Raw genomic sequence first — 53,743 nt, forward strand, 5'->3', positions numbered from 1 at the left:
CCTTCTGGCCGCGCAGGGGCGGCACGCCGGGGCGCGGGTCCTGCTTGGCCTCGTGGCGCAGCCGCTGCAGCAGCTCGGGGATGGGAATGCGCACCGGGCACACCTCGCCGCAGGCGCCGCACAGGCTGGAGGCGGTGGGCAGATCCTGGGTGGCTTCCAGCCCCATCAGGTGGGGCGAGATGATCTTGCCGATGGGGCCCGGATAGACGGTGCCGTAGGCGTGGCCGCCGATGCGGGTGTACACCGGACAGTGGTTCATGCAGGCGCCGCAGCGGATGCACTGCAGGGTCTTGCGCATTTCCTCGTCCACGAAGGCCTGGCTGCGGCCGTTGTCGAGCAGCACCAGGTGCACTTCCCTGGGGCCGTCCAGCTCATCGTCCTTGCGCGGGCCGCTTATCATGTTGAAGTAGGTGGTGATGGCCTGGCCGGTGGCGGAGCGGGTGAGGGCGCTGAACAGGGGCGGCACGTCGGCCAGGAACTCCACCACCTTCTCGATGCCGGTGATGGCGATATGCACCTCCGGCACCGTGGTGCACATGCGGCCGTTGCCTTCGTTTTCCACCAGGCAGAGGGTACCGGTTTCGGCCACCGCGAAGTTGACGCCGGACACCCCGATGTGGGCCTCGCGGAATTTCTCGCGCAGCACATTGCGGCCGGTCTGGATCAGGGTATCCACGTCCAGGGTGTGCTGGAAACCGGGCACGTGCTCGGCGAACAGGTCCGCCACCTGCCGCTTGTTCTTGTGGATGGCGGGCATGATGATGTGCGACGGGGTCTCGTTGCCGAGCTGGACGATGTATTCGCCCATGTCGCTTTCCAGGCAGCGGATGCCTTCTTTTTCCATCTGGTGGTTGAGCTCGATTTCCTCGCTCACCATGGACTTGCCCTTCACCGCCAGGGTGCCGCCGTGGGCGCGGATGATGTCGGCGAAGAGGGCGTTGGCCTGCTCGGCGTTTTCGGCCCAGTGCACCCGGATGCCGTTGGCGGTGCAGTTGGCTTCCAGTTGCTCCAGCAGCTCGGGCAGCTTGCTCAGGCAGCGCTGGCGGATGGCCTCGGCCCGGTCGCGGATGGCCTGTTCCTCGTCGGCGTCGGCGAAGGCGGCCTTGCGCTTGTCGCGCAGGTAGTCCATGGCGCCGCGGAAGTTGGCGCGCAGCTCGGGGTTGGCCAGGGCCGCCTCGGCCTGGGGATGGAACAGCTGGGGCTTATTGTGCATGAGGTCCCTCCAGTCGTTCCAGCAGGAAGCTGGCCAGGTGAATGCCTTTCATCTCTTTCTTCTGGTATTCGAAGGCGCCGTTGATATTGAGCAGGCAGCCCCAGTCGGCGCTGATGAGCTGGGCGGCGCCGGTGTCGTTCAGGTGTTGGGTCTTGTCCTGCACCATGGCTTCGCTGATGGCCGGGTGGCGCACCGAGAAGGTGCCGCCGAAGCCGCAGCATTCGCTCTCGTAGGCCTGCTCGCGCAGCTCCACCCGCTCCAGCTGGCCCAGCAGTTGGCGGGCGGTGATGTGCACCTTCATTTCGCGGCGGGCGGCGCAGGAGGTGTGCAGCACCACCGAGGTGGCCGGGCCCTGGTCGCTGAGCTGGATGCGACAGACCTGCACCAGGAATTCGGTCAGTTCGAATACCCGATCACAGAATTGGTCGGCCTGCTGCTGGTGTTCGCTGCCGGCGAACAGCCGGCGGTAATGGTGATGCATCATGCCGCCGCAGGAGCCGGACAGCACCACCACCGGCCAGGGCTCGGGGAACAGCGCCATCTGGCTGAGGGCCGTGGTCCTGGCGTCGTCTTCGTAGCCGGAGGAGTAGGCGGGCTGGCCGCAGCAGCTCTGCTTGGGCACGTAGATGACTTCGACCCCGGCCAGCTCCAGCAGGCGGATGGCATCCAGCCCGCTCTGGGGCGAGAACATGTCCACCAGGCAGGTGGCGTAGATATACACCTTTTCTGGCTTGGCCGGGTAGATACGGATAGCGGACGACATAGACATTTACCTTCAGTTTTTAACAGAATTTGACAGCCCGGGAGTGGTCGACCAAAGGGCCGACTCCGCCGACACGCTGTAAATACATCCCTGTACGCTCGGACACGCCTTCCCTGGCGTGTCACGGTCGGCTGAGCCGGTCCCTTTGTTCTCCTTCCGGCCTTTGAGTGGCCTGCATGGGCCCGGAAGTCTGTCAGCCACCTGTATTGCTTCATCTTTTTATGCAGGGAGCCGGGTTTGTCCCGGCTCGGTCTGTCAGGATAACTTCAACAAGGGATCCGAGATGCCCAGGCCATAGATGGCGATCATGCCGATGATGCCGATGGCCACCAGGTAGTAGAGGGTGGGCAGGGCGGTCTTGCGCAATGTGGTGCCTTCCCGGCCCAGCAGGCCGACGGTGGCCGAGGCCGCCACCACGTTGTGGATGGCGATCATGTTGCCGGCGGCGGCGCCGATGGCCTGCAGCGCCACTATCAGGGCGGTGGACACGCCCAGGGTCTGGGCCACCTCGAACTGGAACTGGGAGAACATCATGTTGGACACGGTGTTGGAGCCGGCGATAAAGGCGCCCAGGGCGCCGATGACGCCGCTGATGGCGGGGAAGAAGTCGCCCACCAGGCTGGCGGCCACGTTGGCGGTCATCACCGGCATGCTGGCGATGTCGGCGCCGTTGACCCCGGAGTTGATGAAGATGCGCACCATGGGCACGGTGAACATCAGCACGAAGCCGGCGCCGATCAGGGTCCTGGACGATTCACCGATGGCAGGGGCGAAGGCCTTGAGGGAACGGGTCTGGGTCAGCACCGCCACCAGGGAGACGAACACCAGTATGCCGCCGGGCAGGTACAGGGGCTGGATGCCGGCGCTGATGCCCGCCTCGCCCAGGATGTTGCCGAAGGCGATGTTCCAGCCGGTGAGCAGGCCCTTGAAGCCCTCGTGGGTGCGGCTCAGCACCAGCAGCACCGGCAGCAGCAGGTAGGGGAACCAGGCCAGGCCCAGGCTGATCGGCTTTTTCTTCAGGTCGTCGGTGTTGATGGTGAGCGAGCCCAGCCATTCCGCCGGCCAGTGCTGTTCTTCCGGAAAGTCGAAGCGGCTCTTGGGCACCAGGAAGCCCTTGCGCGCGGCGGTCACCACCAGGGCCAGGCCGACCAGGCCGCCGACCAGGGAGGGGAACTCGGGGCCGAGCAGCACGCCGGTGAGGGCGTAGGGCACGGTAAAGGCCAGGCCGGCGAAGATGGCGAAGGGCAGTATGTCCAGGCCTTCCTTCCAGCTTTTGTTCTTGCCGAAGAAGCGGGTCAGCATCATGCACATGAACAGCGGCATCAGAATGCCGACCAGGGCGTGGATCACCGCCACGTTGCTGGTGACGGTTTGCAGGTAGGCGTCCCAGCCGGAGCCGTGCTCGGCCAGGGTGCTGCCGATGGCGCCGTTGTCGAGGCCGGTGGTCACGCCCACGATGATGGGGGTACCGACGGCGCCGAAGGAAACCGGGGTGCTCTGGATCATCATGCCCATCAGTACCGCGGCCAGGGCGGGGAAGCCCAGCGCCACCATCAGCGGCGCGGCCACGGCGGCGGGGGTACCAAAGCCGGAGGCGCCCTCGATAAAGCAGCCGAAGCACCAGGCGACGATAATGGCCTGGATGCGGCGGTCGGGAGAAATGGCGGTAAAACCGTTGCGGATGGTGGTAATGGCGCCGGTATGCTTTAAGGTATTGAGCAGCAGTATGGCGCCGAAGATGATCCACAGCAGCGAAACGGAGATCACCACGCCCTGCAGGGTGGAGGCGATCACCCGGGTGGCGCTCATGTCCCAGGCCCAGAGGGCGATAAGAGCGGTGAGGATAAAGGCCAGGGGCATGGCGCGCTTGGCCGGCCATTGCAGGCCCACCAGCAGGATGGCGGCGAGCACTATGGGCGAAAACGCCAGCAGTGCCAGTAGGGTATCATTCAGCATAGTTGGTCACTTCCATGGTTTTATCGGGGGTCATCACAGACCTGTTTCTACTGTAGGGTACTAGTGCAAGCTTGGTGTTAAGCGGATGTAACTTTAATTCCATGCTTTTTGTGGATATATAGATTTAATGAAACTCATTGTTTCCAAAACTGGATAAATGATGCCGAGAACCGACGATCTCATCCTCTTCGCCCAGGTGATCGAATTGGGCTCCTTCAGCAAGGCGGCGGAGGCCAACAGTCTGGCCAATTCGGTGGTGAGCAAGCGCATCGCCCGGCTGGAGGAAGAGCTGGGCAGTACCCTGATCCACCGCACCACGCGGCGCCTGACGCTGACCGAGGCGGGGCAGGTGCTGTACCAGCGGGCGCGCTTGGTGGCCCAGTCGGCCCAGGAGGCGTTCGACGCCGTTACCGGCTACAGCCAGGCGCTACAGGGGCACATCCGGATGTCGGTGCCGACCATTTCCGGGGAGCTGTTGCTGGCGGAGGCGGTGGCCGAATTTTGTGAACTGCATCCGGCTATTTCGGTGGACATGTCGCTGGAGAACCGCTTCGTGGATCTGATCGGCGAGGGCTACGACCTGGTGATCCGCACCGGCCACCTGGACGACTCCAGCCTGATCGCCCGCCATATCCTGGACTCGCGCTGGACCATCTGTGCCGCTCCCGCTTATATTAGCCGTCACGGCAAGCCTCAGGCGCCGGAAGACTTACTCCAACACAACTGCCTTATCTATAGCTACCAGGAAAGCGGTGCCCGCGACTGGCTGTTCAGCCGCCAGGGCGAGATCTACCCCCTGCGGGTGAGCGGACATTTTTCCACCGACAACGCGGCCGCCCTGCGCAAGGCGGCCATCGCCGGCTTCGGCCTGGCCTATGTGCCGCGCTGCCTGGTCTACCCGGACCTGCAGGCGGGTCGGCTGGTCGAACTGCTGCCCCGGCAGGTGGGCAAGGTGCTGGGCATTTATGCCGTCTACCCCTACAGCCGCCAGCCGCCACGCAAAATCAAGCTGTTGATCGAGCACATCCGTGCCCGCTACATGGATATCAAGCATTATTTTTGACGAGGTTGTCCCATGATTAAAACCGCCGTGATTGGCTATGGCCAGTCCGCTACCGTGTTCCACCTGCCCTTTCTCAACAGCCTGCCCGAGTTCGAGCTGGTGGCCATCAGCACCTCCAAGCCGGAGCGGGTGGCCAGTGACTGGCCGGATGTGCAGGTGTATACCGACGTGGATCAGATGCTGGAGGAATCCGGGGCACGGCTGGTGGTGATCACCGCGCCCAACGAGGTGCACTACGAACTGGGGCGCAAGGCGCTGAACGCCGGCCTGCATGTGGTGATGGAAAAGCCCATGGTGACCCAGATCCACCAGGGCGCCGAGTTGATGAAGCTGGCGGCCTCCAGGAACCTGTGCCTGATCCCCTTTCACAACCGCCGCTGGGACAGCGATTTTCTCACCATCCGCAAGCTGATCGCCGACGGCAAGCTGGGCCCCATCCACGCCTTCGAGTCCCACTTCGACCGCTTTCGGCCCACGCCGCGCCAGCGCTGGCGCGAGCTGCCCGGGGAGGGGGTGGGCACCTGGTTCGATCTGGGCGCCCACCTGGTGGACCAGGTGCTGGTGCTGTTCGGCAAGCCGCTGGCGGTAACCGGCCGCTGCCTGGCGATGCGGCCCGGCTCCCAGGTGACCGACTATTTCCATGTGCAGCTGCACTACCACGACAAGGAAGTGCTGCTGCATTCCAGCTCCTACCATCCGGGGCCGACCCTGCGCTTCAAGCTGCAGGGAGAGAAGGGCTGCTACATCAAGCGCGGCTTCGACCCCCAGGAGGAACGGTTGCACGACGGCATAGTGGCCGACTCGCCCTACCTGGCCAAGGAAGCCGAGTCGGACTACGGCACCTTCTACTCCGACGCCGAACCCGAGGTGATCGAATCGGTGGTGGGCGGCTACCGCTACTTCTACCAGGCTACCGCCAAGGCCATCCGTGGCGAAGGCCCGCTGCCGGTGACGGTGCAGGACGCCCTGGACGGGCTCAATATCATCAACCTGGCGATGAAGAGTTCGGCGGAAGGGCGCACCCTGCCGGTGGGGGAAACCACCTTCTGAGAAGCTGTGCACGATCTACGGTATTCGGAAAAGCGAATACTCTGCCCGCTCCCGTAGCCGGCGCTTTAGCCGCCGGGGAATACCGCGCCAGGCCTTGCGCCACGTAAACGGGCGCCTGCGGGTGAGATATCACACAGCAGTCTGGGCGACCCCGGTGGTCGCCGTTTTTACAGGCTCAGCCCAGCAGGATATAGGCCAGGATCAGGGCGGCGATAAAGAGCGTTTCCAGCACCACCAGCAGCACCGGCTTCCAGCCCACCGAGAGGATGTCCTTGAGCTGGGTGCGCACGCCGAGGGCGGCGATGGCGGTAAGCAGCAGCCAGGAGGAGCTGCCGGCCAGGGGCTGGCTGACGGCGCTGGGGATCCAGTCCAGGCTGTTGAGCACGAACAGCGCCACGAAGCCGAGCAGGAAGCCGGGAATGGCCACGCCCTTGCCGCCTTCGGCGTCGCCGCGGTGGCGGGCCGCGCGGCGGATCACGATGCCGATGGCCATGACGATGGGCACCAGCATGGCCACCCGCAGCAGCTTGACGAAGGTGCTGAGATCGCCCACCTCGCTCGACATGCTGTAGCCGGCGCCCACCACCTGCGCCACGTCGTGGATGGTGGCGCCGATAAAGAGCCCGGACTCCTGGGGGCTGAGCCCCAGGCCGGTGCTGATCATGGGGTAGAAGATCATCGCCAGGGTGCTGAGGGTGGTGACGCTGATCACCGTGAACAGGGTGTCGCGCTTGGCCTGTTCGTCCTGCTTCAGCACGCTGCTGATGGCCATGGCCGCCGAGGCGCCGCAGATGGCCACCGAGCCGCCGGTGAGGGTGCCGAAGGCGGAAGAAAAGCCCAGCAGCCGCGCCATCAGGATGCCGAAGCCGATGGTCAGCAGCACCGCCGAGCACACCATCAACAGCGGCGACCAGCCCAGGGTGAGCACGTCGCCGAAGGTGATGCGCAGTCCCAGCATGGCCACCCCCAGGCGCAGCAGGGTCTTGGCGGAGAATTCCAGCCCCGGCACGCAGTGCTGCTCCTGGCTTAAAAAGTTGAACGCCAGCCCCAGCAGCAGCGCCATCAGCATGGCGGGGGCGCCGTACTGCTGGGACAGGAAGCTGGCGGCGATGCCGATGGTGACCGCCACGCAGACGCCGGGAAAGTAGCGTTTTCTGACCTCTTCGATTCGATGCATCATGTCCATCACCTGGTTGCGGGTTTCCACGGCCATCATTGTCGTCCTTCTGCAAGCGGCGCACGCCCTGTGGCGCCGATGCCATCATGGTAGGAAGCCGGCCCGGCGGGATCTAATGCCTTATTTCTAGCAGGGCGGTTACTTTTCTGCATAGAATGCCCGGTCGATGGCGGCAACGGAGGGAGCATGGAGAGCAAATGGCTGCACGATTTCGTCGCCCTGGCCGAGCAGGGCAACTTTTCCAAGGCGGCGGAGGCGCGTTTCGTGACCCAGCCGGCCTTCAGCCGGCGCATCCGCTCCCTGGAAAACTGGCTGGGGGTGCCGCTGGTGCACCGGGATCGCCATCCGCTGGTGCTGACCGAGGCCGGCGAGATTTTTCTCGAGCAGGCCCGGCAACTGCTTGCCCAGATTTACGGGCTGCGCGGGCAGCTGCGCCAGACCCTGCATGAACACCAGAGCCTGAGCTTTATGGCCCAGCCCTCGCTGGCGGTGACCTTCTTTCCCGGCTGGATCCACCGGCTGCGGCCCCTGCTGGGCGACAGCCTGATCCGCCTCAATACCGGCCATTACCACGATGCCATCGAGCAGTTCATGGCCGGCTCGGTCGACTTTCTGCTGTGCTTTGCCGGCGGCCAGCCCAGCCCGGCGCTGCATCGGCCCGAGGTGGAGCGGCTGGTGGTGGGCCGGGATCGGCTGGTGCTGGTGTCGGCGGTGGATGCGGACGGCGCGCCGCTGCATCCCTTGTCGCCGGACGTGCCGTTGCGGCTGCTGCTCTATCCCCGGGATTCCTTCCTGGGGGCGCTGATCCAGCGGGAGTGCCTGCCGGCGCTGAGCGAGCAGCCCTGCCGCCCGGTGTGCGAAAACGCCCTGGGCGAGGGGCTGAAGGCGCTGGCCCTGCAGGGGGATGGCGCCAGCTTCCTGCCGGCGGGGCTGGTCGGGGAAGAGCTGACCCGGGGGCAACTGGTCGAGCTGCCGTTGCCGGTACGGGTGCGGCTGGATATCGAGCTGTGCCGGCTGACGCCGCCCCGCTCCGAACAGGCGGAGCTGTGCTGGCAGCAGATCCGGGCGCTGGCCGAGGGCTAGGCCTGCAGTGCCGCCAGCAGCCGGTTGGCGGTTTCCTGCAGGCAGTCCGGGGCGGGGTGCACATGGGCATAGGTGCGCAGGCCGTAGATGCCCACCAGCAGCAGCCGGGCCAGTTGCTCCGGGGTGGCGTCGGCGCGGGCCTCGCCGGCCTGTTGCGCCGCCGCCAGGGCCTCGGCCAGGCGCCGCTCCAGATCCTTCAGCAGGGTGCCCAGGCGGGCGGACACTTCCTCGTCCTGTTCGCTCAGCTCCTGCAATGTCTTGGTCAGCAGGCAGGCCATGGAATCGCAGCTCTGTATCTCGGCCACCACCTGATCCAGGTAGCGGCGCAGCCCGGCCAGGGGGGAGACCCCCTCGAAGCAGGCGGCCAGCGCCGCCTGGCGGTCGGCCACATAGTGATCCACCGCCGCCAATAGCAGCCCCTTCTTGTTGCCGAAGGCGCAGTAGATGCTGCCCGGATGCAGTCCGGTGGCGGCCACCAGATCCTGCATGGTGGTGGCGGCAAAGCCCTTGTGGCGAAAGGCCTGCATGGCGGACCTCAATACCTGGTCCCGATCGAAACTTGCTGTACGCATCTTGATTCTCCCCGTTCCGCCCTAGTGTACCCCCGCATGCCGGTGATGCCAAAGTATCTTGAATGTTTGTTCAAAAAAGGCTTGAAAACGACGAGGGTCGCCCCTATCTTGAATGTACATTCAAGTAAGAGGATGCCCCTCATGACCTACCCGATCCTGTTCGAACCCTATCGCCTGAACGACCGCCTGACCCTGGCCAACCGCATCGTGATGGCGCCGCTCACCCGCAGCATGGCCGGTCCCGGCCTGGTGCCCACCCGGGCCATGGCCGACTACTACGGCCGCCGGGCCGACGCCGGCCTGATCGTCAGCGAGGCCACCATCATCCGCCCCGACGGCCAGGGCTACCCGGACACCCCCGGCATCTACAGCCAGGCGCAGATCGACGGCTGGAAGCCGGTGACGGCGGCGGTGCACCGCAATGGCGGCAAGATCTTCATGCAGTTGTGGCACGTGGGACGGCTGGCGCACTCCCATTTCACCGGTGAGCAACCGGTGGCGCCCAGCGCCGTCGTCTTCGAGGGCACCCTGCCGCGGATGCGGGAGCTGAGCTACGAGCTGCCCCGGGAACTGAGCCGGGAGGAGATAGCGCGGCTGGTGGCCGACTACGCCCGGGCGGCGGAAAATGCCATCGCCGCCGGCTTCGACGGGGTGGAGATCCACGGCGCCAACGGTTACCTGATCGATCAGTTCCTGCACCATGACACCAACCACAGGGCCGACGACTACGGCCGGACCCCGGAGAACATGAGCCGCTTCGCCCTCGAGGTGGTGGACGCGGTGGCGGCCCGGGTGGGCGCCGACAGAACCGCCATCCGCCTGACCCCGGGCGCCTACGTCCATATGCAGGCGGATGCCCGGGACCGGGCGGTGTTCGACCACCTGTTGGGCGAGCTGGAGGGGCGCAGGCTGGCCTACCTGCACCTGGGCATCTTCGACGACAGCCTGAGCTTCGACTTCCTCGGCGGCCGTGCCAGCGAGTACCTGCGCCGCCATTACGGCGGCACCCTGATCGGCGTGGGCGGCCTGACCCCGCAAAGCGCCAGCGAAGGGCTGGCCCAGGGCCGGTTCGACCTGGCCGCCATCGGCCGGCCCTTTATCGCCAACCCGGACTACGTGCGCCGGGTGCAGCAGGCCGAGCCCCTGGTGGAATACCACCAGGACATGCTGGCCGAACTGGTGTAGGAAAAAGGAGAGGGCCGGCGGACCAGCCCTCGCTTCAGAGGCTGAATTTCTGCACCAGTCGGCCGAGGCCGTCCGCCAGCCTGCCGAGATCTTCCGAGGCGCTCGAGGTCTGGCGGGCGCCGCCGGCCACCCGGTCCGACATCTCGTTGATCTGGCTCACGCTGCGGCTCAGCTCCATGGCCACCGCGTTCTGCTGCTCGGTGGCGGCGGCGATCTGCATGTTCATGGCCGTCATCCGCTCCACCGCGGCGCTGATCTGGTGGAGCGAATCCACCGCCTGGCGCGCTTCCTTCACCCCGCCCTGGATCATGTTCCGGCTGTTGTCCATGGCCTGGGTTACCGCCTCCGCCCGCTGCTGCAGGCTGCCGATGGTCTGATTGATGTCGTCTATTGAGTCTTGTGTGCGCCGGGCCAGGTTGCGTACCTCGTCGGCCACCACCGCGAAGCCCCGGCCGGACTCCCCGGCGCGGGCGGCCTCGATGGCGGCGTTGAGCGCCAGCAGGTTGGTCTGCTCGGCGATGTCGCGGATCACCTGCGACACCACCCCGATGCGGGCGCTGTCCTCGCGCAAGGCCTGGGCCAGTGCCCCGGCCTGTTCGATTTCCTCGGCGGCCGCTTCCACCTGGCGGGTGGAGTGCTGCACCACCCGGCCGCTCTGCTCGGTCTGGCCGGCGGCATCGCGGGCGGCACCGGCGGCGTCGCTGGTATTGAGGGCGATCTCCTGGAAAGTGGCTTCCATCTGGTGCATGGCGGTGGCGATCTGGGCGATTTCCTGCTGCTGGCCGCTCAGCGCGTCCGAGGCGTGGGCGGACAGCTGGCGCAGCTGGCGGGTGGCGCCGCCCAGGCCGTCCAGGCTGACGGCGATTTCCCGCACCAGCTCGCGGATGCCGTGCTGCATGGCGACGAAGTCGCCGGCGGCCTGGCCCAGCTCGTCCCGGGCGAAGCGATCCAGCTCCAGCTCCTGCCCGAGCCGGCCGTTCCTGACCCTGTCCATCTGGGCCAGCAGGTAGCCCAGGGGCCGGCGTATCTTGCGGCTGATGACGATGCCCGTAGCCAGCATAAAGGCGGCCAGCAGCAGGCACAGCGCCACCACCACCAGGCTGAGGGTGTCGATCACCGCCGATTCATGATCCTTGATGGCTTCCGCCTCGGCGGCGATCAGGCGCTGGGTATCGCCGAGCAGGGTGACGATGGCGTCGAAGGGAGCCAGCATCTCGGTGAGCATCTTGACCCGGGCGGCGTCGATGTTGCCGTTGTCGATCAAGCCGATATAGTCGTTCTGCATCCGCTTGTAGTCGGTGATCCGGCGGCGAAAATCGTCGATAAAGTGGCGAACGTCGGCACTGTCGGCCTGTTGCTGCATGGCCGAGAGGTAGTGCTCCACCTGTTCGTCGTTGTGGGTGATCTTGCCCAGTATCTCCGCGTGCTCCCGAGGGTCCAGGGTCAGGCCGTAGTCGAGGGCGAAGCGGCGGTAGGTGACGGTGCTGTAGCGCAGGTTGGAGATGGTTTGCAGCAGGCTGATATTGCGCTCGACGATGCTTTCCATCTGCCGCTTGATGCCCTGCACCGAGAGGTAGACGTACAGGCTGAACGCCAGCACCGCCAGCAGCATGGCGGCGAAGGACGCGGTAAGTAACACCTTGATGGACAAACGATTAAGCATATCCCTGACTCCGTGTTGGGTAATGGCGGGAGTATAGGGAAGGGCCATCAAAAGATTAAACGTATAAAATCTTTTGGATTAATCGCTTTTATCGATATAAGGGACTGCCGGCGGCCTTGCCGGACCGGGGACGGCAGGGCTACTCGAAGAACGCCTTGATCTCGTCGGCCGGCGTGGGGACGGACAGATCCAGCTCCCTGCCCAGCTCCTCGATCAGCAGCCGGAAGCAGCTCATCCGCGCCTGGTGCTTGCTGTTGGCGTCGATGCGGTGCCAGGGCGCCACCTCGGTGTGGGTGCGTTCCAGCATCTCGTCCCTGGCCTGGTGGTACTGCTGCCACTTGCTCCTGTTGCGCAGATCCTCGGTGGTGAGCTTCCACTGCTTGGCCGGATCCCGATAGCGGGCCCGGAAGCGGTCGAGCTGGGTGTCGGCGCTGATGTCCAGCCAGATCTTCACCAGCCGTACATGTTCGGCGGTGATGGCGCGCTCGAACTCGTTGATCTCCCGGTAGGCCCTTTTCCAGGCGTCCGGCTCGGCGAAGCCCTCCACCCGCTCCACCAGCACCCGGCCGTACCAGGAGCGGTCGAACACCGCCCAGCGACCCTGGGACGGCAGCCGCTGCCAGAACCGTTGCAGCCAGTGCTGCTCCCGCTCCCGGGCATCGGGGGCGGCGATGGGCCAGACGCTGAGCCAGCGCGGATCCAGGCACCAGGCCAGCCGGCGGATGATGCCGCCCTTGCCGGCGGCGTCGGGCCCTTCCAGCACGATCACCGCGCTCCGCCCCTGGCGGCCCATGGCCTGGTGGATCAGCGCCAGCTGTTTCTGCAGGGATTGGAGTTCTTCCTTGTGTTTTTGCTTATTCATCTCGTCTCACCGAGAGTGACTGGAATGGCCGAATTATACCAGTTGGATCAAGCATATGCCCTGGTAAGCCGATACCTGTGAGCCCAGCTGTCGGGATCTCACGGCCAGAATCATCAGGTGCAGCAGGGGGGCGCGCTGGAAGGAGGGCAAACGGAAGTGCGTACCGGTCCTGGCAACTCGGGCCAGGACGTGGCCGGCGAGGGTGGAATGCGGTTATTCCGGTTTTTATTACTAAGAGTGCACTCATATACATTTCTATATGCCGAAAAAATAGCTGAATACAGGGATAAATGTGCACGTTGTTACAAAAAACCATTAACCTGGTTTTTTTGTAGCCAGTTCTGCTATAAAGTCGCGGCGTCTCTAGAGTATGAAATGGTCTGTGACCAATAAAGGATGACTATGAACCAAACACAACCTCTTTTGCTGCGCGCGGTCAACAACGGCAGCCTGGTGTCTCAAATTCTGATCGGGATCATCGCCGGTGCCTTGCTGGCGGTGCTATCGCCCTCTGCCGCCGGATCCGTCGGCCTGCTGGGCAGCCTGTTCGTCGGAGCCCTCAAGGCCGTGGCACCGGTGCTGGTGTTTGTGCTGGTGGCGGCATCCATCGCCAGCCACAAGAAAGGCAATCAGACCAATATCCGCCCCATACTGTCGCTGTATCTGCTGGGCACCTTTGCCGCGGCGCTGACCGCCGTGGTGATGAGTTTTGTCTTTCCGACCGAACTGGTGCTGGTGACCAACGGCGCCGAGGCCTCGGCTCCCGAGGGGATCGGCGAGGTACTGCAAACCCTGTTGTTCAAAGTGGTCGATAATCCCATCAATGCCCTGCTGACCGGCAATTTCATCGGCGTGCTGGCCTGGGCCATCGGCCTGGGCGTGGCCTTGCACCATGCCTCCGACACCACCAAGACGGTGTTCAATGATATTGCCACCGGGGTCTCCAGCATAGTGAAGTGCGTGATCCGCCTGGCGCCCATCGGCATCTTCGGCCTGGTGGCCAGCACCATTGCCGAGACCGGCTTCGAGGCCCTGTGGGGCTACGGCCAGCTGCTGGCCGTGTTGCTCGGCTCCATGCTGATTATCGCCCTGGTGATGAACCCCTTGATCGTTTACTTCAAGACCAAGCGCAATCCTTATCCGCTGGTATTCAAATGCCTGCGCGAAAGCGGCGTGACCGCCTTTTTTACCCGCAGCTCCGCCGCCAATATTCCGGTGAACATGGATCTGTGCAAGCGCCTGGACCTGCATGAGGATACCTATTCGGTTTCCATTCCCCTGGGCGCGACCATCAACATGGCCGGTGCCGCCATCACCATTACCGTGCTGACCCTGGCGGCGGTGCATACCATGGGCATCCAGGTGGACCTGGCGACCGCCCTGCTGCTGAGCGTGGTGGCGGCCGTGTCCGCCTGCGGGGCTTCCGGTGTGGCCGGCGGTTCGCTGCTGCTGATCCCCCTGGCCTGCAGCCTGTTCGGTATCTCCAGCGAGGTGGCCATGCAGGTCGTGGCCGTGGGCTTTATCATCGGCGTGCTTCAGGATTCGGCTGAAACTGCCCTGAACAGCTCCACCGACGTCCTGTTCACCGCCGCCGCCTGCCAGGCCGCGGAAGACAAGCGCTGAACAGGAGCCCCGCCGTTTCGGTGACAAGGCCGGTTGGCGAATGCCAACCGGCCTTTTTCATTGCCCCGGAGCAAGCGAGTCAGCCGGGCAACTGGCCGAACCGGCCCTCGCGTTGGGCCCGGGAATCTCTCCCGTCGGCTGCCTTGTTCAGGGTGGTTCAGGGGCGGCTACAGCGGCAGGGGACCGTTCTCCTTGACGGTGCGGATGGCGAAGCTGCTGTCCACGGTTTGGATCATCGGCAGTTTCTGCAGCCGGCGCACCCATTGCTCGAAGCCCTGGAGATCGGCGCTGACCACCTGCAGCAGGTAGTCGAAGGCGCCGGACACGGTGTGGCAGTTGATCACCTCGGGCATGTCCCGCACCGCCTGCTCGAACTGATCCACCAGGGCATCCCGGTGCTGGCTGAGCCTGACCTGCACGAAGATGGTGATGCCCAGGCCCAGCTTGCCCTTGTTCAGGCAGGCCCGATAGCCCTCGATCAGCCCGTCCTGCTCGAAGCGGCGCACCCGCCGGGCGCAGGGAGAGGGCGACAGGCTGACCCGCTCCGACAGCTCGGCGGTGGTGAGGCGGGCGTCCTGCTGCAGGGCGTCCAGCAGCAGGCGATCGATGCGGTCCAGTTTGGCGACGGTCATGGCTTGGCTCTTGTTGCTGTTTGTATGGGGTTTATTGGCTCAGCAAGCCAATAACTGTGGTTATTGTGCTCCACTTTGCCAACATCAGCCAGGCCGACCGGCGCACAATCTAGGCTCTTATCCAGCGGAGTCTGCGCCATGTCCCACGCCAACCTGACCCAAGTGATTCCCCTGAACGCCAACGCCGCCCAGCGTGGGGTCGGCTACCTGGCCGCCGCCGGCACCGTGCTGATCTGGTCGGTCTATTTTCTGTCGCTGCGGCTGGGGGCCCTGTCGCCCCTGGGTCCGCTGGACATCACCCTGTTCCGCTACGCCGTGCCCGGGCTGGTGCTGCTGCCGCTGCTGCTGGCCCGGCGGGCGCGGATCCGGGCGGTGAACCCGCTGTGGCTGCTGGGCATGGTGCTGGGCGCCGGCCTGCCGTTTTTCCTGCTCAGCGTGCTCGGCATGGGGCTGGCGCCGGTGGTGCAGGGCAGCACCCTGATCCCCGGCACCGCGCCCCTGTTTGTGTCCCTGCTGGCGGCCTGGGTGTTCGGCCAGCGGGTGCCGCCCTGGCGCCGGCTCGGCCTGGCCACGGTGCTGGCGGGGGGGCTTTGCCTGCTGTGGCAGGGCCTGGGCGAGGGCGGCGCGTTGGGCCTGGGGCAGGGGCTGTTTTTGCTGTGCAGCCTGCTGTGGGCCCTGTTCACCATCTGCGTGCGCCAGAGCGGGCTCAGGCCGCTGGAGGTGGCGGCGGTGGTGACGGTACCCAACGGCGCCCTGGTGGCGGCCTGGCTGTTGCTCGGCCAGGTCCCGCTCACCCTGAGCCAGGTGCCGGTGCAGGAATGGCTGGTCCAGCTGCTGGTGCAGGGGCTGGTGGTGGGCCTGGGCGCGGGCTTTTTGTTCGGCTATGCCATCGGCCGGCTGGGCGCCGAGATCAGCGCCGCCATCGGTTCCCTGACCCCGGTGTGCGCCACCCTGCTGGCCTGGTGCTGGCTGGGCGAGCACATCGCGCCGCTCACCGGCCTGGGGCTGGGGCTGGTGACCCTGGGGGTGATCGGCGCCAGCGGCCTGGTGAGCCGGGCACGGCAGGAGCACGGCTAGCCCGTTGTATTGGGGCGCAGGCGGCCCGCCTGCGCCCCAGGAACCGTCGCTGCCTCAGTTTTAATCAGACGGTGCTCTAGAGCACCGACCAGTTTAAAACGTGAGCAGTGCGATATCTCACCTGTAGGCGCCCGTTTGCGTGGCGCAAACCGGCCAACGGCGTGGGGCGTGGACATTGGGCGCCGGTTTGTGCCGGCTAAAGCGGCACCTACAGTGACGGCTACAGCGGCACAAACCGGCAGCTACGCAGAGCCTGGCTGCCTGATTTTTAAACTATATGGTGTTCTAGTCCGCGGTCTGGCTATCCCGGCTCAGCTTGAGGTAGACCCCCAGGCCGGCCAGCATGGCCACCGCCGCCATCAGCATCCAGACCGCGTTGATCAGCTGGTTGCCGACGTCGCCGCCGTCGAGCAGCGACTTGAACATCAGCAGCAAGGCTTCGATGGATACCGCGATAATGATGGCCGCCATAAAGCGGGAGATGGTGCGCCGGGTCGAGTCGTGGTGGTGGATGTCCTTGTTCACCAGCACCTCCTCCTCGAGGATGGTCTTGCCCAGATCGAAAATCGACATGCCCAGGGTGATCAGGATGACGATGCCGAAGGCCCCGGTGGCCACATGGTTGTCTTCGTCGAACAGCGAGAACAGGGATTCCAGCGCCGAATACAGCAACAGGGCCGCCACCACGATCAGCAGGCCGCCGATCAGGCCGTAGATCCACTGGAAGTAGTGGTGGCAGCGAAAGCGCATCTCGTCGCCGTTGAGGTAGGAGATCAGCCGGCGCAGGTTGAAGTTGATCACCAGGTAGCCGCGATCCCGGCCCTGCTCGTCCACCAGGTGCTGCACCACCGAAATCGCCAGCTGGTGGGTGGCGTTGGACAGATAGGGGCTGGTGACCACCACGGCGTTGCTGCTCTGCCTGGCGGCCTGGACATAGGGCCGCTGGCTGCGGTCGCTGCCCTTGCCCAGCGAGCGTCGCTTGCGCTCGCTCATGGTGGGGCTGTAGGCGGAGTCCGTCAGTTGGATGCCGTTGCTGTCCAGGCTGTAGAGCAGCTCGATGAAGGGGTAGGACCGGCTGAGGTAATTGATGGTCTGCTGCTGGAGCGTTTCGCTCTGCAGCAGCTCCAGCCCGTTCAGGCTGGTCATGATCGACTCCATCAGGCTGTGAATAACGGACTCGTATTGCTGGTACTGCTCCAGCAGGCGGAAATGGTTGTGTGTGCTCACGGCGGAGAAATTCTCTGGGTTCTGAAATTGAGTGGCTGGGAGCACGACTGTAACGCAGCAAGATGACATTATTCGAGCACCGAACAAAAAACTGCCGAAAGTTGTGATCTCGCCAAGGGTGGGGGCGCGGTGTCGCAGAGAGCAATATGCCCGCGCGGCAGCACGGGCCGGTAATGATGGGGTTAGCGCGACAGACCGGCGGAGGCCAGCAAGGCGCCGAAGCCGGTCAGCAGCACGCCGAACACCCGATCGACCCAGTGGCGCAGCGCCATCATACCAGGGCGAAGTGCCGAGCGATTGAGCCTGACCCATGGCGCCATCAGCCGGGCGGTGCGGCTGCTGGAGGATGAATTGGGCGTGGCCCTGTTCGAACGGAGGGGGCGGCGGGTGTTCTTGACCGACGCCGGCCGCAAGCTGGCCGAGGCGGTACGGCAGGGATTCGGCGTGATTGCCGCGACCGCCCGGGAACTGCGCGAGTCGGGCAAGGGCAGGCCCCTGACCATCTCCTGCGAACCCACCTTGCTGATGCGCTGGCTTATTCCGCGCCTGCCGCAATTCCAGGCGTTGCATCCCGACGTATCGGTCCAGCTGGTGGCCGGTGGCGGCCCCGTAGGGTTCGAGGGGGGTATCGACCTGGCTATCAGGCGCAACGATTTCGACTGGCCGGCCCACTACCATGCGGTGCGGCTGTTTGACGAGCGTACCGGCCCCGTGTGCCGTGCCGATCGGATAGCGGAGTTCGTCCGGCAGGATGACGATGGCGTGGCGCATCTCCGTCCGGACGCCACCCGCCTCCATTCCCGCACCCGCCCCGATGCCTGGGCGAGCTGGTGGCGGGGAGTGGGCGAAGATAGCGACGAGGCACCCGGGCAGGTATTCGAGCATTTCTATTTCAGCCTGCAGGCGGCGACAGCGGGCATTGGCGTCGCCATCGGGCCCTGGCCGCTGGTGTGCGACGACATCGACGGCGGCATCCTGGCCGCCCCATTCGGATTTTGTGCCGACGGCAGCGGTTATTATCTGCTGGCGCCCGGCGCGTTCGAGCAGAACAGCCCCCAGGGATATTTTCAGCGCTGGCTGCATACCCTGGTATAAGAAGGCGGTCAGGTGGTGGTCGTCTGAGCTGGTGACTTTATGCACAATGCTATTGTGCATATAATGGTTAAAAAACGTTTGGTTAACCATGGCAGTTGAATTCAGGGACGCATGGCTTGAGGCCTTCTATGAGGAGGACAAGGGCCATAAAAAGATTATTGAAGCGGCGCTCTTCAGAAAGCTTCAGATCCTGGATGCGGCAGCTCAGGAAGCAGACTTGAGAAATTCCGCCCGGTAACCGACTTGAGCATTTGCAGGGGAGCCTGGCGGGCTGGTGTTCCATTCGTGTGAACAAACAGTACCGGCTGATTTTTCGCTGGCAGGATGGAGTCGCCCAGGATACGTACCTGGACCCGCATGTGTACAAGGGGTAATGGAGGTGAAGGCAATGAGAACTACAAAACGTCGTCCGGTGACAGTGGGGCAGATGCTTGCCACTGAATTTCTGGAGCCGATGAACATCGAAATCGGCGAGCTGGCTGATGCCATAGGGGTTCACCGGAACACGCTGAGCCGCATCGTGCATGATAAAGGATCCCTGACTGTGCCCATGGCGATTAAGCTGGCGGCCGCCCTGGGCAATACTCCCGAGTTTTGGCTGAATATTCAGCATGCGGTGGAGCTCTGGGATGTGCGGCACAGCGCCTACGCGCAGGAAGCGAAAAATGTTCGACGGGTGGAGCTTCATCTTTCCCGGGTTAAGGCGGTTGTCGGATAAGGGGCGTTACAGCAGCGCCATCTGTTCCGGAGTGACAAACCGGTAGCCCATGGCCGAGTAGCCTTTCTCCCGCTTGTGGAACATTCTGAGCAACATGGGCAGGCTTGTGTCGACATAGTCATAGACAGTCACTTCCCGTTTGCCTGTGGCCTCGCGGTGAAGCCGGCCGGCATATTGGGCCAAAGTGCCTTTCCAGGCGATGGGCAGAGCCAGAAACAGCGTATCCAGCCGGGGCAGATCAAACCCTTCACCAATGTACTTGCCCGTGGCCACCACCACCTGGGCATCGGGCAGCATGGCCTCCACTTTTCTGCGCTCCTTTACGCCCATGCCACCCCTGAGCACCACTGTGTTGAGGGCTGCATCGGACAGCATGCCGGCCAGCGTTTCGGCATGCTCCCGGCGTTCGGTCAGCAGCAGGCAGTTTCCACCCTGTTTGACGCTCGCTGTTACATCCCGGATGATTTCCTCATTTCGTGCCGAGTTCTCGGCCAGCCAGCGGTACACAGTGGCGATATGGGGGCGATCCCCGGGTTGGCTGAGTGCTGCAGGCGGTGCCTCCTGTCGCTTTCGCACGATCACGCGCTGGTCAAAGCCTGACTGGTGATCGGATTGAGCGCGGTAACGCACCGGACCGGCGGTCATCAGCATGATTTTCTGGTGTCCGTCCTGGCGATGTGGGGTGGCCGTCAGACCAAGCAGATATCTGGCGCTGATTTCATTGAGCAGCAACTCGTAGCGGGGTGCCGAGATATGATGACACTCGTCGATAATGATCTGGCCATACTCGCGGACGAAGCCGGCAATGGCATTATCCTTTCTGTCGATCAGGCTCTGATAGGTGGCGACATCAACCTGGCCGGAGGCCTTTTTCCTGCCGCCGCCAAACACGCCGATGGCGGCCCCTTCAAGAAAGCTTTCCAGCCGTTCTTTCCATTGATCCAGCAGTTGCCGGCTGTGGGTCAGGATCAGGGTATTGACCTTGCGGCTGGCAATCACGCCAATAGCGGTGATCGTTTTGCCAAAGGCCGTGGGCGCATGCAGTATGCCGGTGTCGTGTTGAGTGAGGGCATCGACGGCGGCTTGCTGGTTGTTCCGGAGCTGAATCCGCAGTGTAAGCCCCGTTAATGAAGTGCCCGCTACCCGTTGGTCTTCCATGTCCACCTGAATGCTCTGTTCGCGCAACAGCTCAAGCACCTCGTCCAGGCAGCCCCGGGGCACCGACAGGTAGCCCTGCTCGATACGGGCGCAGGAAATGTAGCGGGGAATGCCATGGGTGGAAAAGCGCAACGCCTGGGTTTTGAAGAACACCGGGTTGGCAAAGCTCGCCAGGCGCTTGATGCGTGCCGCCAGCGGCGCGGGAATGTCGGCCAGCTTGATATAAACATGATTGGCCAGGGTGAGGGTGACGCGCTCGGGGCAGTCGGGCACCGGCCCGGATTCCGAGTGCAGGCCTTGCTCCCAGGGTGCCGTGTCATCGTCGATAGAGGCCGGGGCGGGCGGATCACCCACCCAGTCTTGCAGTTGGGTGGGGCTGAGCCGCTTTAACTCGTGCAGAAATGTCCACTGGTCTTCATGAGGTATCAGCTCGTCATTCACGAATAGGCTGCAGCCACGAGCGCGGGCTTCGTATTGCAGGGGCAGGGCGATCAGATTGCCAAAGCCACCCTGAGGCATCATGTCCTGATTGGGAAACAGGCGATCGTAGGAGTCGAAGGACAAACCGGGGTGTAGTTCCATGGCCTTGTCGAGCAGCCTGAAGCCCAGAGCCCTGGCCGACCAGGCCGGCACCGGCGCCGAGAAAAATATCCACAAATGGGCTCCGGCCCCGGAGCGGGATATCTCCAGTGCATAAGGGAGGTTCTCCCGGCGGCAGACCTGGGCCAGGGCCTTAACATCCGCTTGCCAGTCCGCCTTGTCAAAATCCATGGCCAGCAGGTGGCAGTGATGGTCCGGCTGCAGAGGATAGAGACCGGCGACCAACTTTCCCGACAGATGGGCGAAAAGAACTTTTCCGTCCAGCGGGGTGAACTGGCGGTGAGGGCAGTCGCCGCACTTGATCCTCGGCTTCTGGCAGATACCCTGAACCCATTCGTTGCTGCAGGCCACGGCATAACCGGCGCGGCCATCGGCTTTCTCCCAGCGAACGGCATGCACATCGGCGCGTCCGCGAAACAACCCCTGAAACAGCTCAACCTTTTGCTGAGGTGTCAGCTGTGCGGCAACAGGCGCGGCCTGCAGCAGCTCCTGTCTGCGGGCAAGCAGGGCTGCTTTTTCACGCTCCAGCTCTGCCAGTCGGGTATCAATCGTCTTTATTTCATCGTCTGGTTGGATGTCTGGGTCCTTCCATTCAGGTCGCAGGTTTACATGAAGGCACTAATTTCCGCGTATTTACCGATTACCTACATCCTTGAAATCGCCGCCTGTAAAGGCACCTGTTGCAGGCGGTGTAGGGCCAGACTCAGTCTAGGCAGATCAAATAACCTGAGCTTGCGTCGAGCCCAGGTCTCACCCGCTGGCCATTTACCAAGCCCCTCAAGCAGGGCGCCGGGCTCGGGGGGGATGCGCTCTTTGGCCAGCAGCCAGTCTACGGTGGACAACAGTTCAAGCCCAAATGGGGACTCAAAGCCGTCAATTAGCCGGGTTGCCTTGTCCAGAGCAGGCAGATAATCCCTGGCGTTGGTGTTCAGATACTCTTCTATCTTGTCGCGCTTGGCATCGTTGAACCAGATGGTATCCAGTGGGTCGCAGTCGTTGATGCGTTTGTCGCTTTTCAGGTAGCTGCCATCCAGTGCACCCAGCAGGTGGCGCAAGCGGTCGGCATAGGGGCCATAGTTGTTGGCTTCAAAACGGAGGTCGAGAGGGTTTTTCAGGCCTTCGGCCTCAATGGCCCGCTCCAGAAACCAGGCCAGTTTCTGAATTTCCAGCAGGCTGCATTCCATGCCCAGCACCCAGTAGCGGCGCACCAGCTCGGCGATCAGGGCGCGGGCGGGGGTCAGTTTTTCCACGCCCTTGGGCTTGGAGACATTCTGATATTGGGCAGAGGGTTCATAGATAACAATCTCCACCCCCTCCAGATCGCCCAGTATCTGCTCGATATGAAGCTTCACTTCTGCCCACTTGAGGCCGCCATTGCCTGCACCCAGGGGAGGGATGGCAATGGAGCGCACCTGGTTCATTTCAATAAAGTGGCGCAGATCAGCCAGACCGTCGATAACCCACTGTAGCTGTGACTTGGCACGCCAGTGCTGCTTGGTGGGAAAGTTAACGATCCAGCGCGGGCCCATCAGCTCACCGGTTTCGGTAACGAACATGCGGCCGGTTTTTACCTCACCGGCCTTGCAGGCGTTGGCGTAGGCGGCCATATTGGCGGGAAAGCGCTCCTTGAACATCAGCGCGATGCCCTTGCCCATCACACCAACCGTATTTACGGTGTTCACCAGCGCCTCTACCTCGGCGTCGAGCAGGTTGCCGGTGGTGTAGCTGATCATTGCGTTCTCCTTCAAATGGCCTGTCCTCAAAAGTACCATTGAGGCCGGCAGTGAATATCCAGTTGGACACCCAGCATGGCCACCTGTTCTTGTAATTCTGCCTTAATGTCGGTGGTATAACACACCACGCCCAGGAGTGCCTGAACGGGTACCTGGCCATAAATCAGCGCTTCGGCCTGATAACGCTCGACTTTTTCAGGATCGTTCGGATCTCGATGAAAGTTGCGCTGCTGCAGCAGCGGCCAGTCGATGGCGTTCAGCCAAGTGAGTTCATTGTAGTAATTTGCTGTCATGGTGTAAGCATGACGATCGGTAAACACAAAGGGCAGCCCCAGCTTCGCGATCCGGTGCAGGCTGGACACCAGTATGACGATATCGGTGTTGGCAACATGAGCAACGCCGCCCCGCCCGGTATGAATGTTGTACAACATGGGCGAAAAGGGTGTGAAATAAAAAGGTACATAGTCGTTCAGCATGCCACCCGGTGGCAGTGGCACTGGCCGGTGTGCCCGGCGTTCGATCAGCTCCTGGTTGCCGATGGTCACCCAGCCTGACGAGCGGGCTGGGCTGTTGCCCGAATGCAGGCCGTTGGCCAGAACCCACGGCAGGTTGTGGCGGTGAGTAATCCGCCAGATCAGTGCCTTGCCGGGATTCAGGCTTGTATATGCCATTAGCAGAACATGCCTCGGTTCACGACTACCTCAAGCGGTAAACCTTGCCTTGTTACTTCATTAAGGACGGGTTGTCTGACTTGGTCCGTTGGGGCATAAATCTTAAAAAAATCAGAAGGGCTGACTGGTGAGGGGGACAAGCACTCCGCCATGCAGACACCCTTACAGTGAGGATCGTGGTAATCCCTCTCGTTCATCAGCTCCCAATCAATCTCTCTAAAGCCATCTTGATAATCGTAAAGTTTGAACTTTTGCCTGGCTAAAGGATGTTTGGGGAGGAGCTTTTGTTCCCAAATGTTTGGCATAGCTTATTGCGCCTTGCTAGCTAGATGTACGGATTGTTAGTGGACACTGTCTTACCGCTATTTCACTTCCCGATACAAAAGCTCGAGAAAATCCGTCCCAGCAGGTCGTCGGAGCTGAATTCGCCGGTGATCTGGCTGAGCTGCTCCTGGGCCAGGCGCAGTTCTTCCGCCACCAGTTCGCCGGCCATGTACACCTCGAGCTGCTCCTTGGCCATGATCAGGTGCTGGTCGGCGTGGTGCAGGGCGTCCAGGTGGCGGCGGCGGGCGCTGAAGCCGCCCTCGGTGCCGCTCTGGTAGCCCATGCAGGCCTTGAGGTGCTCCTTGAGGGCGTCGATGCCGAGGCCGGTCTTGGCGGAAATGGGGTAGACCGGGTGTTCGCCGTCGCTCACCACGGTAAGCGCCTCGCCGCTCAGATCCGCCTTGTTGCGCACCACCGTCAGCCCGATATGGGCGGGCAGGCGGTCGACGAAGTCGGGCCAGATCTCGCGCGGATGCAGGGCGCTGGTGGTGGTGCCGTCCACCATGAACAGGATGCGGTCGGCCTGTTCGATTTCGCTCCAGGCCCGCTCTATGCCGATGCGTTCCACCGCGTCGGTGGCCTCGCGCAGGCCGGCGGTGTCGATGACGTGCAGCGGCATGCCGTCGATATGGATGTATTCCCGCAGCACGTCGCGGGTGGTGCCGGCGATGTCGGTGACGATGGCCGATTCCTTGCCGGCCAGGGCGTTGAGCAGGCTGGACTTGCCGGCGTTGGGGCGGCCGGCGATCACTACCTTCATGCCTTCGCGCATGATGGCGCCCTGGCGGGCCTGGCGCTGCACCTCGGCCAGCCGGTCCATGATGCCGTACAGCTCGCCGGCGATCTTGCCGTCGGAGAGGAAGTCCACCTCCTCGTCGGGGAAGTCGATGGCCGCTTCCACGTAGATCCGCAGGTTAATGAGCGCGTCCACCAGGCCGTGGATATGGGCGGAGAACTCGCCCTGCAGCGACTGCAGCGCCGAGCGGGCGGCCTGCTCGCTGGAGGCTTCGATCAGGTCGGCGATGGCCTCGGCCTGGGCCAGGTCCAGCTTGTCGTTGAGGAAGGCGCGTTCGCTGAACTCGCCGGCCCGGGCCGGACGCAGGCCGGGCAGGGCCAGGATGCGGCGCACCAGCATGTCCAGCACCACGGGGCCGCCGTGGCCCTGCAGCTCGAGCACGTCTTCGCCGGTGAAGCTGTGGGGGCCCTTGAACAGCAGGGCGATGCCCTGGTCCAGCACCTGGCCCTGCTCGTCCTGGAACGGCAGGTAGTCGGCATGGCGCACCCTGGGCACCTTGCCGAGCACGGCCTGGGCCACGGCCTCGGCCCGGGGGCCGGAAACCCGGATGATTCCTACGCCGCCGCGTCCGGGGGCGGTGGCCTGGGCGACGATGGTTTCGTTAGACATGGTTCACTCCACAACAACAGGCGACTTATTTCTACCAGCCCGAAGAATCGTCGGGATAAGGCCTCCCACGCCAACACGCAGCAAGTACGTCCCTGTATGCTCGACGATGGCGATATAAGGGAAACCACCGTATCATTGCTTCGCGATGCTGGCGGCGGTGCTAGGCGCTTCGCGCCCCCTGCCATCGACGGTTGGCTTAGGGAAGCCTTATCCCTCTTGGCCGAGCAGCATTATTTTACTGGGCAACAAAAAAGGCGGCCTTCAGGCCGCCTAGTGTATTGGTTTAGCGTCTTCCGGGCCAGTGGCCTCAGGAGGTGGCCTTGCCGTGCAGGCCTTTCTTCTCCAGCTGGCGGAAGATGAACCACTGCTGGACTATGGTGACCACGTTGCTCACCAGCCAGTACAGGGTCAGGCCGGCGGGGAACCACAGGAAGAAGAAGGTGAAGATGATCGGCATGAACTGCATCACCTTCTGCTGCATCGGGTCGGTGACCGTGGTCGGGCTCATCTTCTGGATCACGAACATGCTGGCGCCCATCAGGATGGGCAGCACGAAGTAGGGGTCGCGCACCGACAGGTCGTCAATCCACAGGAAGAAGGGCGCGTGGCGCAGCTCCACCGACTCCATCAGCACCCAGTACAGGGCGATGAAGATCGGCATCTGTACCAGTATGGGCAGGCAGCCGCCGAGCGGGTTGACCTTTTCCTTCTTGTACAGCTCCATCATGCCCTGGGACATCTTCTGGCGGTCGTCGCCGTAGCGCTCGCGCAGGGCCACCAGCTTGGGTTGCAGCATGCGCATCTTGGCCATGGAGGTGTACTGGGCCTTGGTCAGGGGGTACATCAGGCCGCGCACCACGAAGGTGGTGAGGATGATGGCCAGGCCCCAGTTGACGGCGAAGCTCTGCAGGAGCTGCAGCAGCTTGAACAGCGGCTGGGCGATAAACCACAGCCAGCCGTAGTCCACGGTCAGGTCCAGGTTGGGGGCCACTTCGGCCATCTCGTCCTGCAGCTTGGGACCCAGCCACAGCCGGGCGGAGAGGCTCTGCTCGCTGCCGGGTGCGACGGTGACCAGCGGCGCCTTGAAGCCGATGATGGCCTGGCCCTGGTTGCTCAGGGCCACGGTGTACAGCTGGTTCTGCTGGTCCTGGGCCGGGATCCAGGCGGACACGAAGTAGTGCTGCAGCATGCTGACCCAGCCGCCTTCGGTGGTCTGGTTCAGGTTGGCTTCACGCACCTTCTTGAAGTCGTACTTGCTGTAGCGGGTGTCGCTGCTGGAGTAGGCGGGGCCGCGGTAGGCGGCGGCCATCAGCATGCCGCTGCCCTTGGCGTCGGGATCGTTCTCGCTCTGCTTGAGCTGGCCGTAGAGCTGGGTCTGTACCGGCTCGGCGCTCTGGTTGTCGATCCGGTAGCCCACTTCCACCACATGCTCATTGCGCTTGAGGGTGAAGGTTTTGGTGAACACCACGCCCTGCTCGTTGGTGAAGGTCATGGGCACGGTCAGGCTGTCCTGGCCGTCGGCCAGCTGGTAGCTGGCCTGCTCCACCTGGTAGACCGGGCGGCCTTCGGCGCGGCCGTCGGGGCCGTCGCGGCCGATCAGGCCGCTCTGGGCCACGTGCACGAAGTTGGGGCTGTTGCTCAGCAGCACGAATTTTTCATCGGAATTGAGGTCGCGGTCGTGCTCGAGCAGCTCGGCGCGGACGATGTCGCCGCCCTGGGTGTCCACGGTCAGCCGGAGCGAGTCGGAGCTGATGGTCACCAGGCGGCGGCTGGCGGCCACCGGCGCCTCACCGGTCGGGATTTCGCCACCGGCCTGATCCGCTTCGGGGATAAAGGTCTCCTCGCCGGCGCTGGTCTGGGTGCTTTGCGCCGTTTCTGGCTGGGGCGCTTTGTCCGTTTGCCACTGTTGCCAGATGAGGAAGCTCACCAGCAGCAGAGCGATAAGAAGTATATTGCGTTGAGATTCCATAAGTCAGTTTCTTCGCTTGGGTTGCGGGACCGGATCGTGGCCGCTTGGACCTAAAGGGTGGCATTTTAATAGACGTTTGACGGTTAACCAACCGCCTTTTAAAAAACCGTGGAGCCGGATGGCTTCAATGGCGTATTGGGAACAGGTGGGAGTGAAACGGCACCTGGGGCCGAGCAGGGGGCTGATAACCAGTTGGTAAAGGCGGATAAGCCCTATGCTGAGCCATTGCAGCGGCGAGAAAGGGTGCGCCATAGTCTATCCAGCAGCTCGAACAGTTCGTCATTCGGCACATCCCCTATGCCCTGCTTGGCGATCACCACTATGTCCACGGCGGGCAGCCGGTGTTGCCGCAGGCGGAAGGATTCGCGCACTACCCGTTTGACCCGGTTGCGCCAGACGGCCCGCTTGAGCGCCTTCTTGGGCACGGCGAGTCCCAGCCGGGGGTGACCGGATTCATTGGGTTTGGCAAGCAGAGTGAGATGGGGGGAGGCGGCTCTGACGGGGTTGTCGAAGACGTTTTTGAATTGTGCGGGAGTTAGCAGACGTAACTCCCGTGGAAAGGCATGCCTGGCCATTAGGCGCTCAGACGGGCACGACCTTTGGCGCGGCGGGAAGCCAGTACTTTACGGCCGTTTTTGGTGGCCATACGAGCACGGAAACCGTGGCTGCGCTTGCGCTTCAAATTTGAAGGTTGAAAAGTGCGTTTCATCGTTATTACCGTTTGTCAGTTGACTGTACAGTTTGACCGCTCTGCCGCCGATGCTCGACACCACCGCGAAACGGTCCCACAAAAGAGGCCGAATTCTAAACAGTTAAGTGCCCGGCGTCAATCGGCATAGCATTAATCTCGACACGGCCCTGCCGCATGCTGGCCCGACCGGATCGATCCCGGATCCAACAGGATCGCGGGGCCTGGATTATACAGGCCCCCACGGCCTTGGCAAGCCGAGGTGCTATTCCTCAGGCCGCCGGCAGCACCTTGCGCAGAAAGGCGCGGGTGCGGGGATCCTGGGGGTTGGTGAGCAGCGTGGCCGGCGGCCCCTGCTCCACGATACGGCCGCCGTCCATAAAGATCACCCGATCCGCCACGTCCCGGGCGAAGCCGATCTCGTGGGTCACCACCACCATGGTCTGGTGGGCCAGGGCCAGCTTCTTCATCAGCCCCAGCACCTCGTCCACCCATTCCGGATCCAGTGCCGAGGTGGGCTCGTCGAACAGCATCACCTTGGCATGGCTGGCCATGGCCCGGCCGATGCCGACCCGCTGCTGCTGGCCGCCGGAGAGGGAGGAGGGGTAGGCGTCGGCCTTGTCGGCCAGGCCGATGTCGCCGAGGATGCGCATGGCCTCGGCGCGGGCTTCGGCCCTGGGTTTCTTCCACACGGTGATCAGCCCCTCGGCGATGTTGTCACGGGCGGTCTTGTTGGCGAACAGGGCGTAGTTCTGGAACACGAAGGAGGTGCGCTTGCGCAGTGCTATTGCCTGCTTGCCGTTATGCCGGGCCAGATCGATGTGGAAGCCGTCGATCTCCAGGGTGCCGGCCTCGGGAGTTTCCAGCAGGTTGAGGCAGCGCAGCAGGGTGGATTTACCGGTGCCGGAGGGCCCCAGTATCACCACGATTTCCCCCTTGTCGATGTCCAGATCGATGCCGTTCAGCACCGTCTGGCCGTTGTACACCTTGGTCAGGTTACGCAGTTTGATCATGGTGGCCCCCTAGTACGCCGAGTTCAGGCGCCGCTCCAGCCGCCCCTGCAGATGGGTGAAGAACACCACCACCGCCCAGTAGATCAGGGCCACGGCGATAAAGGCCTCGAAGAACTTGAAGCTGCTGGAGGCTTCCTTCTGGGCCGAGGCCATGATCTCGGCCACCCCCAGGGTGAAGGCCAGGGAGGTGCTTTTGATCATGTCGATGAAGTAGTTCATCAGCGAGGGCGTGGCGATGCGCGCCGCCTGGGGCAGTATGATGCGGCCCATGGCCTGGCCGCGAGTCATGCCGATGCTCATGGCCGCTTCCATCTGGCTCTTGTGAATGCCGAGGATGGCGGCGCGGATCGACTCGGCCATGTAGGCGGCGAAGTGCAGGGTCAGGCCGATGACGGCGGCGGTAAAGGCGTTCATGCCGATGAACACCGGCATGATCTGCGGCAGCCCGTAGTACAGCAGGAACAGCTGCACCAACAGCGGGGTGCCGCGGAAGAAGGAGATGAACAGCTTGGCCAGGGCGTTGAGCCCCGGCAACTGGAAGGTTCTGATCACCGCCAGCACCACGGCGATGATCAGGGCGAACACAAAACCCAGCAGCGCCATTTCCATGGTAGTGCCCAAATATTTGAGCAAAATGGGAAACAGCGCCAGGGTGTAGTCGAGATCAAATTGCATGCTTATTTACTGGTGATGTCCGCGCCCAGCCATTTCTCGGAGATTTGCGCCAGGGTGCCGTCGGCGCGCATCTCGGCCAGGGCCTGGTTTACTTCGGCCAGCAGCGCCTGCTGCTCCGCCTTCTTCACGAAGGGGAAGGCGTTTTCCATGGTCTCGAAGGGGTGGCCGGCCAGTTGCAGCGGCAGGCCCGCTTCCTTGATCAGCTGGGCGGAGCCGACCCTGTCCATCACGAAGGCGTCGATCCGGCCCAGGGCCACGTCCTGCTCCAGATTGGTCTCGTAGGTGATGATGTCGATTTCGTTGTTGGTGTCGTGCTGGCGCATCAGCTGTTCGAAGTTGGAGCCCAGGTTGACCGCCACCTTCTTGCCCTTGAGATCCTCCAGGCCCTGGATGCTGTCGTTGCCCCGCCGCACCACTATCTGGGCGCCGTCGTAAACGTAGGGCTCGGAGAAGTCGTACTTTTCCTTGCGCTCGGCGGTCACGGTGATCTGGTTGGAGATGGTGTCGATGCGGCCGGTTTCCAGCATGCCGAACAGGCCGGAGAAATTGGTGGTCACAAACTCCACGTCCCGGCCGATGCGCTTGCCGATTTCGTTCCAGACGTCGACCTCGAAGCCCTGCAGCTTGTCCTGCTGCACGAAGGTGAAGGGGAAATAGCGGCCGGACATGCCGACCTTGACCGGCTCGGCGGCCATGGCGGGGGCGATCAGGGTGGCGGACAGGGCGATGGCGGCGCCCAGCAGTTTGGCGGATTTGAACATGGATACGTCTCCTGGTGAAAAGGGCAAGACTGCCGCGGGGCAGTCATAACCACTACAGCATAAGTGATGGGGGTCTTTTTATACCAGCAACGGCTGCCATGCCAGTTTTTTACAGCCATCCAACCGAACAATGGGTGATAACCAGGTGCGTCTGGTTATAAGCGGGGATGACCAAGCCGGGCCGCCGCTCCCGGGCTCCGGAGCCGGGCGGTTTTTTTTCAGTGATCGGGCCAGGATCCGGGTGTGGGTAGCTTGTTTATAAGGTGGAGGATCCTGTGCATGAGGTTGTGACGATCCGGCAGAAGTCAAGGATCATATTTTCCCGGTTCGGCGCGATCCGGCTAGAGATCCTCCCCCCGGCTCAGTAGAATAACTGCCCCTTGCTTGATCCCTTATGTTCCAGGAGTACTGATGAGCACTATGCTTTGGCAGCAGTGTCTTAACCGGCTACAAGATGAATTGCCTTCCGCGGAATTCAGTATGTGGATCCGGCCGCTGCAGGCGGAGCTCGCCGACAATACCCTGACCCTGTTCGCTCCCAACCGCTTCGTGCTGGACTGGGTGCGGGACAAGTACCTGATCCGGATCAACGGCCTGCTGGGCGAGTTTTGCGGCAACCAGTGCCCCCAGCTGAAGTTCGAGGTGGGCAACAAGCCGGCCCAGGTCAATCTGATGGCCAACAACAAGCCCCAGGCCCGGGTGCAGGCGGCGCCCTCCTGGATCGAGCAGGCCGAAGACAAGCCCCAGATCAACCACAAGAGCAACATGAATCCCAACTATACCTTCGACAACTTCGTCGAGGGTAAGTCGAACCAGCTGGCCCGGGCCGCCGCCCGCCAGGTGGCGGACAATCCGGGTGGGGCCTACAACCCCCTGTTCCTGTACGGCGGCACCGGCCTGGGCAAAACCCACCTGCTGCACGCGGTGGGCAACGGCATCCGTGCCCGCAAGGCGGACGCCAAGGTGATCTATATGCATTCCGAGCGCTTCGTGCAGGACATGGTCAAGGCGCTGCAGAACAACGCCATCGAGGAGTTCAAGCGCTACTACCGCAGCGTGGATGCCCTGCTGATCGACGACATCCAGTTCTTCGCCAACAAGGAGCGCTCCCAGGAGGAGTTCTTCCACACCTTCAACGCCCTGCTCGAAGGCAACCAGCAGATCATCCTGACCTCGGATCGCTACCCCAAGGAGATCGACGGGGTGGAGGACAGGCTCAAGTCCCGCTTCGGCTGGGGGCTGACGGTGGCGATAGAGCCGCCGGAGCTGGAAACCCGGGTGGCGATACTGATGCGCAAGGCGGCCGAGAACAACATGCACCTGCCGGACGAGGTGGCCTTCTTTATCGCCAAGCGGCTGAGATCCAACGTGCGCGAGCTGGAAGGGGCCCTGAACCGGGTGATCGCCAACGCCAACTTCACCGGCCGTGCCATCAACATCGACTTCGTGCGCGAGGCGCTGCGCGACCTGCTGGCGTTGCAGGAAAAGCTGGTGACCATCGACAACATCCAGAAGACGGTGGCCGAGTACTACAAGATCAAGGTGGCGGATTTGCTGTCCAAGCGCCGTTCCCGTTCCGTGGCCCGCCCGCGCCAGCTGGCCATGGCCCTGGCCAAGGAGCTGACCAACCATTCGCTGCCGGAGATCGGCGACGCCTTCGGCGGCCGGGATCATACCACTGTGCTGCACGCCTGCCGAAAAATCGGCCAGCTGCGGGAAGAGAGTCATGATATAAAGGAAGATTATTCCAATCTTATCCGTACCCTGTCTTCCTGAACCGGAGAACCCCATGCAGTTTACCATCAGCCGTGAAGCGATTTTGCGTCCCCTGCAATTGGTATCCAGTGCCCTGGGGGGCCGCCCCAACCTGCCGATCCTCAACAACATACTGCTGAACGTGAGTGAAGACTCACTGTCGATGACCGGCACCGATACCGAGGTGGAAATGGTGGCCCTGGTGCCCCTGGCGGCACCCGCCACCACCGGCCGCACCACGGTGCCGGCGCGCAAGATGCTGGACATCTGCCGGGGACTGCCCGACGGCGCCGAGCTGACCTTCACCCAGGAAGGAGAGCGCTTGTTGCTGCGCTCCGGGCGCAGCCGGTTCAACCTGTCCACCCTGCCGGCGGAAGACTTTCCCAATATCGAGGAATGGAGTTCGGAGCTGGAGTTCGACATCAACCAGCTGGCCTTGAAGAAGCTGATTGAGTCCACCCAGTTTTCCATGGCCATCCAGGATGTGCGCTACTACCTCAACGGCATGCTGTTCGAGACCGAGGGTCAGTGGCTGCGCACCGTGGCCACCGACGGCCATCGCCTGGCCACCTGCCAGCGCCAGTTGCTGGCGGAGGAACTGCCGACCCAGCAGGTGATAGTGCCGCGCAAGGGGGTGCTGGAACTGGTCAAGCTGCTGGAGCACGAGGAGCAGGACGTACGCCTGCAGATCGGCAAGAGCAATATCCGGGCGGTGACCCCCGGCTTTATCTTCACCTCCAAGCTGGTGGACGGCCGCTTCCCCGACTACCGCCGGGTGCTGCCGCGGGAATGCGACAAGACCCTGATCTGCGGCCGGGAAGAGCTGAAGCAAGCCTTCTCCCGGGCGGCCATCCTGTCCAATGAAAAATTCCGCGGCGTGCGGCTCAACATGCAGGATCAGACCCTCAAGATCACCGCCAACAACCCCGAGCAGGAAGAGGCGGAAGAGGTGCTGGACGTGGACTACCAGGGCAGCGACCTGGAAATCGGCTTCAACGTTTCCTATGTGCTGGACGTGCTGGGCACCCTCAAGTCGGACAGGGTCAAGATCAGCCTGAAGGACGCCGGCAGCAGCGGCCTTATCGAAGCGGAAGACAATGGGGATGCGCTCTACGTGGTGATGCCGATGCGGCTCTGACATGGCCCTGCTTAATCTCCAGCTCAAGGATTTTCGCAATATCCGCCATGCCCGCCTGGTGCCCGCCGCCGGCATCAACCTGCTGGTCGGCCCCAACGGCAGCGGCAAGACCAGCATACTGGAAGCCATCCATTACCTGGGCTTCGGCCGCTCCTTCCGTACCCACCTCAGCGGCCGGGTGATCCAGCAGGGGGAGCAGGCCTTTACCCTGTTTGCCCGGGTGCGATGGGACGACGACGGCCTGGCGGTGGGGCTCAGCAAGACCCGGGGTGGCGATACCCGACTCAAGGTGGGTGGCCGGGTGGCGGAGCGGCTGGCCGATCTGGCCCATATCCTGCCCATTCAGTTGATCCACCCGGAAGGGTATAATCTGCTGACTGGCGGGCCCAAGCTGCGGCGGGCCTACCTGGACTGGGGCCTGTTCTATTCCAACCCGGATTTCTTCGCCGCCTGGGGGCGCTTTCGCCGGCTGCTCAAGCAGCGCAACGCCCTGCTGCGCCAGCAGCGTCCCTACCGGGAGCTGAGTTACTGGGATCCCCAGCTGGTGGCGGTGGGCGAGGAACTGAGCCGTTTCCGGCAGCACTACGCCGATGCCATCTCTCCGGTGATCAAGGAGATAGCGGCAGATTTTCTGCCCGAATACGATTTTTCCTTCGATTTCTTCCGGGGCTGGGATCGACAGGCCGAACTGGCCAGGGTGCTGGAGCAGGGCTATGAGCGCGATCTGGGGCTGGGTTATACCCAGTCCGGGCCCCACAAGGCCGAGATCCGCATCAAGGCCAGGGGCATGCCGGTGCAGGATTTATTGTCGCGCGGCCAGCTGAAGCTGCTGGTGTGCGCCATGCGCCTGGCCCAGGGACTGCACCTGAAAACGGCGTCCGGCCAGGACTGTATTTTTTTGATAGACGACTTTGCGTCCGAGCTGGATGAGCAAAAGCGGGGCCTGTTGGCCGCCCGGTTGAACGAACTGGGTGCCCAGGTCTTTATTTCCGCCATCGAGGCGGCCCAGCTCGGTCAGATGATCACACGGGACAACAGTAAGCTGTTTCACGTGAAACAGGGTGAAATCACCGAAACCCAGGAGTGCGAGTAAGCCAATGAGTGAACACACTTACGACTCTTCGAGTATTAAGGTATTGAAAGGTCTGGACGCGGTCCGGAAACGGCCGGGCATGTACATCGGCGACACCGACGACGGTACCGGCCTGCACCATATGGTGTTCGAGGTGGTGGACAACTCCATTGACGAAGCCCTGGCGGGCCACTGCAAGGACATCGTCGTTATCATCCACGCGGATGGCTCTGTTTCCGTGTCCGACGACGGTCGGGGCATTCCGGTCGATATTCACCAGGAAGAGGGACGCTCGGCGGCGGAGGTGATCCTCACCGTGCTGCATGCCGGCGGCAAGTTCGACGACAACTCCTACAAGGTGTCCGGCGGCCTGCACGGGGTGGGGGTCTCGGTGGTGAACGCCCTGTCCGAGAAGCTGCAGCTCACCATCTGGCGCAACGGCAAGGTGCATGAGCAGACCTATCGCCATGGCGAGCCCCAGGCGCCCCTGGCGGAAGTGGGCGAGACCACCAAGTCCGGTACCCTGATCCGGTTCTGGCCCAGCCACGAAACCTTTACCGACACCGACTTCCATTACGACATCCTGGCCAAGCGGCTGCGGGAGCTGTCCTTCCTCAACTCGGGCGTGTCCATCCGCCTGCTGGACGAGCGCGACAACAAGGAAGCCCACTTCCAGTACGAGGGCGGCATCCAGGCCTTCGTGGAATACCTGAACCGCAACAAGACCCCCATCCATCCCAAGGCCTTCCACTTCGCCAACGAGCGGGAGGACGGCATCGCGGTGGAGGTATCGATGCAGTGGAACGACTCCTATCAGGAGAACATCTTCTGCTTTACCAACAACATTCCCCAGCGGGACGGCGGTACCCACCTGGCCGGCTTCCGGGCCGCCCTGACCCGTACCCTGAATACCTTTATGGATAAGGAAGGCTACAGCAAGAAGGCCAAAACGTCCGCCTCCGGCGACGACGCCCGGGAAGGCCTGACCGCGGTGATTTCGGTCAAGGTGCCGGATCCCAAGTTCTCTTCCCAGACCAAGGACAAGCTGGTGTCGTCCGAGGTGAAGACGGCGGTGGAGCAGGCGATGGCCGAGCGGCTGAACGAATTCCTGCTGGAAAACCCCAGCGACGCCAAGATAGTGGTCAACAAGATCATCGACGCGGCCCGGGCCCGGGAAGCGGCGCGCAAGGCACGGGAGATGACCCGGCGCAAGGGCGCCCTGGATCTGGCCGGCCTGCCCGGCAAGCTGGCCGACTGCCAGGAGAAGGATCCGGCCCTGTCCGAACTCTACATCGTGGAGGGTGACTCGGCGGGCGGCTCCGCCAAGCAGGGGCGTAACCGCAAGTACCAGGCGATACTGCCGCTCAAGGGCAAGATCCTGAACGTGGAGAAGGCGCGCTTCGACAAGATGCTCTCTTCCCAGGAGGTGGCCACCCTGATCACCGCCCTGGGCTGCGGCATCGGCCGGGACGAGTACAACCCGGACAAGATGCGCTACCACCACATCATCATCATGACCGACGCCGACGTGGACGGTGCCCACATCCGCACCCTGCTGCTCACCTTCTTCTACCGGCAGATGCCGGAGATCATCGAGCGCGGCTACGTCTATATCGCCCAGCCGCCCCTGTACAAGGTGAAGAAGGGCAAGCAGGAGCAGTACCTGAAGGACGAGCCGGCCATGCTGCAGTTCCAGACCAGCCTGGCCCTGGACGGCGCCTCCCTGCACGTCAACGAGTCGGCCCCGGCCATCGCCGGCGAGGCGCTGGAGAAGCTGGTCAACGACTACCGCAAGGTGCAGGAGCTGATCGTGCGGCTGTCGCGCCGGGCGCCGGAAGTGGTGCTCAACGAGCTGATCTACCAGCCGGAGCTGACCCTGGAGGCGCTGGCCGACGAGGCCCGGGTACAGGCCTGGGTGGCGGCCATCAACCAGTCCCTGGAAAACAGCAACACCAACGGTACCCAGTATGTGCTGGATTACCGCTACTCCGAGGAGCGCCACTGCTACCTGCCGCTGGTGAAGGTGCGCCAGCACGGCATGGAGCGGGAGTTCCCCATCAGCTACGACTTCTTCGCCTCCGGCGAATACCGCAGCATCGTCGCCCTGGGCAAGGGCATCGCCAACCTGATCGAGGAGGGCGGCTTCGTCAAGCGGGGCGAGAAGACCAGACCGGTGGCCAGCTTCGCCGAGGCCCTGGAGTGGCTGATGAGCGAGAGCAAGCGCGGCCTCTATGTACAGCGCTACAAGGGGCTGGGCGAGATGAACCCGGAGCAGCTGTGGGAAACCACCATGGATCCGGAAACCCGCCGCATGCTGCGGGTGACCATAGAGGACGCCGTGGCCGCCGACCAGCTGTTCTCCACCCTGATGGGTGACCACGTGGAGCCGCGCCGCGACTTTATCGAGACCAACGCCCTCAAGGTGGCCAACCTGGATATTTGATCCGGGCCGGCAGGCAAACAGAAGGAAAAGGGAGCCAAAGGCTCCCTTTTTTATTTACCTTGGAGCGGGTTTGACCAGCGACGGGACAGGAATGACCGCCCAGGGCGGTGTCACCCGCATAGCTGACAGCGGTTATCGCGAACCGGACAGGGGGAGTTTCAGACTAGACTGATAAGTGATGCGTCGAGTATGGGAAGGGGGTGAGATGGGTAACAGCAGCCGAAAATACTCCAGCCGGGTGGTGGACGGGCCTACCCGGGCGCCGGCCCGGGCCATGTTGCGGGCCACCGGTTTCACCGACGGCGACTTTCACAAGCCCCAGGTGGGCATCGCCTCCACCTGGAGCAACCTCACTCCCTGCAACATGCATATCAACGGCCTGGCGGAGGAAGCGGCGCGGGGCGCCGACGGCGCTGGCGGCAAGAGTGTCATCTTCAATACCATCACCATCTCCGACGGCATTGCCAACGGCACCGAGGGCATGAAGTATTCCCTGGTGTCCCGGGAAATCATTGCCGATTCCATCGAGGCGGTGGCCGGTTGCGAGGGCTTTGACGGCCTGGTGGCCATCGGCGGCTGCGACAAGAACATGCCCGGCTGCCTGATCGGCCTGGCCCGGCTCAACCGGCCGGCGGTGTTCGTTTACGGCGGCACCATAACCCCCGGAGACAACCATACCGACATTATCTCGGTGTTCGAGGCGGTGGGTTCACATGCCAAGGGCGACATGACGGCCATAGAAGTGAAGCGCATCGAAGAGACCGCCATTCCCGGCCCGGGCTCTTGCGGCGGTATGTACACAGCCAACACCATGGCCTCGGCCATCGAGGTGATGGGCATGAGCCTGCCGGGCAGCTCGGCCCAGAATGCCACTTCGGACACCAAGCTGAGGGACTGTCGGCAGGCGGGCGAGGCGGTGCTGCGACTGCTGAAACACAACATTCGGCCGTCCGACATCATGACCCGGCCCGCCTTTGAAAACGCCATTATCCTGGTGATCGCCCTGGGCGGCTCCACCAATGCCGTGCTGCACCTGCTGGCCATGGCCCATGCGGTGGGCGTGGAGCTGAGCCTGGACGACTTCACCCGCCTCGGCAAACGGGTGCCGGTGCTGGCGGATTTGCGCCCCAGCGGCCATTACATGATGTCGGAGCTGGTGGCTATCGGCGGCATACTGCCGCTGATGAAAACCCTGCTCGACGCCGGCCTGCTGCACGGGGACTGCCTCACCGTGACGGGCAAAACCCTGGCCGAGAACTTGGCCGGCGTTAATCCCTATCCACCGGGGCAGAACATCATTCGCCCCCTTGCCAATCCCATCAAGCCCGACAGCCATTTGCGCATACTGTATGGCAACCTGGCGCCGGGCGGCGCCGTGGCCAAGATCACCGGTAAGGAAGGGCTGAGCTTTACCGGCCCGGCCCGGGTGTTTGACTCGGAAGAGGAAACCCTGGCGCGTATTCTCGACGGCTCCGTGCAAAAAGGCGACGTGGTAGTGATCCGCTACGAAGGGCCAAAAGGGGGCCCCGGCATGCGGGAAATGCTGAGTCCGACCTCGGCCATCATGGGGCGCGGTCTGGGCAAGGGTGTTGCGCTGATCACCGATGGTCGCTTCTCCGGCGGCAGCCACGGCTTTGTGGTGGGGCACATCACACCCGAGGCGCGTCAGGGCGGTCCCCTGGCGATAGTGGAAGACGGCGACGTCATCACCATCGACGCCGAGCATAACCGGCTGGAGCTGGATCTGACCGACAGCGTGATCACCGAGCGCCTGGCCCGCTGGCAGCCGCCCGAGCCCCGTTATCGCCGGGGCGTGCTGGCCAAGTATGCCCGGGCCGTGGGCCCGGCATCCCAGGGGGCGGTAACCGACGCCCAGGAGGACGGCAACTGAGCGAGCAAAAAATTATCGATTGCGTGCTTGAAAGCGTAAAAAACCATCCCTATATCTTTTAATGAACAAGGCGGGTCGCTCGGTTGAGGGCCCGCACCGCCCGTCCGAATGGAGGGCAAGCCATCATCGCTCATTGGAGGATATGATTATGTCACGCTTCGATTTTTCACCCCTGTACCGCTCCGCCATCGGCTTCGATCGCCTGGCATCCCTGATGGAAAACGCCGCCAGCGGCACCGGCAACAACGGCTACCCGCCGTACAACATCGAACTGCTCAGCGAGAACCAGTACCGCATCTCCATGGCCGTGGCCGGTTTTGGCCGCAACGAGCTGGAAATCACCAGCCATGAAAACACCCTGATGGTGAAAGGCCACAAGGAGCAGGAGCAGAATCCTAGGAATTATCTCTATCAGGGCATTGCCGAGCGCGGCTTCGAGCGCCGCTTTCAGCTGGCCGACCACATCCGGGTGGTGGGTGCCGATCTGGAAAACGGCCTGCTGCACATCGATCTGGTGCGAGAAGTGCCGGAGGCCGCCAAGCCGAGGACCATCGCCATCGGCCAGGCCGAGTAAAACCAACTCTGCACATCAACCTATTGCTTTAATGGAGGATAGGAACATGAGCCGTTTTGATTTTAGCCCCCTGTATCGCTCTGCCATCGGCTTCGACCGGCTGATGGGCGATCTGGAAAACCTGCTGCAGCACAAGGGGGAAGCATACCCGCCTTACAACATCGAGAAGCAGGACAACGATCACTACCGCATCAGCCTGGCGGTGGCCGGTTTCCGGGAGTCCGAACTGCAGCTTTCCGTGGAGCAGAACATGCTGCTGGTGAAGGGCAGCCGGGAAAAGTCCGCCGGCGACAGCCGCTACCTGTACCAGGGCATCACGGAGCGGGACTTCGAGCTGAAATTCCGCCTGGCCGATCATGTCCAGGTGGCCGGCGCCCGGCTGGACAACGGTCTGCTGGTGATCGATCTGCAGCGGGAGGTGCCGGACGAGCTGAAGCCCCGCCGCATCGAAATTGGCCAGGGCCGTACCCTGGAGCACAAGAGCGAGTAAACCTTACTCTTGAATGACAACGCCGGCGTCATGCCGGCGTTGTTGTTTCTGCTATGACTGGCCGTAAAGCGCCAGTATTTCCCGCGCCAATATCGCTATGCCGGCCTGCACGTCCGCTTCCGGCTGGGCGTAGTTGAGGCGGATGCACTGCTTGCTGTGAGCCCAGTCTTCATCTTCTATGCCGGGAAAGAAGTAGTGCCCGGGCACCACCAGCAGGCCTTGCTGCTTGAGGCGCTGATAGAGCTCCTGGCAGTGGATGGGCAGATCCTCGAACCACAGCCACAGGAAGAGCGCGCCTTCCGGCTTGTGGATATGAAACTGGGGCAGGGGAATGGCCTCTTGCAGCCAGGCGACGGCCTGCTGCGCCTTGGCCTGGTAGAAGGGACGGATAACCTGGTTGCTGAGCTCGATGACCTCGCCGCTTTCCATCATCGGCAGGGTCAGGGCCGGGCCCATGCTGCCCGGCGCTAGGTTGACGATGCCGCTGATGTTGGTGATGGCCTGGATGATGGTGGGGTTGGCCACCACTATGCCGCAGCGTACCCCGGGCAGTCCCAGCTTGGACAGGCTCATGCACAGTATGGTGTTGTCGTTCCAGAACGGCCTGGCATCGGTGAAGATGATGTTGGGGAAGGGCGTGCCATAGGCATTGTCGATCAGCAGCGGTATGCCCTTGTCCCGGGCAATCTGATCCAGATGCACGATTTCTTCGTCGGTGAGCACGTTGCCGGTGGGGTTGGTGGGACGGGACACGCAGATCAGGCCGATGTCGTCGCCCACTTCCAGCTGTTCGAAATCCACATAGTACTTGAACAGGCCATCGTCCAGCTTGCGGATATCCGGCTTGCAGGCGATGAAGTGGTTCTCGTCCAGGGCACTGTCACCGTAGCCGATGTATTCCGGGGCCAGGGGGAAGAGCACCTTCTTCTTGCGGCCGTCGGCGAACTCGCCGGCCAGCAGGTTGAACAGGTAGAAGAAGGCGGTCTGGCTGCCGTTGGTGAGGGCGATGTGCTCGGGGCCCACCGGCCAGCCCAGCTCGCGGGACAGCAGGCCGGCCAGGGCGCGGATAAAGGTGTCCTTGCCCTGGGGGCCGTCGTAGTTGGCGATGGCCTTCAGCAGCTCGCCGGTCTTCAGCAGTTGCTGGGCCTGCTGATCCAGATAGGCGAGCACCTCGGGGATGGCGGCCGGGTTGCCGCCGCCCAGCATGATGGTGTTGGGCGCGGTCAGGCCCTGGTTGAGATCGTCCATCAACTGGGTGATGCCGGCGTGGCGGCTAAACTTCTGACCGAAGGTTGAAAATTCCATGGAACTTGTTACCGGAAGGAGTGGGTTGACCAAAAGCCCACGTTAGCCCATCTCGGCGCCGCTGTCGACCGCCCGGAGGGATGGCCCCTGTTCCACGTGAAACAGGGGCGGGAACCCCGGCAGGAGTTCAGTAGGAATAGGTCTGGGTCGGCTTGGCGTATTTAGCGGGCTGGGCCTCGTAGCTGACCTTGAGCGCCAGCACGGTGCACTTTTCGTCGCTTTCGAGGAAAGGAGCCAGCTCGTTGAGCATGTGCTGTCGTTCGGGGGAGTCGTGCCAGCGTTCCCAGCAGCCGATATTCTCCCAGTTGGAGATCACGTAGAAGTGGTTGGGGTGGTTGAGGTCGCGGTAGGCATCGCCCTTGAGAAAGCCGGGTCTGTCGGTGATCTGCAGCATCAGGTTGCGCACCGTTTCCTGATAGACCTCTTCCAGCCCTTCGGCGACGTGACGTTCGATAATGACTTTGATCATGGCAGTATCCTTGCTGCTGAATGACATCACTTAATATGTAACACAGATCCTTGCCGATTTTGGTAAGACCAGAGAATTTAAACAAAAAGCCCCGCGAGATGCGGGGCTGACTGGCGTTACTGCAGCAGGGAGATATCCGCAACCTGCAGGAAGAGATTGCGCAACTGGTTGAGCAGGGCCAGGCGGTTGAGGCGGATGGCCTCGTCGTCGGCCATCACCATCACCTGATCGAAGAAGCTGTCCACCCCTTCGCGCAGGGCGGCCAGTTCGTTCAGGGCGTTGCCGTAGTCGGCGGCGGCAAACAGCGGCGCCAGACGGGTGGAAAGCTCCGCCAGCTGTCCGGCCAGCACCTTTTCCGCTTCGTCCTGCAGCAGGGCCGGGTTCACCTCGGCGGGGATATCGCCTTCGAACTTGGCCAGGATATTGCCCACCCGCTTGTTGGCGGCGGCCAGGGCGGCGGCCGCTTCCAACTGACGGAAGGCGCTCACGGCCCTGACCCGGGCGTCGAAGTCGGCGGGGCGGGTCGGCTTGCGGGCCAGCACCGCCTGGATGACGTCCACCTCATGGCCCAGATCCTGGTACCAGGCGCGGAAGCGGCCGAGCATAAAGTCCAGCACCTCGTCGGCCACCCGGGCGTTGGAGAGCTTGTCGCCGTAGAGGGTGCGGGCCTGCTCGATCAGCGTCACCAGATCCAGGTCGTAACCCTTCTCGACGATGATGCGCAGGGCACCCAGGGCGGCCCGACGCAGGGCGAAGGGATCCTTGTCGCCCTTGGGGGCCTGGCCGATGCCGAAGATGCCCACCAGGGTGTCCAGCTTGTCGGCCAGGGCCAGGGCGGCGGAAATGTCCTGGCCGGGCAGCTCGTCACCGGCGAAGCGGGGTTGGTACTGTTCCTTCAGGGCCAGGGCCACGGCTTCGTGTTCGCCGTCGTGGCGGGCGTAGTGCATGCCCATCACCCCCTGGGTGTCGGTGAATTCGAACACCATGTTGGTCATCAGATCGCACTTGGACAGCAGGCCGGCCCGTTCGGCCAGCGCCCGGTCGGCGCCGATGGCGGCGGCGATGAAGCCGGACAGGGCGCTGATGCGTTCGGACTTCTCCCGCACCGTGCCCAACTGTTGTTGGAACAGCACATGGTCCAGCTGCTCCAGGCGGGAGATCAGCGGGGCCTTGCGATCGGTATTGAAGAAGAACTCGGCGTCGGCCAGGCGCGGGCGTACCACCTTTTCGTTACCGCTGACGATCTGGCTCGGATCCTTGGACTCGATGTTGGTGACGAAGATAAAGGTCGGCAGCAGGCGGCCGTCGGCGTCGTACACCGGGAAGTACTTCTGGTCGCCCTTCATGGTATGCACCAGGGCTTCCGCCGGCACCGCCAGGAACTTCTCCTCGAAGGAGGCGGTGAGCACCACCGGCCACTCCACCAGGGAGGTGACTTCTTCCAGCAGCTCGTCGTCCAGATCGGCGACACCGCCCGCGGCGGCGGCGGCCTGTTCCGCCCCGGCCTTGATGATCGCCTTGCGACGTTCGAAGTCGGCCAGCACCTTGCCGCGCTCTTCCAGCTGTTGCAGGTAGTGATCGGCATGGTCCAGCTGGAACTCCTGCTCGCCCATGAAGCGGTGGCCGCGCAGGGTGCGGCCGGCGTCGACGCCCAGTATGGTGGCGGGCAGCAGTTGTTCGCCCAGCAGCAGGGTGACGGTATGCACCGGCCGGATGAACTGGGTGGACTTGTCGCCCCAGCGCATGGCCTTGGGGATGGGCAGTCGGGCCAGGGCTTGTTCGACCATGGCCGGCAGCAGCTCGGCGGCGGTCTTGCCCTTGACGTCGGCCAGGTGTACCAGCCACTCGCCTTTGTCGGTCTTCAGCCGGCCGGCCTGCTCGATGCCGATGCCGTTGCCGGCGGCCCAGCCCAGGGCCGCCTTGGTGGGATTGCCGTCGGCGTCGAAGGCGGCCTGCACGGCGGGGCCGCGTTTTTCGATCTGCTTGTCGGCCTGGCCTTGGGCCAGCCCGGTGATCTGCACCGCCAGTCGGCGGGGGGCGGCGTACCAGCGCACCTCGGCGAAGGGCAGCTCGGCGTTGGTCAGCTCAAGCTTGAGGTTGTCGGCGAAGGCTTCGCCCAGGGTGCGCAGCGCCTTGGGCGGCAGCTCTTCGGTACCGATTTCTACCAGGAAATTCTGTTCGGCCATGCCCTTATCCTTCTTTCTTGCACATGGGGAAGCCCAGGGCCTCGCGGGAGGCGTAGTAGGCCTCGGCGACGGCTTTGGTCAGGGTGCGGATGCGCAGTATGTAGCGCTGGCGTTCGGTTACCGAAATCGCCTTGCGGGCATCCAGCAGGTTGAAGGCGTGGGCCGCCTTGAGGATCCGCTCGTAGGCGGGCAGGGGCAGCGGTTTTTCCAGGGCCAGCAGGTGCTGGCATTCCTTCTCGCACTGCTCGAAGAAACCGAACAGGAAATCCACGTCGGCATATTCGAAGTTGTAGGTGGACTGTTCCACCTCGTTCTGGTGGAAGATGTCACCATAGGTGGTCTTGCCCAGGGGGCCGTCGCACCACACCAGATCGTAGACCGAGTCCACGCCCTGGATATACATGGCCAGGCGCTCCAGGCCGTAGGTGATCTCGCCGGTCACCGGCCGGCACTCCAGGCCACCCACCTGCTGGAAGTAGGTGAACTGGGTCACTTCCATGCCGTTGAGCCAGACTTCCCAGCCCAGGCCCCAGGCGCCCAGGGTGGGGTTTTCCCAGTTGTCTTCCACGAAGCGGATATCATGCACCTGCGGGTCCAGGCCCAGCTCCTTCAGCGAGCCCAGGTACAGCTCCTGGAAATTGTCCGGCGACGGCTTGATGATCACCTGGAACTGGTAATAATGCTGCAGCCGGTTGGGGTTTTCGCCGTAGCGGCCGTCGGTGGGACGGCGGGAAGGCTGCACATAGGCGGTGGCGATGGGCTCCGGTCCTATGGCCCGCAGGCAGGTCATGGAGTGGGAAGTGCCGGCCCCCACTTCCATGTCCAGCGGCTGCACTATGGTGCAGCCTTGCCGGGCCCAGTAATCCTGCAATGTCAGGATCAGACCCTGAAAGGTATTGATATCGAATTTTTGCATGATGTTCGCGCCTTGATATAGGTGCATTCGCAGTGTGAAACTAGGTCAAAGAGTATACCTGCTGACCCGGTGTGAATATAGGCTGAATTCGAGGAGAGACCATGCTGGAACGCTGCGGCTGGGTCAATGAGGACCCGCGTTATATCCATTACCATGATCACGAGTGGGGCGTGCCCGAATACGACGGTCGGGCCCTGTTCGAGAAGCTGTGCCTGGACGGCCAGCAGGCCGGCCTGAGCTGGTTCACCATCTTGTGCAAGATCCCCGCCTACCGGGCCGCCTTCGCCGGCTTCGAGCCCGGGCTGATCGCCCGCTTTGATGAGCGGGATGTGGCGCGGCTGATGCAAGACAGCGGCATAGTGCGCAACCGGCTCAAGATCCAGTCGGTCATCAAAAATGCCCGGGCCTACCTGGCGATGGAGGAAGAGGGGCTTGATTTCGGCCGCTGGCTGTGGGACTTCGTCGGCGGCGAGCCGGTGGTGAACCGCTGGCCCAGCCTGGGCGCGGTGCCGGCCACCACCCCGGTATCGGACGCCATGGCGAAGGCGCTGAAGCAGCGGGGCTTCTCTTTCGTGGGCAGCACCATCTGCTATGCCTTTATGCAGGCGACCGGCATGGTGAACGATCATCTGTTGAGTTGCCCCTGCCATCCGGACAACGTCAGCCGTTGACACCTGGCCGCAAGGAGTCTTTGTCGAACGCCCTGGAGGGCGCTATATTGTCGAGTACTTGTGCTCGTTATCAACGGAACCCCGATATGAAAAAAATCTGCTTGGCCGTGGCTGCGGCGATGGCCCTTTCTGCTTGTACTACCAACCCCTATACCGGTGAATCCCAGACCTCCAAGGCGGCCATTGGCGGTGGCATCGGTGCCCTGGCCGGGGCGGTGATCGGCGGGGCTTCGGCCAGTTCCAGCGATCGCAAGAAAGGCATCCTGATCGGCGCCGCCAGCGGCGCGGCCCTGGGCGGCGGCGTGGGTTACTACATGGACGTGCAGGAAGCCAAGCTGCGGGACCAGATGCGCGGCACCGGCGTCAGCGTGACCCGCAATGGCGACAACATCATCCTCAACATGCCGAGCGCCATCACCTTCGCGGTGGACAGCGCCGATCTGTCGCCCAGCTTCTACAACACCCTGAGTGGGGTGGCCATGGTGTTGAAAGAATATGACAAGACCTGGGTACACGTGGTCGGCCATACCGACAGCACCGGCTCCGCCAGCCATAACCAGGCGTTGTCCGAGCGCCGTGCCGCTTCCGTGGGCCAGTTCCTGATCAGCCAGGGCGCGGCCGCCAACCGGTTCAATATCCGCGGCGTGGGCTTCAACCAGCCGGTGGCCAGCAACGACACCGAGCAGGGCCGGGCGCAGAACCGCCGGGTGGAGATCACCCTGAGCCCCATGTCCTGAGCCGGGTCGTGGGCATCTGCCGTGTCCCGGCAGGCCTGCGCAATACTGCGTTGAGAGATGCCCGCGTCGCGGGCATTTTTTATGGCCGCAGCCAGGCCAGCAGCGACATCCATACCGGCAGTATCGCCATGGCCAGCAGGGTCTGGCCGGTGATGATGGCGGCCATCAGGGGAGCATTGCCGCCCATCTGCCGGGCCAGGATATAGGACGAAGTAGCGGTGGGCAGGGCGGTGAAGAGCACCACCACCCCCAGCTCGATCTCGCCCAGCCCGGTCAGCCAGCCGACCAGCAGGGCCAGTACGGGCAGGGCGGCAAACTTGATGGCGCAGGCCTGCCAGAAGGCCCGGCCGGTGCCGCGCAACGCTTTCAGTTGCAGTGCCACCCCCACCGCGATCAGCCCCAGGGGCAGGGCCGCCTGCCCGGCCAGGCTCAGGGTATCCCGGCTCCAGCCCGGCAGGCCGATACCGGTGACATTGAGGCCGATGCCGGCCACGCAGCCCAGCAGCAGCGGATTTTTGGCCAGGGCCTTGATGGCATTCCAGAGCCCGGACTGGCCGCCGCCGTCGACACCCACGAACATCAGCACGCAGAGGATATTGACCAGCGGCACCATGACGGCGATGGCCACGGCAGCGGCGGTGATGCCGGCGTCGCCGTAGAGGGCGGCGGCCCCGGCCAGACCCACGTAGGTATTGAAGCGCAGGGCGCCCTGGAATACCGAGGTGAAGGAGGACATGTCCAGCCCCAGTCTGTTCCTGGCCAGCCACAGCACGGCGGCCAGCACCAGCAGCAGGCCGGCGAGCAGGCCGACCATGCCGGTGAAGGCGACCCGGCCGAAGTCGGCGGTAGCCAGGGTGCTGATCAGCATGGCCGGAAACAGCAGGAAGTAGATGAAGCGCTCGGCGCCGTGCCAGAACTGTTCGTCGGGAAAACGCAGCCGGCGGAGCAGGGTGCCGGTGAGGATCAGCAGGAAGAGGGGGCCAAGAGCATGGCTGACGGCCAGCATGGGGTGTCCTTACAAAGAGAGTTGTTCGAACCCCCAGCTTATCAGCTTGTGACGGACGGCCATATCCGCCCTTCGGCGAGTCAGGTGCCTTTCTGGATCAGGAACTGATAGGGCAACTGCTCGATCTGGCTGGACAGCAGCACATGGTCCATGAAGCGGCAGAAGCTGGGGATGTCCCGGGTGGTGGAGGGATCGTCGGCGGTGACCAGCAGGGTCTCTCCGCTGGCCATGTTGCGTACTTGCTTGCGCACCATCATTACCGGCTCGGGGCAGCGCAGGCCGGTGGCATCCAGACGGTGCTGGGCGTCGGAAAAGAAATCGGTCATGGTTCTACTACCTGGTCGTTAACCCCGCCTATATTACCCTTGCTGAATAAATGGTCAACCGTGACCACGATCAAAAAAGGGCAGAGGAAGCCCCTGCCCAAAATCGACCATAGAAGTTTCTTGTTTCCCCTAAACCCGTTCAAACACGGTGGCGATGCCCTGACCCAGGCCGATACACATGGTGGCCACGCCCAGGGTGGCGTTCCTGTTCTCCATCAGGTTGATCAGGGTGGTGGAGATGCGGGCGCCGGAGCAACCCAGGGGGTGGCCCAGGGCGATGGCGCCGCCGTTGAGGTTGACCTTGTCGTCCATCACCTCCAGCAGCCCCAAATCCTTCAGCACCGGCAGCGACTGGGCGGCGAAGGCCTCGTTCAGTTCGAACAAGTCGATGTCCTGCACCGACAGGCCGGCCCGCTTGAGCGCCTTGTGCACCGCCGGCACCGGGCCGTAGCCCATGATGGAGGGGTCACAGCCCGCCACCGCCATGGCCTTGATGCGGGCGCGGGGCCTGAGGCCCAGGGCGGCGGCCTTGTCGGCGGACATCACCAGCATGGCGGCGGCGCCGTCGGACAGGGCGGAGGAGGTGCCGGCGGTGACGGTGCCGTTGGCCGGATCGAAGGCCGGGCGCAGCTGGGCCAGGGACGCCAGGCTGGTTTCCGGGCGGATCACCTCGTCGGTCTCGAGCCGGGTCAGGCTGCCGTCGGCGGCATGGCCGTTGGTGGCCAGGATCTCGTTGGCGAAGCGGCCTTCCACCGTGGCCTGGTGGGCCCGTTGATGGGATCGCACCGCGAAGGCGTCCTGCTGCTCCCGGCTGATGCCGTGCAGCCGGCCCAGCAGTTCGGCGGTCAGGCCCATCATGCCGGCGGCCTTGGCCACGTTCAGCGCCAGGCCGGGATGGAAGTCCACCCCGTGGTTCATGGGCACATGGCCCATGTGCTCGACCCCGCCGATGATGAAGACGTCGCCGTCACCCACCATGATGGCGCGGGCGGCGTCGTGCAGCGCCTGCATCGAGCTGCCGCACAGCCGGTTGACGGTGACGGCGCCCACTTCCTTGGGCAGGCCGGCCAGCAGGGCGGCGTTGCGGGCCACGTTGAACCCCTGCTCCAGGGTCTGCTGCACGCAGCCCCAGTAGATGTCTTCCACCTCGCTGGCGGCCAGGGCGGGGTTGCGGGCCAGCAGCCCCTGCATCAGGTGGGCGGACAGATCCTCGGCCCTGACGTTGCGGAATGCGCCGCCTTTGGAGCGCCCCATGGGGGTGCGAATACAATCGACAATGACCACGTCTTTCATGTTGTCGTCTCCTTCCGCCAAATCAGTAAAAGGTCTTGCCGTCGGCGGCCATCTGGCGCAGTCCGGGGCTCACTTGATAGAGGGGGCCCAGGTGGGCGAACTTGTCGGCCAGGGCCACGTAACTGGCCAGGCCCAGGGTGTCCAGGTAGCGGAACACGCCGCCCCGGAACGGCGGGAAGCCGAGGCCGTACACCAGCGCCAGATCCGCCTCGGCGGGGGAGCCGATAATGCCTTCTTCCAGGCAGAGCACCACCTCGTTGATCATGGGGATCATCATGCGGGCGATGATATCGTCCTGGGCAAACTCCGCCTGGCCGGTCACCACGGCCTGCAGCAGCTGGTAGCTCTGCGGGTCTGCTTCCTTCTTCGGCTTGCCCTTCTTGTCCTGGCTGTAGGCGTAGAAGCCCTTGCCGTTCTTCTGGCCGAAACGCTGCTGTTCGTACATGACGTCGATGGCGTCCTTGCCGGCCTTGCTCATGCGCGCCGGGAAGCCTTCGGCCATGACGGCGGCGGCATGGTGGCCGGTGTCGATACCGACCACGTCGAGCAGGTAGGCGGGGCCCATGGGCCAGCCGAACACCTTCTCCATTACCTTGTCGACCTGCACAAAGTCGGCGCCGTCGGCGATTAGCTTGCCAAAGCCGAAGAAGTAGGGAAACAGCACCCGGTTGACGAAGAAGCCGGGACAGTCATTTACCACCACCGGCGATTTGCCCATGGCGGCGGCGTAGGCCACCACCTTGTTGATGGTGTCGTCGCTGGTCTGCTCGCCGCGGATGATTTCCACCAGAGGCATGCGGTGCACCGGGTTGAAGAAGTGCATGCCGCAGAACCGTTCCGGGCGCTGGAGGCTCCTGGCCAGGGTCGAGATGGGAATGGTGGAGGTGTTGGAGGCGATGACGGCGTCCTCGCTCACTTTGGTTTCCACCTCGGCCAGCACCTGGGACTTGATCTTGGGGTTTTCGACCACGGCTTCCACCACCATGTCCACGCCCTGCAGGCCGTCGTAGCTCAGGGTGGGGGTGATGCTGGACAGCACCTGGGTCAGCTTGAAGCCATCGATCTTGCCCCGCTCCAGCTGCTTGTTGAGCAGTTTGCCGGCCTCGTTCATGCCGAGCGCCAGGGCCTGGTCATTGATGTCCTTCATTACCGCCGGTATGCCTTTCACCGCCGACTGGTAGGCGATGCCGCCACCCATGATGCCGGCACCGAGCACGGCGGCCTTGCGGGTGGCGGGTGCCGCTTTGGCCGCCTTCTTGGCCTTGCCCTTGATGAACTGATCGTTCAGAAAAATGCCGACCAGGGCGCGGGCCACCGGGGTCTTGGCCAGCTTGACGAAGTTGTCCTGTTCTACCAGGAGGGCGGCGTCACGGCCCAGGGCGGCGGCGGCCTCGATGGTTTTCACCGCGGTGATCGGCGCCGGATAGTGGGGGCCGGCCTTGGCGGCCACCATGCCCTTGGCGGTGTTGAAGCTCATCATGGCTTCCAGCTTGTCCAGGGTCAGGGGCGCGCATTTGCGGGCGCGCTTGCCCTGCCAGTCCTGCTTGCCGGCGGTAGCGTCCTGCAACAGGCGAATGGCGGCGGTCTGCAGCTTGTCACTGTCGACCACGGCGTCCAGCACGCCCACGGCCAGGCAGGCCTCGGCCTTGTTTTCCTGCCCCGTGGTGATCCATTCCATGGCGTTGTCTGCACCGATAAGGCGCGGCAAGCGCACGGTGCCGCCGAAGCCGGGCATGATGCCGAGCTTGGTTTCCGGCAGGCCGATGCGGGCGCTGGCATCACCGATACGGTAGTCGGTGGCCAGGATGCATTCGCAACCGCCGCCCAGGGCATAGCCCCTGACCACGCTGAGGGTGGGGAAGGGCAGGTCTTCGATGCGGTTGAAGATGGCGTTGGCCTTGGCCAGCCAGTCGCCAAGCTCGGCTTCCGGCAGCTCGAACAACTCCAGAAATTCGGTGATGTCGGCACCGACGATAAACGCATCCTTGGCGCTGGTCAGCATCAGGCCGCGGATACCGCTGGTCTGTTCCAGCGCCGTCACCGCCTGTTCCAGCGACAGCAGGGTGGCGCGGTCGAGCTTGTTGATGGCGCCTGCGCCATCGAATCGCAGTTCAGCAATACCGTCTTGCAACAGTTGCACAGAGAGGGCTTCGCCTTGATAGATCATCCTCATAATCTCCTTGTTCCCTTGGGCTGCTCCGACTCTCCCGGGCAGGGATGGGCTCACTATGAACAGAAAAACAGCGGATTTCAACACCTATTTTAAACAATCGTTTTAATTTTGTGTGGCTCTTGTAACAGCCCGTCACCGGCGTGCCCGAATGAGCAAAAGATGACTTCCCTGCCCGATTCGGCAACAATGTTGCGCTCTTTTTTCCAGGCAGGCCAACAGGTCGAATAAACAATAGCAGGCGAGCTTTGCCGTAACCGGGATCCGTGCCGTGAATATGTCTCCTTATCCGGTGCCTGCCGGCCCACTGGTGTGGGAGCAGGACATCAAGAAAAGCCGTTTCATCGCCTACCTGGCGCATACGCCGGATCCAACGGCGGCGAAAGCCTTTATCGAGGCGGTGCGGGCCCGGGAACCTGCTGCCGGCCACCACTGCTGGGCGTTCGTCGCCGGCGCCCCGACGGATTCCCGGGTGCTGGGCTTCAGCGACGACGGCGAGCCCTCGGGCACCGCCGGCAAGCCCATACTGGCCCAGTTGCAAGGCTCGGGCATCGGCGAGATCACCGCCGTGGTCTGCCGTTACTTCGGCGGCATCAAGCTGGGCACCGGTGGCCTGGTGCGGGCCTATGGCGGAACTGTGGCATCGGCCCTGGCGCAACTGGAAACCCGGGAGCGGCGCATCATGGGGCGGGTGGCCATCAGCGCCGACTACGGCGACATGGCGCTATTGGAGTTCCTGCTGGGTGAATTCGAGGGGCTCTGGCTGGAGGTCGAGTACGGCGCCGGGGTGACGGGAACACTGTCGATTGAGGCACGTGTCATACCCGAATTTTGCCGTCAACTGCTGGATCGCAGTCAGGGACGTTTAAAGGCCAGGCCGCTGGAACAGGCGCTGGATTAATCGGTTATCAGTGTATCGGAAACACCATGCATATTCGCACAATTATCCGTATCGTGGGCATCCTGGTGGCCCTGTTCAGCGTGACCATGCTGGCGCCGGCCCTGGTGGCCTATATCTACCGGGACGGTGCCGGCCTCGACTTTTTCAGTGCCTTTGTCATCTGCCTGATCCTGGGGTTGGCACTCTGGTTTCCCAACCGCACCCACAACAAGGAATTGCGGGCCAAGGAAGGTTTTCTGATCGTTGTGCTGTTCTGGACGGTGCTGGGCAGCGTGGGGGCCATTCCCTTTATACTTAGTGCCGAACCCAGCATGACACTGGCGGAGGCCTTTTTCGAGTCGTTTTCCGGGCTGACCACCACCGGCGCCACCGTGATCAGCGGACTGGACGAGTTGCCCAAGGCGATACTGTTCTACCGGCAGATGCTGCAATGGCTGGGGGGCATGGGCATCATAGTGCTGGCGGTGGCCATCTTGCCCATCCTCGGCATCGGTGGCATGCAGCTGTTCCGGGCCGAGATCCCCGGGCCGGTCAAGGATAACAAGGTGGCGCCACGCATTGCCGAAACCGCCAAGGCCCTCTGGTACATCTACCTGGTGCTGACCATCGCCTGCGCCCTGCTGCTGTGGCTGGCGGGCATGAACCTGTTCGATGCCATCTGCCATGCTTTTTCTACCGTGGCGATAGGAGGCTTCTCCACTTACGATGCCAGCATAGGCCACTTCAACAGCCCCATGATCAACCTGATCATAGTGGTGTTCCTGATGATTGCCGGGGTCAACTTCACCCTGCATTTTGCCGCCTTTGCCAACAGGGGCACGAGGTTGTCGGTGTATCGCCTCGATCCGGAGGTCAAGGCCTTTATCGGGGTGCAGGTGGTGCTCACCCTGATCTGCATGTCGGTGCTGATGGCTCACCGGGTTTATTCCGATCCCTGGCAGGCGCTGGATCAGTCCCTGTTCCAGGCGGTCTCCATTTCCACCACCGCCGGCTTCAGCACCACCGGTTTTTCCGAGTGGCCCCTGTTTCTGCCGGTATTATTGATGTTCGCCTCCTGTATCGGGGGCTGTGCCGGCAGCACCGGCGGTGGTATAAAAGTGGTCCGGATCATGCTTCTTAATTTGCAGGGGATGCGGGAACTCAAGCGCCTTATCCATCCCCGCGCCGTCTATCGAATAAAACTTGGCAACAAGGCACTAGCTGATAGAGTGGTGGAGGCGGTATGGGGCTTCTTTGCGGCCTATGCCCTGGTGTTCGTGCTCTGCATGCTGGCCCTGCTGGCGACCGGTATGGACGAGCTGACGGCCTTTACCGCCGTGGTGGCCACCCTCAATAACCTGGGGCCGGGACTGGGGGAGGTGGCAGCCAACTTTGGCTCCACCACCGATACCGCCAAGTGGATCATGATCCTGGCCATGCTGTTCGGACGTTTGGAAATTTTTACCTTGCTGGTGTTGTTTACGCCCGCCTTCTGGCGAAGCTAAGAGGAGACTATGGGAAAACTGTTGGTACTTTATTCGTCTCGCAATGGTCAGACGACAAAAATCATTGATGCGATGCGGGATGAATTTACCGGTTATGATGTGGAACTGGCTGATTTACATGCGTTGCCCAAGAAAAACCTCAGCAAGTACGATAAGGTGCTGATTGGAGCTTCCATTCGCTACGGCCATTTCCATGACAGCCTGTACACCTTTATCCATACCCATAGTGAACAGCTTGAGGTCGTTGATTCGGCGTTTTTCGGGGTTTGCCTCACGGCCAGGAAGCCGGAAAAGGCCGATCCCAAGACCAACGCTTATATTCGCAAATTTCTGGCCAGGTCTCCCTGGCGCCCCCGGACCATAGGTGTGTTCGCCGGTGCCTTGAAGTACAGCGAGTACAACTGGTGGCAGACCCTTATCATCCGGCTGATCATGAAGATCACCGGCGGCAGCACCGACAGCAGCCGGGATCTGGAGTTCACCGATTGGGATAAAGTCAGGGAGTTTGCCCGTCAGTTTGCCCGCCACCGCTAAGGTTTGGTTAACAAACTATTAATAAAAGGTGGTTTTGGCTCATTTTATATCCAAAATCGCCTTTTTTAATAAAAACGTCAAAAAAGCCCTTGCGCAAAAAGCGCGGCTCCCTATAATGCGCCCTCACTGACACGGCGGAACACGCCGGCGGTCACAAGCGGTAAAAACTTCGGTTTTGAGGCTTGACGAATCAAACGGACGGCGTAGAATACGCAGCCCTGACCCGCTAACGGTCAACGCTCTTTAACAATTTATCAAGCAAACTGTGTGGGCACTCGCAGTGGTTGGGAAACAAAAAGATATTGTTTTTCAATGATTGTCGAAGTGCACAAACACTTCAGTAATTCATTGAGCATCAAACTTAAATTGAAGAGTTTGATCATGGCTCAGATTGAACGCTGGCGGCAGGCCTAACACATGCAAGTC

51 protein-coding genes and 1 rRNA gene are annotated in these 53,743 nt (G+C 62.9%); 23 read left to right on the top strand and 29 right to left on the bottom strand.

All coding sequences use genetic code 11. The annotated features are described in order from the left end of the window. The 3 genes from CGX12_RS05235 to CGX12_RS05245 form a co-directional block, all read right to left on the bottom strand. A partial coding sequence (locus CGX12_RS05235) for a LutB/LldF family L-lactate oxidation iron-sulfur protein (RefSeq protein ID WP_142995575.1) occupies window positions 1-1,213 on the bottom strand: 1,213 nt, incomplete at its 3' end. After that, the gene (locus tag CGX12_RS05240; RefSeq protein WP_094038841.1) at window positions 1,203-1,976 is read right to left on the bottom strand and encodes a (Fe-S)-binding protein; all 774 of its coding nucleotides are present in this window, start codon (window positions 1,974-1,976) and stop codon (window positions 1,203-1,205) included. The genes CGX12_RS05240 and CGX12_RS05235, both read right to left, overlap by 11 nt. 255 nt (window positions 1,977-2,231) lie before the next feature. After that, complete coding sequence (locus tag CGX12_RS05245; protein WP_232513355.1) at window positions 2,232-3,932, bottom strand: L-lactate permease; 1,701 nt, start codon at window positions 3,930-3,932, stop codon at window positions 2,232-2,234. Between the two features lie 157 nt (window positions 3,933-4,089). Between CGX12_RS05245 and CGX12_RS05250 the strand changes: the two genes are divergently transcribed. Both CGX12_RS05250 and CGX12_RS05255 read left to right on the top strand, forming a co-directional pair. Next, window positions 4,090-4,995, top strand: coding sequence for a LysR family transcriptional regulator (locus CGX12_RS05250; RefSeq protein WP_094038842.1), 906 nt, complete (start codon window positions 4,090-4,092; stop codon window positions 4,993-4,995). Window positions 4,996-5,007: 12 nt separating this feature from the next. Next, on the top strand, window positions 5,008-6,045 hold the full coding sequence (locus tag CGX12_RS05255) for a Gfo/Idh/MocA family oxidoreductase (protein ID WP_094038843.1): 1,038 nt from the start codon (window positions 5,008-5,010) through the stop codon (window positions 6,043-6,045). Between the two features lie 175 nt (window positions 6,046-6,220). Here the strand turns inward: CGX12_RS05255 and CGX12_RS05260 are convergent, their stop codons facing one another. Then, entirely contained in the window at window positions 6,221-7,261 is a 1,041-nt protein-coding gene (locus CGX12_RS05260) for a YeiH family protein (RefSeq protein ID WP_232513357.1), read from the bottom strand. Between the two features lie 147 nt (window positions 7,262-7,408). On the opposite strand from CGX12_RS05260, the gene CGX12_RS05265 reads away from it, so the two are divergent. Next, window positions 7,409-8,305 (top strand): LysR family transcriptional regulator, encoded by an 897-nt coding sequence (locus CGX12_RS05265; protein ID WP_094038844.1) that lies wholly within the window; start codon window positions 7,409-7,411, stop codon window positions 8,303-8,305. On the opposite strand, the gene CGX12_RS05270 is transcribed toward CGX12_RS05265, so the two are convergent. Continuing rightward, window positions 8,302-8,877 carry a TetR/AcrR family transcriptional regulator gene (locus tag CGX12_RS05270; RefSeq protein ID WP_094038845.1) on the bottom strand — a complete coding sequence of 192 codons (576 nt, stop codon included), beginning with the start codon at window positions 8,875-8,877 and terminating at the stop codon, window positions 8,302-8,304. The genes CGX12_RS05265 and CGX12_RS05270 overlap by 4 nt on opposite strands. A 141-nt stretch (window positions 8,878-9,018) precedes the next feature. Between CGX12_RS05270 and CGX12_RS05275 the strand changes: the two genes are divergently transcribed. Further along, a complete protein-coding gene (locus CGX12_RS05275) occupies window positions 9,019-10,062 on the top strand; it encodes an alkene reductase (RefSeq protein WP_094038846.1) in 1,044 nt (347 codons plus the stop codon). Between the two features lie 34 nt (window positions 10,063-10,096). On the opposite strand, the gene CGX12_RS05280 is transcribed toward CGX12_RS05275, so the two are convergent. Continuing rightward, window positions 10,097-11,725, bottom strand: coding sequence for a methyl-accepting chemotaxis protein (locus CGX12_RS05280; RefSeq protein WP_094038847.1), 1,629 nt, complete (start codon window positions 11,723-11,725; stop codon window positions 10,097-10,099). A gap of 139 nt (window positions 11,726-11,864) precedes the next feature. Next, window positions 11,865-12,587 carry a polyphosphate kinase 2 family protein gene (locus CGX12_RS05285; protein WP_094038848.1) on the bottom strand — a complete coding sequence of 241 codons (723 nt, stop codon included), beginning with the start codon at window positions 12,585-12,587 and terminating at the stop codon, window positions 11,865-11,867. 402 nt (window positions 12,588-12,989) lie between these two features. Between CGX12_RS05285 and sstT the strand changes: the two genes are divergently transcribed. Further along, window positions 12,990-14,210 carry a serine/threonine transporter SstT gene (sstT, locus tag CGX12_RS05290; protein ID WP_094038849.1) on the top strand — a complete coding sequence of 407 codons (1,221 nt, stop codon included), beginning with the start codon at window positions 12,990-12,992 and terminating at the stop codon, window positions 14,208-14,210. A gap of 167 nt (window positions 14,211-14,377) precedes the next feature. On the opposite strand, the gene CGX12_RS05295 is transcribed toward sstT, so the two are convergent. Continuing rightward, window positions 14,378-14,842 (bottom strand): Lrp/AsnC family transcriptional regulator, encoded by a 465-nt coding sequence (locus tag CGX12_RS05295; protein WP_094038850.1) that lies wholly within the window; start codon window positions 14,840-14,842, stop codon window positions 14,378-14,380. Between the two features lie 138 nt (window positions 14,843-14,980). On the opposite strand from CGX12_RS05295, the gene CGX12_RS05300 reads away from it, so the two are divergent. Beyond that, window positions 14,981-15,919 carry a DMT family transporter gene (locus tag CGX12_RS05300; protein WP_094038851.1) on the top strand — a complete coding sequence of 313 codons (939 nt, stop codon included), beginning with the start codon at window positions 14,981-14,983 and terminating at the stop codon, window positions 15,917-15,919. Window positions 15,920-16,204: 285 nt separating this feature from the next. Here CGX12_RS05300 and CGX12_RS05305 read toward each other — a convergent pair whose 3' ends face one another. Continuing rightward, window positions 16,205-17,146, bottom strand: a complete 942-nt coding sequence (locus CGX12_RS05305) for a PDC sensor domain-containing protein (RefSeq protein WP_094038852.1) — start codon at window positions 17,144-17,146, stop codon at window positions 16,205-16,207. 273 nt (window positions 17,147-17,419) lie between these two features. Here CGX12_RS05305 and CGX12_RS05310 point away from each other — a divergent pair, with 273 nt between their 5' ends. From CGX12_RS05310 to CGX12_RS05320, 4 genes are all read left to right on the top strand, one after another. Beyond that, on the top strand, window positions 17,420-18,241 hold the full coding sequence (locus tag CGX12_RS05310) for a LysR family transcriptional regulator (protein WP_254918219.1): 822 nt from the start codon (window positions 17,420-17,422) through the stop codon (window positions 18,239-18,241). An 88-nt stretch (window positions 18,242-18,329) separates the two neighbouring features. Continuing rightward, window positions 18,330-18,479, top strand: coding sequence for a type II toxin-antitoxin system RelE/ParE family toxin (locus CGX12_RS20075; protein ID WP_217898123.1), 150 nt, complete (start codon window positions 18,330-18,332; stop codon window positions 18,477-18,479). A gap of 13 nt (window positions 18,480-18,492) precedes the next feature. Next, window positions 18,493-18,615, top strand: a complete 123-nt coding sequence (locus CGX12_RS20380) for a type II toxin-antitoxin system RelE/ParE family toxin (protein ID WP_254918218.1) — start codon at window positions 18,493-18,495, stop codon at window positions 18,613-18,615. 14 nt (window positions 18,616-18,629) lie between these two features. Continuing rightward, window positions 18,630-18,959, top strand: coding sequence for a HigA family addiction module antitoxin (locus tag CGX12_RS05320; RefSeq protein WP_094038885.1), 330 nt, complete (start codon window positions 18,630-18,632; stop codon window positions 18,957-18,959). Window positions 18,960-18,965: 6 nt separating this feature from the next. Here CGX12_RS05320 and CGX12_RS05325 read toward each other — a convergent pair whose 3' ends face one another. The 12 genes from CGX12_RS05325 to CGX12_RS05380 all read right to left on the bottom strand — a co-directional run bounded on the left by CGX12_RS05325 (window position 18,966) and on the right by CGX12_RS05380 (window position 29,956). Beyond that, window positions 18,966-21,320, bottom strand: a complete 2,355-nt coding sequence (locus CGX12_RS05325; protein WP_438273031.1) for a TOTE conflict system archaeo-eukaryotic primase domain-containing protein — start codon at window positions 21,318-21,320, stop codon at window positions 18,966-18,968. Window positions 21,321-21,361: 41 nt separating this feature from the next. Then, entirely contained in the window at window positions 21,362-22,450 is a 1,089-nt protein-coding gene (gene darG / locus CGX12_RS05330; protein WP_094038855.1) for a type II toxin-antitoxin system antitoxin DNA ADP-ribosyl glycohydrolase DarG, read from the bottom strand. Window positions 22,451-22,476: 26 nt separating this feature from the next. Beyond that, window positions 22,477-23,121, bottom strand: a complete 645-nt coding sequence (gene darT, locus CGX12_RS05335; RefSeq protein ID WP_094038856.1) for a type II toxin-antitoxin system toxin DNA ADP-ribosyl transferase DarT — start codon at window positions 23,119-23,121, stop codon at window positions 22,477-22,479. Beyond that, the gene (locus CGX12_RS20385) at window positions 23,121-23,426 is read right to left on the bottom strand and encodes a DarT ssDNA thymidine ADP-ribosyltransferase family protein (protein WP_094038857.1); all 306 of its coding nucleotides are present in this window, start codon (window positions 23,424-23,426) and stop codon (window positions 23,121-23,123) included. The genes darT and CGX12_RS20385 overlap by 1 nt, the downstream gene beginning before the upstream one ends. A gap of 62 nt (window positions 23,427-23,488) precedes the next feature. After that, window positions 23,489-24,850: a tRNA uridine-5-carboxymethylaminomethyl(34) synthesis GTPase MnmE gene (mnmE, locus tag CGX12_RS05345; RefSeq protein WP_094038858.1), complete on the bottom strand. Its 1,362-nt coding sequence runs from the start codon at window positions 24,848-24,850 to the stop codon at window positions 23,489-23,491. Window positions 24,851-25,157: 307 nt separating this feature from the next. Then, window positions 25,158-26,819 (bottom strand): membrane protein insertase YidC, encoded by a 1,662-nt coding sequence (gene yidC / locus CGX12_RS05350; RefSeq protein ID WP_094038859.1) that lies wholly within the window; start codon window positions 26,817-26,819, stop codon window positions 25,158-25,160. A gap of 3 nt (window positions 26,820-26,822) precedes the next feature. Then, window positions 26,823-27,071 carry a membrane protein insertion efficiency factor YidD gene (gene yidD / locus CGX12_RS05355; RefSeq protein WP_176442004.1) on the bottom strand — a complete coding sequence of 83 codons (249 nt, stop codon included), beginning with the start codon at window positions 27,069-27,071 and terminating at the stop codon, window positions 26,823-26,825. Beyond that, on the bottom strand, window positions 27,032-27,394 hold the full coding sequence (gene rnpA / locus CGX12_RS05360; protein WP_094038860.1) for a ribonuclease P protein component: 363 nt from the start codon (window positions 27,392-27,394) through the stop codon (window positions 27,032-27,034). Before rnpA ends, yidD begins: the two co-directional genes overlap by 40 nt. Continuing rightward, complete coding sequence (gene rpmH / locus CGX12_RS05365) at window positions 27,394-27,528, bottom strand: 50S ribosomal protein L34 (RefSeq protein ID WP_082633349.1); 135 nt, start codon at window positions 27,526-27,528, stop codon at window positions 27,394-27,396. The genes rnpA and rpmH overlap by 1 nt, the downstream gene beginning before the upstream one ends. A 251-nt stretch (window positions 27,529-27,779) precedes the next feature. Beyond that, on the bottom strand, window positions 27,780-28,520 hold the full coding sequence (locus tag CGX12_RS05370) for an amino acid ABC transporter ATP-binding protein (RefSeq protein WP_094038861.1): 741 nt from the start codon (window positions 28,518-28,520) through the stop codon (window positions 27,780-27,782). A 9-nt stretch (window positions 28,521-28,529) separates the two neighbouring features. Further along, window positions 28,530-29,195, bottom strand: coding sequence for an amino acid ABC transporter permease (locus CGX12_RS05375; RefSeq protein ID WP_094038862.1), 666 nt, complete (start codon window positions 29,193-29,195; stop codon window positions 28,530-28,532). 2 nt (window positions 29,196-29,197) lie between these two features. Then, window positions 29,198-29,956, bottom strand: coding sequence for an amino acid ABC transporter substrate-binding protein (locus CGX12_RS05380; protein WP_094038863.1), 759 nt, complete (start codon window positions 29,954-29,956; stop codon window positions 29,198-29,200). Window positions 29,957-30,367: 411 nt separating this feature from the next. Here CGX12_RS05380 and dnaA point away from each other — a divergent pair, with 411 nt between their 5' ends. The 7 genes from dnaA to CGX12_RS05415 all read left to right on the top strand — a co-directional run bounded on the left by dnaA (window position 30,368) and on the right by CGX12_RS05415 (window position 39,319). Next, window positions 30,368-31,732, top strand: coding sequence for a chromosomal replication initiator protein DnaA (gene dnaA, locus CGX12_RS05385; protein WP_094038864.1), 1,365 nt, complete (start codon window positions 30,368-30,370; stop codon window positions 31,730-31,732). Window positions 31,733-31,745: 13 nt separating this feature from the next. Continuing rightward, window positions 31,746-32,849, top strand: a complete 1,104-nt coding sequence (dnaN, locus tag CGX12_RS05390; RefSeq protein ID WP_094038865.1) for a DNA polymerase III subunit beta — start codon at window positions 31,746-31,748, stop codon at window positions 32,847-32,849. A 1-nt stretch (window position 32,850) separates the two neighbouring features. Further along, window positions 32,851-33,942, top strand: coding sequence for a DNA replication/repair protein RecF (recF, locus tag CGX12_RS05395; protein ID WP_094038866.1), 1,092 nt, complete (start codon window positions 32,851-32,853; stop codon window positions 33,940-33,942). Between the two features lie 4 nt (window positions 33,943-33,946). Further along, window positions 33,947-36,364 carry a DNA topoisomerase (ATP-hydrolyzing) subunit B gene (gyrB, locus tag CGX12_RS05400; protein WP_094038867.1) on the top strand — a complete coding sequence of 806 codons (2,418 nt, stop codon included), beginning with the start codon at window positions 33,947-33,949 and terminating at the stop codon, window positions 36,362-36,364. A 205-nt stretch (window positions 36,365-36,569) separates the two neighbouring features. Beyond that, a complete protein-coding gene (ilvD, locus tag CGX12_RS05405; protein WP_094038868.1) occupies window positions 36,570-38,255 on the top strand; it encodes a dihydroxy-acid dehydratase in 1,686 nt (561 codons plus the stop codon). 148 nt (window positions 38,256-38,403) lie between these two features. Next, the gene (locus tag CGX12_RS05410; protein ID WP_094038887.1) at window positions 38,404-38,829 is read left to right on the top strand and encodes an Hsp20 family protein; all 426 of its coding nucleotides are present in this window, start codon (window positions 38,404-38,406) and stop codon (window positions 38,827-38,829) included. 46 nt (window positions 38,830-38,875) lie between these two features. Further along, window positions 38,876-39,319 (top strand): Hsp20 family protein, encoded by a 444-nt coding sequence (locus CGX12_RS05415; RefSeq protein WP_094038869.1) that lies wholly within the window; start codon window positions 38,876-38,878, stop codon window positions 39,317-39,319. A 51-nt stretch (window positions 39,320-39,370) separates the two neighbouring features. Here CGX12_RS05415 and CGX12_RS05420 read toward each other — a convergent pair whose 3' ends face one another. The 4 genes from CGX12_RS05420 to glyQ all read right to left on the bottom strand — a co-directional run bounded on the left by CGX12_RS05420 (window position 39,371) and on the right by glyQ (window position 44,195). After that, entirely contained in the window at window positions 39,371-40,624 is a 1,254-nt protein-coding gene (locus CGX12_RS05420; RefSeq protein WP_094038870.1) for a valine--pyruvate transaminase, read from the bottom strand. 127 nt (window positions 40,625-40,751) lie between these two features. Next, a complete protein-coding gene (locus CGX12_RS05425) occupies window positions 40,752-41,093 on the bottom strand; it encodes an antibiotic biosynthesis monooxygenase family protein (protein WP_157772119.1) in 342 nt (113 codons plus the stop codon). 116 nt (window positions 41,094-41,209) lie between these two features. Continuing rightward, a complete protein-coding gene (glyS, locus tag CGX12_RS05430) occupies window positions 41,210-43,279 on the bottom strand; it encodes a glycine--tRNA ligase subunit beta (RefSeq protein ID WP_094038872.1) in 2,070 nt (689 codons plus the stop codon). Between the two features lie 4 nt (window positions 43,280-43,283). Then, window positions 43,284-44,195 carry a glycine--tRNA ligase subunit alpha gene (gene glyQ, locus CGX12_RS05435; protein ID WP_094038873.1) on the bottom strand — a complete coding sequence of 304 codons (912 nt, stop codon included), beginning with the start codon at window positions 44,193-44,195 and terminating at the stop codon, window positions 43,284-43,286. A gap of 101 nt (window positions 44,196-44,296) precedes the next feature. Between glyQ and CGX12_RS05440 the strand changes: the two genes are divergently transcribed. Next, a complete protein-coding gene (locus tag CGX12_RS05440; RefSeq protein WP_094038874.1) occupies window positions 44,297-44,866 on the top strand; it encodes a DNA-3-methyladenine glycosylase I in 570 nt (189 codons plus the stop codon). Between the two features lie 86 nt (window positions 44,867-44,952). Next, window positions 44,953-45,603 carry an OmpA family lipoprotein gene (locus tag CGX12_RS05445; protein WP_094038875.1) on the top strand — a complete coding sequence of 217 codons (651 nt, stop codon included), beginning with the start codon at window positions 44,953-44,955 and terminating at the stop codon, window positions 45,601-45,603. A gap of 79 nt (window positions 45,604-45,682) precedes the next feature. Here CGX12_RS05445 and CGX12_RS05450 read toward each other — a convergent pair whose 3' ends face one another. The 4 genes from CGX12_RS05450 to fadB all read right to left on the bottom strand — a co-directional run bounded on the left by CGX12_RS05450 (window position 45,683) and on the right by fadB (window position 50,395). Further along, on the bottom strand, window positions 45,683-46,609 hold the full coding sequence (locus CGX12_RS05450) for an AEC family transporter (RefSeq protein ID WP_094038876.1): 927 nt from the start codon (window positions 46,607-46,609) through the stop codon (window positions 45,683-45,685). A gap of 80 nt (window positions 46,610-46,689) precedes the next feature. Next, the gene (gene tusA, locus CGX12_RS05455) at window positions 46,690-46,935 is read right to left on the bottom strand and encodes a sulfurtransferase TusA (RefSeq protein ID WP_094038877.1); all 246 of its coding nucleotides are present in this window, start codon (window positions 46,933-46,935) and stop codon (window positions 46,690-46,692) included. 129 nt (window positions 46,936-47,064) lie between these two features. Next, window positions 47,065-48,228 (bottom strand): acetyl-CoA C-acyltransferase FadA, encoded by a 1,164-nt coding sequence (gene fadA / locus CGX12_RS05460; RefSeq protein WP_094038878.1) that lies wholly within the window; start codon window positions 48,226-48,228, stop codon window positions 47,065-47,067. A 22-nt stretch (window positions 48,229-48,250) separates the two neighbouring features. Continuing rightward, the gene (gene fadB, locus CGX12_RS05465; RefSeq protein ID WP_094038879.1) at window positions 48,251-50,395 is read right to left on the bottom strand and encodes a fatty acid oxidation complex subunit alpha FadB; all 2,145 of its coding nucleotides are present in this window, start codon (window positions 50,393-50,395) and stop codon (window positions 48,251-48,253) included. Window positions 50,396-50,675: 280 nt separating this feature from the next. Between fadB and CGX12_RS05470 the strand changes: the two genes are divergently transcribed. The 4 genes from CGX12_RS05470 to CGX12_RS05485 form a co-directional block, all read left to right on the top strand. After that, a complete protein-coding gene (locus CGX12_RS05470) occupies window positions 50,676-51,299 on the top strand; it encodes a YigZ family protein (protein WP_094038880.1) in 624 nt (207 codons plus the stop codon). Window positions 51,300-51,325: 26 nt separating this feature from the next. Continuing rightward, window positions 51,326-52,783, top strand: coding sequence for a TrkH family potassium uptake protein (locus tag CGX12_RS05475; RefSeq protein WP_094038881.1), 1,458 nt, complete (start codon window positions 51,326-51,328; stop codon window positions 52,781-52,783). Window positions 52,784-52,792: 9 nt separating this feature from the next. After that, entirely contained in the window at window positions 52,793-53,317 is a 525-nt protein-coding gene (gene hemG, locus CGX12_RS05480; protein ID WP_094038882.1) for a menaquinone-dependent protoporphyrinogen IX dehydrogenase, read from the top strand. Window positions 53,318-53,680: 363 nt separating this feature from the next. Continuing rightward, window positions 53,681-53,743: ribosomal RNA gene (locus CGX12_RS05485) — 16S ribosomal RNA — on the top strand; the annotation flags it as partial.

Source organism: Zobellella denitrificans, from assembly GCF_002237365.1.
GTDB classification, from domain to species: Bacteria; Pseudomonadota; Gammaproteobacteria; order Enterobacterales; family Aeromonadaceae; genus Oceanimonas; species Oceanimonas denitrificans.

Excerpts from the sequence above, each read along its gene's own strand:
- CGX12_RS05240 (WP_094038841.1), bottom strand. The coding sequence starts at position 1,976 with ATGTCGTCCGCTATCCGTATCTACCCGGCCAAGCCAGAAAAGGTGTAT.
- CGX12_RS05245 (WP_232513355.1), bottom strand. The coding sequence starts at position 3,932 with ATGCTGAATGATACCCTACTGGCACTGCTGGCGTTTTCGCCCATAGTG.
- CGX12_RS05250 (WP_094038842.1), top strand. The coding sequence starts at position 4,090 with ATGATGCCGAGAACCGACGATCTCATCCTCTTCGCCCAGGTGATCGAA.
- CGX12_RS05255 (WP_094038843.1), top strand. The coding sequence starts at position 5,008 with ATGATTAAAACCGCCGTGATTGGCTATGGCCAGTCCGCTACCGTGTTC.
- CGX12_RS05260 (WP_232513357.1), bottom strand. The coding sequence starts at position 7,261 with ATGATGGCCGTGGAAACCCGCAACCAGGTGATGGACATGATGCATCGA.
- CGX12_RS05265 (WP_094038844.1), top strand. The coding sequence starts at position 7,409 with ATGGAGAGCAAATGGCTGCACGATTTCGTCGCCCTGGCCGAGCAGGGC.
- CGX12_RS05270 (WP_094038845.1), bottom strand. The coding sequence starts at position 8,877 with ATGCGTACAGCAAGTTTCGATCGGGACCAGGTATTGAGGTCCGCCATG.
- CGX12_RS05275 (WP_094038846.1), top strand. The coding sequence starts at position 9,019 with ATGACCTACCCGATCCTGTTCGAACCCTATCGCCTGAACGACCGCCTG.
- CGX12_RS05280 (WP_094038847.1), bottom strand. The coding sequence starts at position 11,725 with ATGCTTAATCGTTTGTCCATCAAGGTGTTACTTACCGCGTCCTTCGCC.
- CGX12_RS05285 (WP_094038848.1), bottom strand. The coding sequence starts at position 12,587 with ATGAATAAGCAAAAACACAAGGAAGAACTCCAATCCCTGCAGAAACAG.
- sstT (WP_094038849.1), top strand. The coding sequence starts at position 12,990 with ATGAACCAAACACAACCTCTTTTGCTGCGCGCGGTCAACAACGGCAGC.
- CGX12_RS05295 (WP_094038850.1), bottom strand. The coding sequence starts at position 14,842 with ATGACCGTCGCCAAACTGGACCGCATCGATCGCCTGCTGCTGGACGCC.
- CGX12_RS05300 (WP_094038851.1), top strand. The coding sequence starts at position 14,981 with ATGTCCCACGCCAACCTGACCCAAGTGATTCCCCTGAACGCCAACGCC.
- CGX12_RS20075 (WP_217898123.1), top strand. The coding sequence starts at position 18,330 with ATGGCAGTTGAATTCAGGGACGCATGGCTTGAGGCCTTCTATGAGGAG.
- CGX12_RS05320 (WP_094038885.1), top strand. The coding sequence starts at position 18,630 with ATGAGAACTACAAAACGTCGTCCGGTGACAGTGGGGCAGATGCTTGCC.
- darG (WP_094038855.1), bottom strand. The coding sequence starts at position 22,450 with ATGATCAGCTACACCACCGGCAACCTGCTCGACGCCGAGGTAGAGGCG.
- darT (WP_094038856.1), bottom strand. The coding sequence starts at position 23,121 with ATGGCATATACAAGCCTGAATCCCGGCAAGGCACTGATCTGGCGGATT.
- CGX12_RS20385 (WP_094038857.1), bottom strand. The coding sequence starts at position 23,426 with ATGCCAAACATTTGGGAACAAAAGCTCCTCCCCAAACATCCTTTAGCC.
- mnmE (WP_094038858.1), bottom strand. The coding sequence starts at position 24,850 with ATGTCTAACGAAACCATCGTCGCCCAGGCCACCGCCCCCGGACGCGGC.
- yidC (WP_094038859.1), bottom strand. The coding sequence starts at position 26,819 with ATGGAATCTCAACGCAATATACTTCTTATCGCTCTGCTGCTGGTGAGC.
- yidD (WP_176442004.1), bottom strand. The coding sequence starts at position 27,071 with ATGGCGCACCCTTTCTCGCCGCTGCAATGGCTCAGCATAGGGCTTATC.
- rnpA (WP_094038860.1), bottom strand. The coding sequence starts at position 27,394 with ATGGCCAGGCATGCCTTTCCACGGGAGTTACGTCTGCTAACTCCCGCA.
- rpmH (WP_082633349.1), bottom strand. The coding sequence starts at position 27,528 with ATGAAACGCACTTTTCAACCTTCAAATTTGAAGCGCAAGCGCAGCCAC.
- CGX12_RS05370 (WP_094038861.1), bottom strand. The coding sequence starts at position 28,520 with ATGATCAAACTGCGTAACCTGACCAAGGTGTACAACGGCCAGACGGTG.
- CGX12_RS05375 (WP_094038862.1), bottom strand. The coding sequence starts at position 29,195 with ATGCAATTTGATCTCGACTACACCCTGGCGCTGTTTCCCATTTTGCTC.
- CGX12_RS05380 (WP_094038863.1), bottom strand. The coding sequence starts at position 29,956 with ATGTTCAAATCCGCCAAACTGCTGGGCGCCGCCATCGCCCTGTCCGCC.
- dnaA (WP_094038864.1), top strand. The coding sequence starts at position 30,368 with ATGAGCACTATGCTTTGGCAGCAGTGTCTTAACCGGCTACAAGATGAA.
- dnaN (WP_094038865.1), top strand. The coding sequence starts at position 31,746 with ATGCAGTTTACCATCAGCCGTGAAGCGATTTTGCGTCCCCTGCAATTG.
- recF (WP_094038866.1), top strand. The coding sequence starts at position 32,851 with ATGGCCCTGCTTAATCTCCAGCTCAAGGATTTTCGCAATATCCGCCAT.
- gyrB (WP_094038867.1), top strand. The coding sequence starts at position 33,947 with ATGAGTGAACACACTTACGACTCTTCGAGTATTAAGGTATTGAAAGGT.
- ilvD (WP_094038868.1), top strand. The coding sequence starts at position 36,570 with ATGGGTAACAGCAGCCGAAAATACTCCAGCCGGGTGGTGGACGGGCCT.
- CGX12_RS05410 (WP_094038887.1), top strand. The coding sequence starts at position 38,404 with ATGTCACGCTTCGATTTTTCACCCCTGTACCGCTCCGCCATCGGCTTC.
- CGX12_RS05415 (WP_094038869.1), top strand. The coding sequence starts at position 38,876 with ATGAGCCGTTTTGATTTTAGCCCCCTGTATCGCTCTGCCATCGGCTTC.
- CGX12_RS05420 (WP_094038870.1), bottom strand. The coding sequence starts at position 40,624 with ATGGAATTTTCAACCTTCGGTCAGAAGTTTAGCCGCCACGCCGGCATC.
- CGX12_RS05425 (WP_157772119.1), bottom strand. The coding sequence starts at position 41,093 with ATGATCAAAGTCATTATCGAACGTCACGTCGCCGAAGGGCTGGAAGAG.
- glyS (WP_094038872.1), bottom strand. The coding sequence starts at position 43,279 with ATGGCCGAACAGAATTTCCTGGTAGAAATCGGTACCGAAGAGCTGCCG.
- glyQ (WP_094038873.1), bottom strand. The coding sequence starts at position 44,195 with ATGCAAAAATTCGATATCAATACCTTTCAGGGTCTGATCCTGACATTG.
- CGX12_RS05440 (WP_094038874.1), top strand. The coding sequence starts at position 44,297 with ATGCTGGAACGCTGCGGCTGGGTCAATGAGGACCCGCGTTATATCCAT.
- CGX12_RS05445 (WP_094038875.1), top strand. The coding sequence starts at position 44,953 with ATGAAAAAAATCTGCTTGGCCGTGGCTGCGGCGATGGCCCTTTCTGCT.
- CGX12_RS05450 (WP_094038876.1), bottom strand. The coding sequence starts at position 46,609 with ATGCTGGCCGTCAGCCATGCTCTTGGCCCCCTCTTCCTGCTGATCCTC.
- tusA (WP_094038877.1), bottom strand. The coding sequence starts at position 46,935 with ATGACCGATTTCTTTTCCGACGCCCAGCACCGTCTGGATGCCACCGGC.
- fadA (WP_094038878.1), bottom strand. The coding sequence starts at position 48,228 with ATGAAAGACGTGGTCATTGTCGATTGTATTCGCACCCCCATGGGGCGC.
- fadB (WP_094038879.1), bottom strand. The coding sequence starts at position 50,395 with ATGATCTATCAAGGCGAAGCCCTCTCTGTGCAACTGTTGCAAGACGGT.
- CGX12_RS05470 (WP_094038880.1), top strand. The coding sequence starts at position 50,676 with ATGTCTCCTTATCCGGTGCCTGCCGGCCCACTGGTGTGGGAGCAGGAC.
- CGX12_RS05475 (WP_094038881.1), top strand. The coding sequence starts at position 51,326 with ATGCATATTCGCACAATTATCCGTATCGTGGGCATCCTGGTGGCCCTG.
- hemG (WP_094038882.1), top strand. The coding sequence starts at position 52,793 with ATGGGAAAACTGTTGGTACTTTATTCGTCTCGCAATGGTCAGACGACA.